General features: G+C 69.5%; 47 protein-coding genes and 1 tRNA gene. 16 read left to right on the forward strand and 32 right to left on the reverse strand.

All coding sequences use genetic code 11. From position 1 onward, the window contains the following. Window position 1 precedes the first annotated feature (1 nt). The 8 genes from ABT130_RS29225 to abmR form a co-directional block, all read right to left on the reverse strand. Window positions 2-454: a hypothetical protein gene (locus ABT130_RS29225; RefSeq protein WP_350960585.1), complete on the reverse strand. Its 453-nt coding sequence runs from the start codon at window positions 452-454 to the stop codon at window positions 2-4. A gap of 112 nt (window positions 455-566) precedes the next feature. Continuing rightward, window positions 567-1,523, reverse strand: coding sequence for a DUF7064 domain-containing protein (locus ABT130_RS29230; protein ID WP_350960588.1), 957 nt, complete (start codon window positions 1,521-1,523; stop codon window positions 567-569). Window positions 1,524-1,560: 37 nt separating this feature from the next. Then, window positions 1,561-1,761, reverse strand: coding sequence for a hypothetical protein (locus ABT130_RS29235; RefSeq protein WP_350960590.1), 201 nt, complete (start codon window positions 1,759-1,761; stop codon window positions 1,561-1,563). 81 nt (window positions 1,762-1,842) lie between these two features. Continuing rightward, window positions 1,843-2,217: an SCO6045 C-terminal-like domain-containing protein gene (locus ABT130_RS29240; protein WP_350960592.1), complete on the reverse strand. Its 375-nt coding sequence runs from the start codon at window positions 2,215-2,217 to the stop codon at window positions 1,843-1,845. Then, the gene (locus ABT130_RS29245) at window positions 2,210-3,073 is read right to left on the reverse strand and encodes an MbnB/TglH/ChrH family RiPP precursor modification enzyme (protein WP_350960594.1); all 864 of its coding nucleotides are present in this window, start codon (window positions 3,071-3,073) and stop codon (window positions 2,210-2,212) included. Before ABT130_RS29245 ends, ABT130_RS29240 begins: the two co-directional genes overlap by 8 nt. After that, window positions 3,066-4,013 carry a TIGR04222 domain-containing membrane protein gene (locus ABT130_RS29250; protein WP_350960596.1) on the reverse strand — a complete coding sequence of 316 codons (948 nt, stop codon included), beginning with the start codon at window positions 4,011-4,013 and terminating at the stop codon, window positions 3,066-3,068. The genes ABT130_RS29245 and ABT130_RS29250 overlap by 8 nt, the downstream gene beginning before the upstream one ends. Window positions 4,014-4,120: 107 nt before the next feature. Then, the gene (locus ABT130_RS29255; protein ID WP_350926707.1) at window positions 4,121-5,920 is read right to left on the reverse strand and encodes a phosphoenolpyruvate carboxykinase (GTP); all 1,800 of its coding nucleotides are present in this window, start codon (window positions 5,918-5,920) and stop codon (window positions 4,121-4,123) included. 290 nt (window positions 5,921-6,210) lie between these two features. Next, on the reverse strand, window positions 6,211-6,738 hold the full coding sequence (abmR, locus tag ABT130_RS29260; RefSeq protein ID WP_350960599.1) for an ATP-binding transcription factor AbmR: 528 nt from the start codon (window positions 6,736-6,738) through the stop codon (window positions 6,211-6,213). A 66-nt stretch (window positions 6,739-6,804) separates the two neighbouring features. Between abmR and ABT130_RS29265 the strand changes: the two genes are divergently transcribed. Next, a complete protein-coding gene (locus tag ABT130_RS29265; RefSeq protein ID WP_350960602.1) occupies window positions 6,805-7,413 on the forward strand; it encodes an acyl-CoA-like ligand-binding transcription factor in 609 nt (202 codons plus the stop codon). A gap of 23 nt (window positions 7,414-7,436) precedes the next feature. Here ABT130_RS29265 and ABT130_RS29270 read toward each other — a convergent pair whose 3' ends face one another. The 3 genes from ABT130_RS29270 to ABT130_RS29280 all read right to left on the reverse strand — a co-directional run bounded on the left by ABT130_RS29270 (window position 7,437) and on the right by ABT130_RS29280 (window position 9,907). Next, a complete protein-coding gene (locus ABT130_RS29270; RefSeq protein WP_350960605.1) occupies window positions 7,437-8,681 on the reverse strand; it encodes a C40 family peptidase in 1,245 nt (414 codons plus the stop codon). 190 nt (window positions 8,682-8,871) lie between these two features. After that, on the reverse strand, window positions 8,872-9,372 hold the full coding sequence (gene greA / locus ABT130_RS29275) for a transcription elongation factor GreA (RefSeq protein ID WP_343977738.1): 501 nt from the start codon (window positions 9,370-9,372) through the stop codon (window positions 8,872-8,874). A 106-nt stretch (window positions 9,373-9,478) separates the two neighbouring features. Further along, on the reverse strand, window positions 9,479-9,907 hold the full coding sequence (locus tag ABT130_RS29280) for a DUF4307 domain-containing protein (RefSeq protein ID WP_350960607.1): 429 nt from the start codon (window positions 9,905-9,907) through the stop codon (window positions 9,479-9,481). A gap of 228 nt (window positions 9,908-10,135) precedes the next feature. On the opposite strand from ABT130_RS29280, the gene mca reads away from it, so the two are divergent. The 3 genes from mca to ABT130_RS29295 all read left to right on the forward strand — a co-directional run bounded on the left by mca (window position 10,136) and on the right by ABT130_RS29295 (window position 11,716). Further along, on the forward strand, window positions 10,136-11,020 hold the full coding sequence (gene mca / locus ABT130_RS29285) for a mycothiol conjugate amidase Mca (RefSeq protein WP_350926718.1): 885 nt from the start codon (window positions 10,136-10,138) through the stop codon (window positions 11,018-11,020). 34 nt (window positions 11,021-11,054) lie between these two features. Then, window positions 11,055-11,255, forward strand: a complete 201-nt coding sequence (locus ABT130_RS29290; RefSeq protein WP_350926720.1) for a hypothetical protein — start codon at window positions 11,055-11,057, stop codon at window positions 11,253-11,255. A gap of 92 nt (window positions 11,256-11,347) precedes the next feature. Beyond that, on the forward strand, window positions 11,348-11,716 hold the full coding sequence (locus ABT130_RS29295; RefSeq protein ID WP_350960610.1) for a GNAT family N-acetyltransferase: 369 nt from the start codon (window positions 11,348-11,350) through the stop codon (window positions 11,714-11,716). 106 nt (window positions 11,717-11,822) lie between these two features. Here ABT130_RS29295 and ABT130_RS29300 read toward each other — a convergent pair whose 3' ends face one another. Beyond that, on the reverse strand, window positions 11,823-12,983 hold the full coding sequence (locus tag ABT130_RS29300; RefSeq protein ID WP_350960613.1) for a hypothetical protein: 1,161 nt from the start codon (window positions 12,981-12,983) through the stop codon (window positions 11,823-11,825). A 402-nt stretch (window positions 12,984-13,385) separates the two neighbouring features. Here ABT130_RS29300 and ABT130_RS29305 point away from each other — a divergent pair, with 402 nt between their 5' ends. Continuing rightward, window positions 13,386-15,386 (forward strand): thioredoxin domain-containing protein, encoded by a 2,001-nt coding sequence (locus tag ABT130_RS29305; protein WP_350960616.1) that lies wholly within the window; start codon window positions 13,386-13,388, stop codon window positions 15,384-15,386. A 2-nt stretch (window positions 15,387-15,388) separates the two neighbouring features. Here ABT130_RS29305 and ABT130_RS29310 read toward each other — a convergent pair whose 3' ends face one another. Next, the gene (locus ABT130_RS29310) at window positions 15,389-17,530 is read right to left on the reverse strand and encodes a transglycosylase domain-containing protein (protein WP_350960619.1); all 2,142 of its coding nucleotides are present in this window, start codon (window positions 17,528-17,530) and stop codon (window positions 15,389-15,391) included. A gap of 104 nt (window positions 17,531-17,634) precedes the next feature. Continuing rightward, window positions 17,635-18,114 (reverse strand): Lrp/AsnC family transcriptional regulator, encoded by a 480-nt coding sequence (locus ABT130_RS29315; protein ID WP_030910940.1) that lies wholly within the window; start codon window positions 18,112-18,114, stop codon window positions 17,635-17,637. Between the two features lie 102 nt (window positions 18,115-18,216). On the opposite strand from ABT130_RS29315, the gene hppD reads away from it, so the two are divergent. From hppD to ABT130_RS29330, 3 genes are all read left to right on the forward strand, one after another. After that, on the forward strand, window positions 18,217-19,326 hold the full coding sequence (hppD, locus tag ABT130_RS29320; protein WP_350960621.1) for a 4-hydroxyphenylpyruvate dioxygenase: 1,110 nt from the start codon (window positions 18,217-18,219) through the stop codon (window positions 19,324-19,326). 291 nt (window positions 19,327-19,617) lie between these two features. Further along, window positions 19,618-20,040 (forward strand): RDD family protein, encoded by a 423-nt coding sequence (locus ABT130_RS29325; RefSeq protein ID WP_350926732.1) that lies wholly within the window; start codon window positions 19,618-19,620, stop codon window positions 20,038-20,040. A 73-nt stretch (window positions 20,041-20,113) separates the two neighbouring features. Beyond that, window positions 20,114-21,616, forward strand: a complete 1,503-nt coding sequence (locus tag ABT130_RS29330) for a M1 family metallopeptidase (protein WP_350960624.1) — start codon at window positions 20,114-20,116, stop codon at window positions 21,614-21,616. 122 nt (window positions 21,617-21,738) lie between these two features. Here ABT130_RS29330 and ilvA read toward each other — a convergent pair whose 3' ends face one another. After that, window positions 21,739-22,947 (reverse strand): threonine ammonia-lyase, encoded by a 1,209-nt coding sequence (gene ilvA / locus ABT130_RS29335; protein ID WP_350960625.1) that lies wholly within the window; start codon window positions 22,945-22,947, stop codon window positions 21,739-21,741. Window positions 22,948-23,170: 223 nt separating this feature from the next. Between ilvA and ABT130_RS29340 the strand changes: the two genes are divergently transcribed. Beyond that, entirely contained in the window at window positions 23,171-23,785 is a 615-nt protein-coding gene (locus tag ABT130_RS29340) for a hypothetical protein (RefSeq protein ID WP_350960628.1), read from the forward strand. Between the two features lie 79 nt (window positions 23,786-23,864). On the opposite strand, the gene ABT130_RS29345 is transcribed toward ABT130_RS29340, so the two are convergent. After that, entirely contained in the window at window positions 23,865-25,046 is a 1,182-nt protein-coding gene (locus tag ABT130_RS29345) for an FIST signal transduction protein (protein WP_350926740.1), read from the reverse strand. Between the two features lie 280 nt (window positions 25,047-25,326). Between ABT130_RS29345 and ABT130_RS29350 the strand changes: the two genes are divergently transcribed. Next, window positions 25,327-26,724 (forward strand): sigma 54-interacting transcriptional regulator, encoded by a 1,398-nt coding sequence (locus ABT130_RS29350; RefSeq protein WP_350960631.1) that lies wholly within the window; start codon window positions 25,327-25,329, stop codon window positions 26,722-26,724. Window positions 26,725-26,734: 10 nt separating this feature from the next. Next, the gene (locus tag ABT130_RS29355; protein ID WP_350960634.1) at window positions 26,735-28,681 is read left to right on the forward strand and encodes a vWA domain-containing protein; all 1,947 of its coding nucleotides are present in this window, start codon (window positions 26,735-26,737) and stop codon (window positions 28,679-28,681) included. Between the two features lie 12 nt (window positions 28,682-28,693). Here ABT130_RS29355 and ABT130_RS29360 read toward each other — a convergent pair whose 3' ends face one another. Further along, window positions 28,694-29,119: a DUF6292 family protein gene (locus ABT130_RS29360; protein ID WP_350960636.1), complete on the reverse strand. Its 426-nt coding sequence runs from the start codon at window positions 29,117-29,119 to the stop codon at window positions 28,694-28,696. Window positions 29,120-29,649: 530 nt separating this feature from the next. On the opposite strand from ABT130_RS29360, the gene ABT130_RS29365 reads away from it, so the two are divergent. Then, complete coding sequence (locus tag ABT130_RS29365; RefSeq protein ID WP_350960639.1) at window positions 29,650-30,075, forward strand: hypothetical protein; 426 nt, start codon at window positions 29,650-29,652, stop codon at window positions 30,073-30,075. 14 nt (window positions 30,076-30,089) lie between these two features. On the opposite strand, the gene ABT130_RS29370 is transcribed toward ABT130_RS29365, so the two are convergent. Beyond that, a complete protein-coding gene (locus ABT130_RS29370) occupies window positions 30,090-31,229 on the reverse strand; it encodes a cystathionine gamma-synthase (protein WP_350960642.1) in 1,140 nt (379 codons plus the stop codon). Between the two features lie 142 nt (window positions 31,230-31,371). Continuing rightward, window positions 31,372-31,503 carry a hypothetical protein gene (locus ABT130_RS29375; protein ID WP_350926752.1) on the reverse strand — a complete coding sequence of 44 codons (132 nt, stop codon included), beginning with the start codon at window positions 31,501-31,503 and terminating at the stop codon, window positions 31,372-31,374. A gap of 139 nt (window positions 31,504-31,642) precedes the next feature. Here ABT130_RS29375 and ABT130_RS29380 point away from each other — a divergent pair, with 139 nt between their 5' ends. After that, window positions 31,643-32,866, forward strand: a complete 1,224-nt coding sequence (locus ABT130_RS29380) for a sensor histidine kinase (RefSeq protein WP_350926754.1) — start codon at window positions 31,643-31,645, stop codon at window positions 32,864-32,866. Window positions 32,867-32,938: 72 nt separating this feature from the next. Here the strand turns inward: ABT130_RS29380 and ABT130_RS29385 are convergent, their stop codons facing one another. Next, window positions 32,939-34,309, reverse strand: coding sequence for a cystathionine beta-synthase (locus ABT130_RS29385; RefSeq protein WP_350926756.1), 1,371 nt, complete (start codon window positions 34,307-34,309; stop codon window positions 32,939-32,941). A gap of 131 nt (window positions 34,310-34,440) precedes the next feature. Between ABT130_RS29385 and ABT130_RS29390 the strand changes: the two genes are divergently transcribed. The 3 genes from ABT130_RS29390 (at window position 34,441) to ABT130_RS29400 (ending at window position 38,240) form a co-directional block, all read left to right on the forward strand. Continuing rightward, on the forward strand, window positions 34,441-35,415 hold the full coding sequence (locus ABT130_RS29390; protein WP_350960644.1) for an SGNH/GDSL hydrolase family protein: 975 nt from the start codon (window positions 34,441-34,443) through the stop codon (window positions 35,413-35,415). Window positions 35,416-35,474: 59 nt separating this feature from the next. Continuing rightward, window positions 35,475-36,818 carry an outer membrane protein assembly factor BamB family protein gene (locus tag ABT130_RS29395; protein ID WP_350960646.1) on the forward strand — a complete coding sequence of 448 codons (1,344 nt, stop codon included), beginning with the start codon at window positions 35,475-35,477 and terminating at the stop codon, window positions 36,816-36,818. A 201-nt stretch (window positions 36,819-37,019) separates the two neighbouring features. Next, the gene (locus tag ABT130_RS29400; protein ID WP_350926762.1) at window positions 37,020-38,240 is read left to right on the forward strand and encodes an acetyl-CoA C-acetyltransferase; all 1,221 of its coding nucleotides are present in this window, start codon (window positions 37,020-37,022) and stop codon (window positions 38,238-38,240) included. Window positions 38,241-38,273: 33 nt separating this feature from the next. Here ABT130_RS29400 and ABT130_RS29405 read toward each other — a convergent pair whose 3' ends face one another. The 12 genes from ABT130_RS29405 to eno all read right to left on the reverse strand — a co-directional run bounded on the left by ABT130_RS29405 (window position 38,274) and on the right by eno (window position 48,006). Beyond that, window positions 38,274-38,684, reverse strand: coding sequence for a PPOX class F420-dependent oxidoreductase (locus ABT130_RS29405; protein WP_350926764.1), 411 nt, complete (start codon window positions 38,682-38,684; stop codon window positions 38,274-38,276). Window positions 38,685-38,754: 70 nt separating this feature from the next. Then, the gene (locus tag ABT130_RS29410; RefSeq protein ID WP_350926868.1) at window positions 38,755-38,982 is read right to left on the reverse strand and encodes a DUF4287 domain-containing protein; all 228 of its coding nucleotides are present in this window, start codon (window positions 38,980-38,982) and stop codon (window positions 38,755-38,757) included. A gap of 186 nt (window positions 38,983-39,168) precedes the next feature. Continuing rightward, complete coding sequence (locus tag ABT130_RS29415; protein WP_350926766.1) at window positions 39,169-39,954, reverse strand: Bax inhibitor-1/YccA family protein; 786 nt, start codon at window positions 39,952-39,954, stop codon at window positions 39,169-39,171. A 147-nt stretch (window positions 39,955-40,101) separates the two neighbouring features. After that, window positions 40,102-40,485: a winged helix-turn-helix transcriptional regulator gene (locus tag ABT130_RS29420; RefSeq protein ID WP_350926768.1), complete on the reverse strand. Its 384-nt coding sequence runs from the start codon at window positions 40,483-40,485 to the stop codon at window positions 40,102-40,104. 107 nt (window positions 40,486-40,592) lie between these two features. Next, window positions 40,593-40,665: transfer RNA gene (locus tag ABT130_RS29425), tRNA-Leu, on the reverse strand. Between the two features lie 173 nt (window positions 40,666-40,838). Next, the gene (locus ABT130_RS29430; protein ID WP_350926770.1) at window positions 40,839-42,155 is read right to left on the reverse strand and encodes an NAD(P)/FAD-dependent oxidoreductase; all 1,317 of its coding nucleotides are present in this window, start codon (window positions 42,153-42,155) and stop codon (window positions 40,839-40,841) included. 171 nt (window positions 42,156-42,326) lie between these two features. After that, on the reverse strand, window positions 42,327-43,127 hold the full coding sequence (locus ABT130_RS29435) for a uracil-DNA glycosylase (protein WP_350926772.1): 801 nt from the start codon (window positions 43,125-43,127) through the stop codon (window positions 42,327-42,329). A gap of 193 nt (window positions 43,128-43,320) precedes the next feature. Then, window positions 43,321-44,391, reverse strand: coding sequence for a hypothetical protein (locus ABT130_RS29440; protein ID WP_350960649.1), 1,071 nt, complete (start codon window positions 44,389-44,391; stop codon window positions 43,321-43,323). A gap of 232 nt (window positions 44,392-44,623) precedes the next feature. Continuing rightward, on the reverse strand, window positions 44,624-45,583 hold the full coding sequence (locus ABT130_RS29445; protein ID WP_350960651.1) for a Ppx/GppA phosphatase family protein: 960 nt from the start codon (window positions 45,581-45,583) through the stop codon (window positions 44,624-44,626). After that, entirely contained in the window at window positions 45,580-46,098 is a 519-nt protein-coding gene (locus tag ABT130_RS29450; RefSeq protein ID WP_350926778.1) for a DUF501 domain-containing protein, read from the reverse strand. Before ABT130_RS29450 ends, ABT130_RS29445 begins: the two co-directional genes overlap by 4 nt. A 40-nt stretch (window positions 46,099-46,138) precedes the next feature. After that, window positions 46,139-46,549, reverse strand: a complete 411-nt coding sequence (locus tag ABT130_RS29455; protein WP_350960654.1) for an FtsB family cell division protein — start codon at window positions 46,547-46,549, stop codon at window positions 46,139-46,141. A 179-nt stretch (window positions 46,550-46,728) separates the two neighbouring features. Then, the gene (gene eno / locus ABT130_RS29460; RefSeq protein WP_350960656.1) at window positions 46,729-48,006 is read right to left on the reverse strand and encodes a phosphopyruvate hydratase; all 1,278 of its coding nucleotides are present in this window, start codon (window positions 48,004-48,006) and stop codon (window positions 46,729-46,731) included. Window positions 48,007-48,321 lie beyond the last annotated feature (315 nt).

Raw genomic sequence — 48,321 nt, forward strand, 5'->3', positions numbered from 1 at the left:
TCTACAGGGATCTGGCCGACTTGCCCGGCCTGTATGGTCCTAGGCATTCTTCGGCCTCTGAGAGGATTTCTTCCACGAAAACCCCCAGCTCAGCCGAGGTGAGCACGGCGCGCATACCCACTCCGCCGCCGCCCCACGCCTCCAGGAACGCTCTCCTGGTGAGCCGCCACGCCCCGGCCGGTCCTCGCCGTCCGGGAACCCAGATCGGAATGGTGCGCAGTTGGCAGCGGAGTTCGCCCCCGCCGACGACACCGTTCCTGGCCCGGTAACGAAAGGCGAACAGTTCCGCGTCGCCGGGGAAGCGGTCGTCGGGATCGGGCCACCGCGCCTCGTGGCCGGCGCGGGCCTCGGCGACCCCGCGCGCCAGGCGGGTGAGAATCCAGCCGCAGCGCTCGCCCACCGTCCCGTACAGCGCGCCGTCGCGATGGAGTTCGAGCGTTATCTCGTACGGCATACCGACACTGTCCCGGCACGCCACCGGCGTAACGGTCAGATAAGAACCATCAAGACAACGCACTCCCCCCACCTCAGAGAGGGTATCCCCGGCTCAGACCATCAAAACGTGATCAACGCCATCCATGTCCCCGCCAGCCGGGTGGCTGGTGCCATTCGGTCCATCCGTACCCCAGGCGCCCGTCGGAGGCCTCGAACCGGCACAGGGCACGCGGGAAGCGGGCGATCTCCCCGTCCGGCGACGTCATGGCGACCGGGGCGAAGGCGAGCGGGACGACGGTCATCGGCATCCCCGGCACCTCCAGCCGCGCCCCGGACGGGAATCCGTCCTCCCCGAACTCGCTCGCCGCGGTGAAGCCCTCACGGTGCTCCAGCGCCCCGCCCGGCGGAGCCGTGAAGCAGGGCCAGGGCATCTCGAAACCGACGTTCGCCCGCATGCCGTGGAAGAACGTGCCGTCGTCGAGCCGGCCCGAGCTCCACAGCCACGACAGCTGCCACCAGTCACGCTCTCCCCAGCTGTGATCGCGCTCACCATGGCCGGAGAAGGCGATCTCCTCGCCACCGACCCGGATGGTCCCCGCGACCTCGCAGGGGACCTCGTAGCGCGGGACGAAGCTGTAGGGGTAGGCCTCACCGGCGCTCCGCCACTCCAGGTCGAACGCCAGCGAGGTCGTGGCGGCGCCGTCCAGGTCCCGGTACGCCAGGGCGGGGTCGGAAAGGACGGCGGCCGCCCCGGCCTCGAGGCTCACCCGCAGGGACCGCATGGGGAGCGTCACGTCGTGGGTGGCCTGGAAGCCCTCGCCCCGCACCGCGAGGTCGGGACCGGGGAGCGGGACATGGTGATCGACCAGCAGCACCGTGGGCCTGCCGGCGCCGACCAGGCACGCCCAGTACCAGGCGCGGTTCCAGTTGGGATACAGGCCCAGCCGGACGTAACCGGCGAGCGAGCCGTCCTCGGCCGTGAAGTCGAGGTAGACCGACTCGCTCCACAGCGGCTCGGCACCGGCCGGATGCGCCCCCTCGTCCTCGGGGCGCAGCGGCCAGGTCGCGTGATCGGCGAAATCCCCCACGGTCACTCCCGGCACAGGCACTCGATCAGGTACCGGCTCAACCTAACCGACGGCGCCTCCGCCGCACAGAGCCCTCGGTGCTCTCGGCGCCCTTGGCAGCCGTCGTTCCGGCCTTCCGGCCCCTGGCGCCGGCTGAACGGCGCGCGCGCGAGGAGTGCACGGCCAGGCGTAGCGCGACCAGCCCGGCGACCAGAAGGAGCACGACGAGCACGGTGATAATGATCTTGGTGATGTGCATGCCGACCTCCGGGATGACGTCCCTTCCCGAGGTCCACTACCCAGGGGACGAACATGGACGAACAGGGAAGGCCACAAGTTTCTAACGGCGCCTGGCGAAGGGCGACCATCGGCGGGGCCCGGGGGCCGGCTCGACGGCGATGGACTCCTCCGGCAGCCGCCCCGCCGCGCGCAGCCGGTCGGCGAAGTCGCGGGCGTCGGCGTGCGAGCCGCCCGGCGGCCTAGGGCGGCCTCGCGCGTACGCGTCGAACTCCGCGGCGAAGCCGTCGCCGAGCAGCGCGGCCAGGTCGGGCCGGAGACGGGCCACCGTTCTGCGCCGCTTGGAGATCAGACTCGACTCCTGGATCAGCAGTCGCTCCCTGTCGAACCCCGGCGGCGCCTCCTTCCCCGCCACCAGGGCGGCCATCAGCGCCGCCTGTGCCCCGGCCAGTGCCTCCCTGGCCGCGTCCTCAGACACCGGACATCGCGCCGCGGATCCGGCCCAGCTCCCGCTCCAGCGCACCGTCGCTGGGGTAGTCGTCGTCCCATTCGAGCAGCACCCCCGGCGGAGCGACCCTGGCGCACAGCTCCGAGAGGATGTCCAGCACTTCCTCGGGGACGTGGGCGGTGTGGGTGTCGTGCCACAGCCCCCCGCGGGAGTGGCCCCCGGCGACATGGACGTAGGCGAGTTCGGACAGCGGCAGGCCGTCCAGCGCGGCGGTGGCCGACAGACCCAGGTTGACCTGGTTCGTATAGAGGTTCGCCACGTCGACCAGGAGCCCGACGCCGGTCATCTCCACCAGCTCTCCGAGGAAGGCGGCCTCGGTCATCTCGTCCTCCGGCCAGCCGAACAGGGCCGCGACGTTCTCCAGGGCCAGCGGGACGGGAAGCGCCTCCTGCGCCCGCCGCACGTTCTCCGCGACAACGGCCAGCGCGGCCCTGGTACGCGGCACCGGCAGTAGGTGGCCGGCCTCCATGCCGCCCGCCCTGACGAAGGCCAGGTGCTCGCTGACCAGCGGCGCCTCCAGGGCGCGCGCGCAGTCCGCCAGCCGCGCCAGCCGCCGGGGGTCGGGATGCTCGGCACCGCCGATGCCCAGCCCGACGCCGTGCGGGATCACCGGCACTCCCCGGGCGCGGAGCACCCGCAGCGACTCGGGGAGCCGGGCCGGGTCGATGTTCTCGGCGACGACCTCGACGAAGTCGACCCCGGGCAGCCGTTCCACGGTCAGGTCGATCTCCGGCCGCCAGCCGATGCCCACACCCGGCTCGACCACCGCCGGGAGCGCCCCGTCGGCGACCGTCCTCATCGCGGCGACCGGGGGACGCTCACCCACCGCAACCGCCCCCGCCACACCCACCACCGCAACCGGACCCACCACCACAACCGCCACCGTCACTCGACCCGCCACCGGAGTCGCCCCAGCTCCCGGATCCGAAGTCACCGCCGCCACCGCCACCGCAGGCGCCGACCGCGCAGCCGCTCCCGGAACCACTCACGCTCTGGCGCTGGAGCTCCTCCACAAGGCCCGGCTCGTCGAGCTCCCCCAGCCCGTACAGGGCGACGGGGATGCCGACGGCGAAGGCCAGGCCGGGCGTGACGGGGCGGGCGCCCCGGACGTAGACCCTGCGGGCGGAGACGAGCACGTCGTGGCCCGCGCGGCTCAGGACGTCGCGCAGTAACCGCTTGTGCCGCGCGTAGACGGAGAACCCGAAGAGCGCCGCGATCAGTCCCACCAGCAGCGCCGCGGTGCCGAGTCTCCCCCTGGCGCCCGTGATCAGGATGCCCACCGTGAGGACCAGCGCGACGATCGAGGTGACCAGGAGCCGGTTCAGCAGTCCCCGCGCATGGTCGAGCGCGTTCTCGGGCACCAGCAGGCCCAGCCCCAGCAGCCGGTAGTGCAGGCCGTCGACGGCCTGTCCACCGGCCACCGCGTGGCGGAGCTCGCCCACCGGGGCGACGCCTCCGCGCTGGGCGAGCGCCGCCGTGACGGCGTGCTCGATCGGGTCGGAGGAGGGCAGGGCCCCGGCGACCAGGCTGACCTGACCGCCCCGCGAGACCCGGATCACCCCGGCTTTGGCCAGCATGCCGAGCGCGGTGTTGACCACTCGGCGCGGGCCTCCGGAGAGGTAGGCGAGCTCATAGGGGGTCGGTGGCCCGCCGTGGTGGCGGGTCACCGCCGAGCGGACCCGGCGGTGCTCACGGCCAAGCGTGAAGGCCGTGGAGACGATGGCCAGGGCCGCGGCGAAGGCGATGACGAACAGCGGGAACCCCATGTCCGCCTCCTCGGGGGAAAGGGATCGCAGGCGTGACGTCCCGTGTATCCGGTTGTACGCGCAAAGCCTGTCAGAAGTTTCCCCCGTCTTCGACCCCTTTGCCGGTGTCAGCCCAGGCGGGCGACGAGTGCCTCGTACTCTTCCCAGAGCTCACGGGGCAGGTGGTCGCCGAAGGTCTGGAAGAAGGCGGGCATGAGCGCCGCCTCCTGCCGCCAGATCTCCTCGTCGACGCTGAGCAGCGTCCGCATGTCCTCCGCGGAGACCGCGAGGCCGTCGGTGTCGAGCCCGGCGGGGAGCAGGCCGATGGGGGTGCGCACCGCCTCCGCCCGGCCGTTGAGGCGGTCGACGATCCACTTGAGCACGCGGGAGTTCTCTCCGAAACCGGGCCAGATGAACTTGCCCTCGTCGTTCTTGCGGAACCAGTTCACGTAGTAGACGCGCGGCAGCTCGGCGTTCTCACGCTGGCCGATCTTGAGCCAGTGGGCGAAGTAGTCGCCCATGTTGTAGCCGCAGAAGGGCAGCATCGCGAACGGGTCGCGGCGCAGCTCGCCGACCTTGCCCTCGGCGGCGGCGGTCTTCTCCGAGGCGATGTTGGCCCCGATGAAGACACCGTGCTGCCAGCTCAGCGCCTCCGTCACCAGCGGGACCGCGCTGGCACGGCGCCCGCCGAACAGGATCGCCGAGATCGGCACGCCCGCGGGATCCTGCCACTCACGGGCGATCGTCGGGCACTGCGCGGCCGGGACCGTGAAGCGGGCGTTGGGGTGCGCGGCCGGCTCGCCGGACTCCGGCGTCCAGTCACGGCCCTTCCAGTCGGTCAGGTGCGCCGGGGGCTGGTCGGTGAGTCCCTCCCACCACACGTCGCCGTCGTCGGTGAGGGCGACGTTCGTGAAGATGCTGTTGCCCCAGAGCGTCTCGATCGCGTTGGCGTTGGTGGACTCGCCGGTGCCGGGAGCGACGCCGAAGAAGCCCGCCTCGGGGTTGATGGCCCGCAGCTTTCCGTCGTCACCGAAGCGCATCCAGGCGATGTCGTCGCCGATCGTCTCGACCTTCCAGCCCGGGATGGTCGGCTGGAGCATGGCGAGGTTCGTCTTGCCGCACGCGCTCGGGAAGGCCGCCGCGACGTAGCGCGTCTCCCCCGAAGGCGGGGTGAGCTTGAGGATGAGCATGTGCTCGGCCAGCCAGCCCTCGTCCCGGGCCATCGTGCTGGCGATCCGCAGTGCGTAGCACTTCTTGCCGAGCAGGGCGTTGCCGCCGTACCCCGAGCCGTAGGACCAGATCTCGCGGGTCTCGGGGAAGTGGCTGATGTACTTGGAGGCGTTGCACGGCCACGGCACGTCGTCCTGACCGGGTTCGAGCGGGGCGCCGACCGAGTGGACCGCCTTGACGTAGCCGCCGCGCTCCTCGATGAGGCGCAGCGCGTCCTCGCCCATCCGGGTCATGACGCGCATCGACACGACCACGTACGGCGAGTCGGTGATCTCCACACCGAGCTGGGAGATCTCACCACCCAGCGGCCCCATGCAGAACGGCACGACGTACATCGTCCGGCCGCGCATGCTGCCCTTGAAGATCTCGCCGAAGGTACGGCGCATCTCGGCGGGGGCGATCCAGTTGTTGGTCGGCCCGGCATCCTCCTCGCGCTCGGAGCAGATGTAGGTCCGGTCCTCGACCCGGGCGACGTCGCTGGGGTCGGAGGCGGCGTGGAAGCTGTTCTGCCGCTTGGCCAGGCGTGTGAAGGTCCCTCGCTCGACCAGCAGGTTCGTCAGGCGCGTCCATTCGGCCTCGGAGCCGTCGCACCATTCGATCCGGTCCGGCTGTGTCAGCTCGGCGATCTCCCTGACCCATTCGGCCAGTTCCGCATGACTGGTCGGGCTGGTGGTGTTCACGTCTACGGTAAGGGACACTGCTCGGGCTCCTTTACGCTTCACGGGGCCAAAACATCATTGACGACGAAACCACACTTAATCCAATTGGCGTAGACCAGTGAATTCGCGCGATCAGATGTCAAGGCGCTTCCGGCCCGGCGCCCCCGGAGGCGTATGGCCTGGCAGGAGCCACAGGGCTCTGAAACCCCTACCCAGAAAAAACGGCCCTAAAAAAGCCTTTCCCGCAGTGGTATAGGCCAATGAGAAAGGTCTAAACCAATCAGCGGACAGGTTCAGACCAATTTATCGGCCGTTCCCGCTGCCCAGCCTCAGGAATTCACGTCGGGCCCGGCGGCCCGGACACGGTCGACGTGCCGTAGCGCGTCCCTCAGATCCGCCAGCCAGGTGTCGGTGTGGTCGCCCACCAGACGTACGCACCAGGCGAGCGCGTCACTGCGGCTACGGGCCACCCCCGCGGCCACCAGGGTGTCGAGCACCCGGCGCTCCGACTGCCTGAGCCTGGTCATGACGGGCACCGACAGTGTGGTGAACATCACCGTCTCGCCGCCGACCGCGACCCCCCAGGAGACCTTCCTGCGGAATCGCTGCTCGGCCTCCAGCGCGATCTCCACGCGCCGCTCCCTGGTCTCCTCGCGGAAGCGCAGGATGCCGCCCTCCAGCGCGGCGGAACGCTCCACCTCCGAGACGTCGTCGCCGAGCACGGGAGCCCGGAGCCTGCCGACCACCGCGATCTCCTCGCGGTCCAGCACGATCTCAGGCTCGCCTTCGAACCATTCCCGGGGCAGCCTTCCCGAGAACCAGCCGCGCAGCTTCTCCATTGTTTTATCTTTTTCCATGTAATTTAGATTACAACGTTCACGGCCGCTGTCCATGGCGGCCCGCGCAGACGCGAGAATCGGCGAATGAGATCACCCCAACGCGCCGGAGGGCTGCGCGAGCGCAAGAAGGCGAAGACCCGCCGTGCGATTCAGGAGCACGCGCTGCGTCTGTTCGCCGAGCGGGGATACGAGGCCACGACCGTCGAGCAGATCGCCGAGGCGGCGGAGGTGTCGCCGAGCACCTTCTTCCGCTACTTCCCCACCAAGGAGGACGTGGTCGTCCAGGACGGGTACGACTCGCTGATCGTCTCCGCGCTCCGCGAGAGCAGCCCGGGGGCGACACCCGTCGACGCGTTCCGGCAGGCCGTACGGACCGTGTTCGAGGGCTTCCGCGCCGAGGACTTCTCGCGGGCCGCCGCCGTGACCCGGCTCATCCTCTCCGTGCCCGCGCTGCGGGCCAGGCGGCTCCAGTCCGCCGCCGGCACGCACGCGGCGATGTGTACGGAGATCGCCTCCCGTACCGGCCGCGATCCCCACGACCTCGCCGTCGAGACCTTCGCCGCCGCGGTGATCGGAGCCATGCTCCCCTCCATCGCCCGCTGGGCCGCGAACCCCTCGGAGAACCTGCCCGACCTCCTCGACACCGCCCTCGTCCGGCTCGCCGCCGGCCTCCCGCTCACCGGCACGCGGTAGGCGAAAGATCCAAGGGACGGGGCCTAGCGGACGCGGGCGGCGACCGCCGGGCTGACCCGCACGGCCCCGGCGAAGTTGCGGGTGGTGACGGGGACGAGCTTGACCACGTCGCCGGTCCTGGGAGCGTGCAGCATCTTGCCGTCCCCCCAGTAGATCGCCACGTGCGAGACGTAGCCGGGGTTGGTGGGGTCGTGCCGCCAGAACAGCAGGTCCCCCGGCTGGGCCTGGGCGAGCGGGATCTGCGGGCCCGAGACGAACTGCTGGTGCGTCACCCGGGGCACCGTGATCCCCGCCTGGCCGTACGCCCACTGGACCAGGCCCGAGCAGTCGAAGCTGTCCGGACCTTCCGCGCCCCACACGTACGGGCGGCCGAGCTTGCTGATCGCGGCGGCGAGCGCGGTCCTGACCTGGGGAGTGGTCATGAAGGAACCGGCCGGCCAGTTCGTGCTCCGGGGGACCGTCAGCACCGGGTTGATCACGGCGACCTGCCCTCCCTTGGGCAGTACGCGCAGGAGCGCGCGGCGCAGCTTCGCGGAGTCGGCCTTCGGGGCGCTCACCACGAGCGCGTTGTTCTCCGGGATGCCCAGTGCGCGGGCGGTCGGCCGGGAGACCACCGCGTCGATGGCGCCCATGCCCATCGTGGCGTAGGCGCCGACCCGCAGGTTCTGCCCGGCGGTGGTGAACGTCTTGCCCAGCGGCATGCCCCCGTCGTTGCCCAGGACGAAGGAGACGGCGACCTCCCCCGCCGAGACGTTCCGCCAGAGCCTGTCGGAGCGCGCCGTCGGCTTGGGGGTGTAGGCGCGGAACGTCGAGGGGTTCACCCCGAGCGTCTGAACCCGCTTGCCGTCCAGGATCACCTCCGCGGCGTCGGCGCGCTCCACCGCCCGCACCCCGGAGAGCTGGGCGACCTTGGCCACCACCGCCGAACTGAGCGGCCTGGGCGCCACGACGAAGAGGTGCGGTTTCCGCATCGAGGTCAGCGGCGCCACCGGAGCGGGCGCCTGCGCGGGCTGGACGGGCTTCGCCACCTGGGTCGGCACGGTGGCGACGGACCTGCGCATGGTGACCGTCTCCGGATCGGCCTCCGGCATCTGCGTGTAGATCATCAGACCGATGGACAGCACGCCGACGAGCAGAACGGCGAGGATCGGGACCGCCTGCCTCATCAGACGGGCGGTGCGGCGGCTGTAGCGGAGACGGGGGCGGTAGGCGAGGTCCTGGCGGGCCTGGAGGATCAGGTCGGAGACACGTGGCCGCCGATCGAACACGACATATCCCCTTCTCCCACCGGGCCGGCTCTATGAGGGTGCCGTACACCGCCCGGCGATGCACACAAACCCACCAAAAAGCGTCTTATCTGCAATACGGCCGCAAGACTACAAACCCTCCGCCAAATCCTCCAAGACATGGCAATCCGCCGGGACATCCGTCCCGGCGGATCATCGGAGTATGGGGAGGTCAGTTGCCGACGTACGGCACGGCCTCAAGGATCTCGACGGTGTTGGAACGGCCGTTCGGCATGGTGTAGGTCGCCTTCTCACCGATCTTCTTGCCGTTGATCGCCGAGCCGAGAGGCGACTTGGGCGAGTAGACGTCGATCGGGGCACCGCTCTCCTCGCGGGAGGCCAGCAGGAAGGCGACCTCCTCGTCGTCGCCCTCGAAGCGGACGGTGACGGTCATTCCCGGGCCGACCACGCCTTCGGTGCGGGGTGCCTCACCGACCTTGGCGCTGTCCAGGATCTGACGGAGATGGAAGATGCGGGCCTCCATCTTGCCCTGCTCGTCCTTGGCGGCGTGGTAGCCGCCGTTCTCCTTCAGGTCGCCCTCTTCGCGGGCCGCCTCGATCTTCTTGGCGATGTCGACGCGCCCGGGCCCCGAGAGATGCTCGAACTCAGCCTTCAGGCGGTCGTACGCCTCCTGAGTGAGCCAGGTGACGCTCTCGTTGTGGGAGTCGGCCACGGGTTCTCCTTGCTTCCTCTAGGGGGCTTCGTGCTTGGGGGTTGCGGACGGTCGAATCTCGACAGGCTAACAAGTTAGGCCTTCGTCCGCCTCCTCAAATGTCTCACTATACGAGATAGCAGTACTGGACATGAACGGAAGTGGCCTGAGCACTGGTCTCTAGCCGTTCGGTAAGCCGAACATACCCCTCACCAGCCGGGATATTGACCTCCTTGCTGCCGACCTCGACGTGGCTGACGTCGGTGGCCCGCAGGCGGCAGAGCGCCGCACGCTCGGTTGGTTTGAAGACCTCGAACATGATCTGCGCAGAATCGCCGCGGTCGGCATCGAACGCGATGAGCTGGTTGATGACTTCCGTGTTGCCCTTGGACGCCCACATCACGTAGCCCCAGCCCCCCGCGCACACGGCGCAGAGGATCGCGATCACGACGTGCACGACGAAGCGTCCCCTGCGCTCCGGACGGTCGGGAAAATCGTCCGGGGTGCCGAGGATCGGGCCGTTCTGACGGCCCTTCTCGGCTTCGCTGGTGGCCATGACGGAATCTCCCTGCACTACCTCGGTGTTATCCGAGACAATTGTCCCCTGCGGGGGCCTCGCCCTCGCGACCGCCCAAGAGAAACTAACCTCTTTACAGAGTGACGTAAGCCGAGGGCGCGCGGGGCACCGCGTCGAGCGGAGCGGGGGATACGGCCAGGTTAGGCCGTCCGCGAGGCGACCGACGACGATCCGAAGCGCGACCGACACAGAGGAGACACCGAGCCCGTGAGTGCACCACTCAGGCTGATGGCCGTCCACGCGCATCCCGACGACGAGTCGAGCAAAGGCGCCGCCACCATGGCGCGCTACGTGGCCGAGGGCGTGGACGTGCTGGTCTGTACCCTCACCGGGGGCGAACGCGGGTCGATCCTGAACCCCAAGATGGAGCGCCCGGAGATCCTGGAGAACATCGGCGAGGTGCGGCGCCTGGAGATGGAGCGCGCCCGCGAGATCCTCGGCGTGCGGCAGCGCTTCATGGGGTTCGTCGACTCCGGCCTGCCCGAGGACGAGAGCGAACCACTACCCGAGGGCTGCTTCGCCCTGCAGCCCCTCCAGGTCGCCTCGGCCTCGCTGGTGGCGGCCGTCCGCGAGTTCAGGCCGCACGTCATCCTCACCTACGACGACGACGGCGGCTATCCGCACCCCGACCACATCATGACCAACCGGGTCTCGGTGGAGGCGTTCGAGGCGGCGGGCGACCCCGACCGTTACCCGGGCACCGGTGAGCCCTGGCAGCCCCTGAAGCTCTACTACCACATGGGTTTCACCAAGGACCGGTTCGAGGCGCTGCACGAGGCGATGAACTCCCGCGGCATGGGCTCCCCCTACGCCGACTGGATCTCCCGCTGGGAGGACCGCCCGCAGAAGTGGCCGGTGACCACCCGGGTCCCCTGCGGCGACTACTTCGAGATCCGCGACGAGGCGCTGCTCGCGCACGCCACCCAGGTCGATCCGGACGGCTTCTGGTTCGTCTGCCCGCGCGACCTGCAGCGTGAGATCTGGCCGACCGAGGACTACCACCTGGCCCGCGCGCTCGTGGACGTCGAGCTTCCCGAGGACGACCTGTTCACCGGAATCCACGCGGACACGGTCTCGCACGCCTGCCACTGACACGACCGGGAGGCGGCGGTGGCAGACTTGACGTGTGATTACACCTAACGTCCTCGATGAGTCCGTCGTCAATCCTGGCCTCGTGGGCTTCCTCGTCGTGGCGGCGATGGGGGTCGCCCTCTACCTGCTCGTCAAGTCGATGAGGAGGCAGATCTCCAGGATCGAGGTCCCCTCCGAGGCCGAGCTGAGGAAGCAGCAAAGCACCGCCGGCAGCACGACACCGACCGCCCCCTAGCCCGTTCCGCGTACGTCCCCGGCCTGCCGGAGGCGATCGAGGGGCGACCGGGGGCGATCATCCACATCGCCTGATCCCCGGCCGGTGACGGCATGACACACGCGAAAAACCCGCCCGGCAGGGCCGACACCCCGAGGACGAGCATGGCCGACGACATCAAGGTCTCCGACAACCACGAGGCCGCCCGCTTCGAGATCCTGCTGGACGGCGGGGTCGCCGGGTTCGCCGCGTACCGGCTCCGGTCCGGGAAGATCATTTTCACGCACACCGAGATCCTCCCCGAGTTCGAGGGCAGGGGCCTGGGCGGGCGGCTGGCCGCCGCGGCTCTCGACGCGAGCCGCACCTCCGACCGGATGGTCGTGCCGCTCTGCCCGTTCATCGCCGGCTACATCCGGCGCCACCCCGAATACCGGGATCTGGTGCCGGAGAGCTACCTCGACCTCCTGGACGAGGACGCCTGACCCCGGCGGCCGTACGGCAGGCACCCGGCTCTCCGGACCCGGCCGACCGGCCGCCCCGCGCGTCCCGGCCGTCGCTCCGTCGAGGACCGGACCGCGGCCCTCGCCCTCAGTCCCCGAGGGCGTCCGTCGAGGACCAGGCTCGCTCCAGCGCCCTGGGCAGGCCCCAGCGGCCCAGTGGGGTGAGCACCTCGGTCCTGTCGACGATCCCGAGACACGCCCAGAGCGGGGTGACCGAGCTGAAGAGCGTCTCGGCCGCCTCCAGGTCCTCCGGCTCGTCCATGTCGACGTCGATGTCCTCCGACTCGGCGATGAGCCGGGCGATCCGCTCGGGCGAGGCCAGCACCCCAGGACCGCGCCTGGCCAGGGCCGCGACCACGGCCAGCCAGTCGGCGTGGTGGATCGCGCACAGGGCGGCCAGCACCGAGTCCTCGTGGCTGAGCTCCCCGTCCAGGTCGGTGAAGACCTCCAGCCGGTCCTCCTCCTCCGGCAGGTCGGAGATCGGCCCCGCGATACCCGCCGTGACGGTCAGCCAGAGCTCCTCGTCGTCGGCCGGCAGCGGCTCCCCCTCGTACCCGGCGCAGGCCCGCAGCACGTTTCCCGGATAGCCGGGGCCGGCCAGCACCTCGCGCAACCGGGTGGCCGCGGCCCGCAGCTCCTTGACAGGCCGCTCGGGCTCGGGCAGCTCGGCCAGGATGCGCCGCAGCTCGCCCAGGGCGAACGCCTCCTCCTCGTCCCAGGCGGCGAACAGCTCCTCGTCCTGCTCGTCGGAGACCGCGGTTCCCGGGACTCGCCCGTCGGGCAGCGGGCCGGTGAGCCAGCGCTCCTGGAAGTCCGCGTAGACCTCCCTGGCCTGCTCGTCACCCCGCGCGAGCGCGTCCGGGTCGATCTCCCCCGCGGCGACCCGCTCCTCCAGGTAGGCGACCAGCCGGTTGAACATCTCCTCGCCGACCGGTCCCCGCTCGTCCTCCTCGGGCCAGACGAAGAAGCTGCGGGTGAGCAGGAGCGGCTCGGTGCCCGTGGACTCCATCCAGCGCTGTACGTCCCCCACGGTCGCGCCACCGGACTCGATCGCGCTGAGGGTCGCCTTCGCGGAGTCCCAGAACGGCACCGACAGCGGGTTGCCCGCCGCCAGCAGCGCCCGCCTCAGATCGGGCAGCGCCACCAGCGCCACTCCGGACGGCACGGCGAGCAGCGCGCGGGCAACATCACGCCGGGTCAGCTCGGAAGCCGCCCTTCCGGCGTGCACACAGACGAAGTCGAGATCCACGCCCAGTGAGCCTACGCCCGAAGCGCGATGAACACACCTTCCCCCGGCCTGCGGCTCGCGAGCCCCGTCGCGGGAGGCGTCCGGGAAGACGACCGCCCACCCCGCCGGAAGGGGCCGACCCGGGCTCCTGACACACGCAAGCCTGCCGGACCACCGGAGCGATCGGCGCATGGGCAGGGCGTTCGCGGCCGTCCCCGAGATCACCGCCCCGGAACCCCGGGGCGGTGCTCTCATGGCGGAACCTTCCGGCGCCGGGGACGGGCGCCCTGCCCGTGGCCGTCAACCGGGGTCCGGCCAAGTGTCGGTTTCCCTCTCTCGGTCTAGGGTGAGAAGAACCGTGACGCGCGATCTCCGCGCACCTCGCGAGGAGAAGTACGCACCGCGTACACCGGAAGGGTCTTCATGAACCGCTTGAAGGACGCGACGAGCCCCTACCTGCTGCAGCACGCGGACAATCCCGTCGACTGGTTCGCCTGGGGGGACGAGGCCTTCGCGGAGGCACGGCGACGGAACGTACCCCTGCTGATCAGCGTCGGTTACTCGGCGTGTCACTGGTGTCACGTAATGGCTCACGAGTCGTTCGAGGACCCCGGCACGGCCGCGCTGATGAACGAGCACTTCGTCAACGTGAAGGTCGATCGCGAGGAGCGTCCGGACGTCGACGCGGTCTACATGACGGCCACCCAGGCCATGACCGGCCAGGGCGGATGGCCGATGACCGTCTTCGCCACCCCGGAGGGCCACCCCTTCTACACCGGCACCTACTTTCCCAGGCAGCAGTTCCAGCGGCTGCTGGCCGGGGTGTCGAACGCCTGGAACGGCGACCGGGAGGCGGTGCTCGAACAGAGCTCGAAGATCGTGGAGGCGCTGAACGAGCAGTCGGCGATGCCGTCGGGGCCGCTGCCCACGCCGAGCACGCTCACCCGGGCCGTGCAGAGCCTGGCCGAGTCCTTCGACTCGGCCCGTGGCGGCTTCGGCGGAGCGCCCAAGTTCCCGCCGTCGATGGCCCTGGAGTTCCTGCTGCGCTACGGCGCGACCCCTGCCGGCGAGGACGCGCGGGCGACCGCGAACGCGGCGACGTCCATGGCCGACCGGACGCTGGAGGCCATGGCCAGGGGTGGCATCTACGACCAGCTCGGCGGCGGGTTCGCCCGATACAGCGTGGACGCGGATTGGGTGGTGCCGCACTTCGAGAAGATGCTCTACGACAACGCCCTGCTCCTGCGGGTCTACACGCACTGGTGGCGCTCAGGCGGCTCCGCCCTGGGCAGGCGGGTGGCGCTGGAGACCGCCGACTGGCTGCTGGCCGAGATGCGCACCCCCGAGGGGGGCTTCGCCTCCGCCCTGGACGCCGACAGCGAGGGCGTGGAGGGCAAGTTCTACGCCTGGACCCCCCGGGAGCTCCGCGAGGTCCTCGGCGAGGAGGACGGCGCCTGGGCGATCGACCTGTTCGAGGTGACGGGGACGTTCGAGCACGGCACCTCGGTGCTCCAGCTCCCCTACGACCCCAGCGATCCCGAGCGGTTCGCCCGGGTGCGCTCCGCGCTGCTGGCCGCGCGGGCCCGCCGGGTGCGGCCCGGGCGCGACGACAAGGTGGTGGCCGCCTGGAACGGCCTGGCCATCGCCGCCCTCGCCGAGACCGGCGCCCTGTTCGACCGGCCGGACCTCGTCGAGGCGGCGCGCGAGGCGGCCACCCTGATCGACGGCCTCCACCTGGACGGCGACCGGCTGCTGCGCACGTCCCGCGACGGCCGCGCCGGCACCAACGCGGGGGTCCTGGAAGACTACGCCGACCTCGCTGAGGGCCTGCTGACCCTTTCCGGGGTGACCGGGGAGGTCCGCTGGTTCCGGCGGGCCGAGTCGCTGCTGGAGACCGTTCTGGAGCGGTTCTCCGATGGCTCCGGCGGGTTCTACGACACCGCCGACGACGCCGAGCGACTCTTCCAGCGCCCGCAGGACCCGACGGACAACGCCACCCCCTCCGGCCAGTTCGCCGCCGCGGGGGCGCTGCTGTCGTACGCGGCGCTGACCGGCTCGTCCCGGCACAGGGCGGCGGCCGAGGCGGCCCTGGGCACGGTCACCGTCCTGGCCGACAGGCACGCCCGGTTCGCCGGGTGGGGCCTGGCGGTGGCACAGGCGGCGGTGGCCGGCCCGATCGAGGTCGCGGTCGTGGGGCCGGCCGACGATCCGGCGACGGCGGCCCTGCACCGGGCCGCTCTGATGTCACCCCTGCCCGGCCTGGTCCTGGCACTCGGGGAGCCCGATTCCGGTGAGATCCCGCTCCTGGCCGACCGGGGCCTGGTGGGAGGCGCGCCCGCGGCCTACGTATGCCGTGGCTTCACCTGCCGGATGCCCGTCATCACCCCCACGGCCCTGCGAGCCGAGCTGGCGGGCGGGGCGTAGGGTCACTCGCCCCCTGCGGGGGCGACGACACGGCGGCCCAGGCCGTCGAGACCGGGCCCGTCGCCGCCTCCGTCCGGGCCCTCCGGGCCGTTACCGGGAGGGCCGCCCTGCCCCTCGTCACCCGGAGCCGAGGTCTGGCCGGGGCCGGGGGTCTCCGGTCCGGGACTCGTGCTCTGGCTGGGGCCGAAAGTGCCGGGCTCGTCGGGGTTGGGGGTGACAATGCCCTGGTCACCGCCCTGGTCGTCGTACCGGCCGCCGGAGCCGTAGTCGTCGTACGGGTTGGCGTAGCCGTAGCTGGACGGCTCCTGGAACTCCTTGACCGGCTTGCCGTCCATCGCCTCGGTCATGAAGGCGCGCCAGATCTGGGCGGGATAGGATCCGCCGTACTGGGCGCTGCCGTTCACGGTCACCGGCTTGTTGTCGTCGCGGAACATGTTGACCGCCGTCGCCAGCTGCGGGGTGAACCCGGCGAACCACACGGCCGCCGACTCGTCCGTGGTGCCGGTCTTGCCCGCCACGGGGCGGTCGTACAGGCGGGCGCCCGAGCCGGTGCCCGCCTCGACGACCTGGGTCAGCGCGTAGGTGGCGTCGATGGCGGCCTGCTCGCTGAAGGCGCGCCTCCCCTTGGTGGAGCTCTTCACCACCTTTCCGTCGGCGTCGGTGACCGAGCGGATCACATGGGCCTCGCGGTGGACGCCCTCCGCGGCGAAGGTGGCGAAGCCCGAGGCGTTCTGCACCGCGCTCACCGAGGCCACACCGAGCGGGAGGGTGGCCGCGGCCCGATGCGGGTCGAGCTGTTTGCCGGGGATTCCGGCGGCCTCGGCGACCTTGACCACCTTGTTCAGGCCGACCTTCTGGGCGAGGTCGACGAAGGCGGTGTTCACCGAGCTCTGGGTCGCCTTGACGAGGTTGACCTGGCCGTAGGAGTAGCCGCCCGAGTTGGGGATGTCGGCGGAGGCGATCCGCAGCGGCGAGTTGCCGTCGACCCTGGTGTCCAGGCCGAAGCCGTTGTCCAGGGCAGCGGCCAGCGTGTACGCCTTGAAGGTCGATCCGGCCTGCACCTTGGCCGAGAACGAGTTGTCGAACTTGTTGGCGGCGTAGTCGCGGCCGCCGTAGAAGGCGAGGACCTCACCGGTCGCGGGATCGACGGCGGCCAGCCCGGTGCGGACCTTCTTGGGGGTGTTCTCCGGCAGGACCGAGGTGACGGCGCGCTCGGCGGCGGCCATCAGGTTCTTGTCGAAGGTCGATACGATCTTCAGCCCGCCCTGGTTGATGACCTCGTCGGTGTAGCCCCTGCTTTTGAGCTCGGCCGCCACCTGGTCGAGCATGTAGCCCTCCTGCCCCTTGGGCGCGAAGATCGCCTTGGGCTTTCTGAGGGTGGGGAAGGTCACCTCGGCGGCCTCGGTGGAGGTGATGGCCCCGATGGCCACCATCCCGTCGATCACCGACCTCCAGCGGTCCCTGGCCGCGTAGAGGTCCGCGCCCTGCGGGTCGGCGAACCTGGAGGGCTGCTGGATCACCGCGGCGAGATAGGCGCCCTCGGCGAGGGTCAGCTTGCCCACGTCCTTGCGGAAGTAGGCGTCGGCCGCCGCCTGGACCCCGTCGGCGCCCCGGCCGAAGTAGATCGTGTTGAGGTACTGCTCCAGCACCCAGTCCTTCGACTTCGACTGGTCCACCTTCAGGGAGATCATGATCTCCTTGAGCTTGCGGATTATGGAACGTTCCTGACTGAGACCGCTGTAGTAGTTGCGGACCATCTGCTGGGTGATCGTGGAGCCGCCCTGAAGCTGCTGCCCGGTGACCGTGGACCACATGGCCCGGAAGGTGCCCTTGAGGGAGATGCCCTGGTCGTTGTAGAACGAGCGGTTCTCCGCGGCGATGACCGCGTTCCGCAGGCTCTGCGGAACCTTGTCCAGGGTCACGCTCTTGCGGTTGACACCCTGCCTGGCCAGCACGGTCTTGCCGTCGCGGTAGAGGATCACCGAGCCCTGCGCGGTGGCTCTGGGCTGCGTGCTGTCCGGGATGGGGGTCATCGCCCACACCACCCCGAGCAGGCCGATCACCGAGATGACACCGACGCCGAAGACGATGAGTGTGATCCGCAGGAGCTTCCTCCTGGGACTGCCCGTCCCGCCCTTTAGCACGCGTGACCCCCCGATCGGATCCGTCGCAGACCCCCGACGGTTGCGCGGACCGTTAAGGGTAAACGATGGATAACGGTGTCTGGCCCCTGCTTGGCATGGTACGGCTAGCTCCTCCCCTTGCGTGGGACATCGGCCACCAAAGGCAGAACACGGTATGGCACAGGGGTGTCCAAGGCGATCACCGACGAGGTCCTGACCACGCCCCGGACGTCAACGATCAGGTCAATTACCCGCTGCAGATCGGCATTGCTGCGCGCCACCACGCGGCAGTGCATGTCGTCACCACCGGTGATCGTGTGCACCTCCAGCACCTCGGGGATGGCCGCGAGTTGCACGGCGACCGGGTCGTGCCCGCTGACCTGGCGGATCTGCAGGGTCACGAACGCGGTCACGTCGTAGCCGAGCGCCGCGGGGGCGATGTCCGGGCCGAACCCGGTGACCACCCCCCGGGCGACCAGCCGGTCGAGGCGTGCCTGCACGGTCCCCCTGGCCACTCCGAGCCGCCGCGAGCACTCCAGCACCCCGAGTCTGGGCTCCGCCGCGAGCAGGGCGATGAGGCGGGCGTCGAGCTGATCGATCGTCATGATGTACAGGCGCTCCGCGATGATCGGCAACTGATTGTGCATATTGTGCACTGTTTCAAGTGAGTGTTGCACAAACAGACCAGCAAATCAGAAAGTACTCGCATGAGCGATATCTTTCCGGTGAACGGTATGGACTCCGTGGTTTTCGCGGTGGGCAACGCCAAGCAGGCCGCCCACTACTACTCCAGCGCGTTCGGCATGCGGCTCGTGGCCTATCGGGGCCCGGAGAACGGCAGCCGCGACGAGGTGGCGTACGTCCTCACCTCGGGCGCCGCCAGGTTCGAGTTCCGCGGGGCGGTGCGCCCCGGCACCGAGGTCGCCCGCCATGTGGCCGAGCACGGTGACGGCGTGATCGACCTCGCCATCGAGGTCCCCGACGTGGACACGGCCTACGCCCACGCGCTCGCCCGGGGCGCACGGGGGCTGTCGGAGCCGCGGGTGCTGGAGGACGAGCACGGCAAGGTGGTGGTCGCGGCGATCGCCACCTACGGCGAGACCCGGCACACCTTTGTCGACAGGTCCAACTACAGCGGTGTCTACCTGCCCGGCTACCTCCCGGCGGAGCCCCTGGTCGCGGCCCCCGACGTGAAGAACGGCCGCCTGTTCCAGGCCGTCGACCACTGCGTCGGCAACGTGGAACTCGGCAAGATGGACGAGTGGGTGGAGTTCTACAAGCGGGTCATGGGCTTCACCAACATGGCGGAGTTCATCGGCGACGACATCGCCACCGAATACTCGGCGTTGATGTCCAAGGTGGTCGCGGACGGCACCCGCAAGGTGAAGTTCCCGCTCAACGAGCCGGCGATCTCCAGGAAGAAGTCGCAGATCGACGAGTACCTGGAGTTCTACGGCGGCCCCGGCGTGCAGCACATCGCGCTGGCCACCAACGACATCCTCGGCACCGTCGACCGCATGCGCGAGGCCGGGGTCGCCTTCCTGGACACTCCCGCCTCCTACTACGACGACCCGGAACTGCGCGCCCGCATCGGTGAGGTCCGCGCGCCGATCGAGGAGCTGAAGAAGCGCGGGATCCTGGTCGACCGGGACGAGGACGGCTACCTGCTGCAGATCTTCACCAAGCCGGTGCAGGACCGTCCGACCGTGTTCTTCGAGCTGATCGAGCGGCACGGCTCGCTCGGCTTCGGCAAGGGCAACTTCAAGGCGCTCTTCGAGGCGATCGAGCGTGAGCAGGACCTCAGGGGAAACCTGTGACCGCGGCTCAGAGGTAACCCACAACCGCCTTTGGCTTTGTGATGGCGCTCTTCCGGCAATCACCCATAAATGGGATCAATACCGCCACCACCGGATGACCAGGGATCGGACCCGTGGTCCGATCCCGCTCCGCCGGGGCCGGGCCACCCAGGCCCCGGCCCCGGTCCTCACCACGGCCCCGGTCCTCACCCCGGCCCGGAACCCGGCCCCGGCTACCCCCCCGGCCCCGGCTACGGTCCCGGTCCCGGTTACGGCGGGGGACCCTCCGGCGGGTCCCCCCAGGCCGGGGACATGCGGCTGGGCGGACGATGGCGCCGCCTGTTCGCGGGCATCCTCGACCTCGTCATCATCAGCCTCATCTCCTCGCCGTTCAGCTACCGGACCGTCAGCACCGTCACGGGCTCCGAGGGCTTCGTCACGATAACGCCCCGCGCGGAGACCCTCCTGGTGGCGGTGATCGGCTTTCTGTACTACTGGCTGCTGACCGCCTTCTGGAACGGACAGACGCTCGGCAAGCGCCTCTTCCACCTGCGCGTGACCGACCTCGGCGGGCGGAGGACCGACGTCGGGCAGACCGCGATTCGCGAGCTGGTCCGGTGGGTGATGTACATCACCTGCTGCCTGGGGTGGATAGACCTGGCTTTCATCCTTTTTCAGTCACGCAAGCAGGCCGTGCACGACATCGCAGCCAGAACGCTTGTCATAGACGCCTGATCGACGCAGGTCAGTCGCGTAGTGTGCCATGCACGAGCTCGGCTCAGCGGGCCGGGGAAGGGGTGTTACGGGTATGGCGTCCAAACGGCTGGCCACCACGGCGACCGCCGCTCTGCTCAGCACGCTCGGGACCATCGGCACGGTCGCCTGTGCCGCGTCGAGCGGGGAGAGCGTCCCTGCGGGAAGCCCTGCGGTGAACTCGACGGCGAACTCGACGCTGTCGGGCCCCTCCGCCTCCCCCCTGTCCAGCTCCGCCGCCGACAACAGGGCCAGGCCCGGCGCCCCCGGGATCGGCGACCCCGACTTCCCCACCGACGGCAACGGCGGCTACGACGTCGACCACTACCTGCTCAAGCTGGGCTACACCCCGTCCTCCAAACACCTGGCCGGGACGGCCAGGATCGAGGCCCGGGCCACCCAGCACCTGGCGAGCTTCAACCTCGACCTCTCGGGCTTCACGGTCAGCCGGGTCACCGTGGACGGCAGGCCCGCGAGATTCGACCGGGCCGGAAGCGAGCTCACCGTCACCCCCGCCGAGTCCATCTCGGACGACGCGACGTTCGCCGTCGAGGTCGCGTACGCCGGAGAGCCCAAACCTGTCCGGAACTCCTCCAATCTGGGCACGTACGGCTTCATTCCGACCCAGGACGGCGCGTTCGTCACGGGTCAGCCCAACGGGGCCAAGACCTGGTTCCCCAGCAACGACCACCCCGCCGACAAGGCACGCTACGACTTCGAGCTCACCGTGCCCGCGGGACTGACGGCGCTGGCCAACGGCGAGCTCGTCGGCGAGCCGAGGACCGTCGGGGGCAGGACGACCTTCCGGTGGCGGGAGAGCCACCCGATGGCCAGCTACCTGGCCACCATGACGCTGGGCAGGTTCGAGGTGCTTCAGGGCAAGACCCCCGGAGGCCTGAAGAACCTGGCGGCCGTCGACCCGATCTTCCATGGCTCGCTGCGGAGGTTGTACGACGTGTCGGGCAAGGTCACCGACTACTGGAGCACGCTCTTCGGCCCCTACCCCTTCTCCTCGACCGGGGGCGTGGTCGACGACTTCCCCGCGGGCTACGCGCTGGAGAACCAGACCAAGCCCATGTACGGCGGGTTCGCCCCCGACGACGACATCATCGCCCACGAGCTGGCCCACCAGTGGTTCGGCGACAGCCTCAGCATCAAGCGGTGGAAGGACCTGTGGCTCAACGAGGGCTTCGCGACCTACGCCGAGTGGCTCTGGTCGGAGCACGAGGGCCGGTCCACCACCGAACAGCTCTTCCGCAGGAACTACGCCGCCGCCGCCGACGCCCCCATCTGGAGCTACGCCCCCGGCCGGGCCAGGCCGGAGGACCTGTTCAACAACTCCGTCTACACCCGGGGCGGTATGACGCTGCACGCGCTCAGGCAGCGGATCGGCGATCCGGCGTTCTTCAAGCTCCTGAAGCAGTGGGTCGCCACGCACAAGTACGGGAGCGTCACGACCCCGGAATTCATCGCGATGGCCGAGAAGATCTCCGGCAAGAACCTCGAAGCCCTCTTCGACGCCTGGTTGTTCACCGCGGAGAAGCCGTCCACCTGGTGACGCGGCGGCGGATCTCGCGGGTCGGGTCCGGCCCGCCGTCGGCCTCCCCCGAGAAGCCGGACGAGACGTCCCCGCGCCCGCCCTGACCCGGCTGCGAACCTCGCGGGCCGGGTCCTGGTGACTCAGGTAAAGCTGATCTTGTATCCGTCCGTCCGCAGGGAGCCCAGCACCTCCTCGGAGTGCACCGGCCCCCTGGTCTCCAGCTGGAGCTGCACCTCGACCTCGCCGGGGTGCATGCCCAGCCGCTCGTGCACGACGTCGAGCACGTTGGCGCCGAGTTCCGCCAGCCTGACCAGCAGCGTCGCCAGCGCACCCGGCCGGTCGGAGAGCGGCACCCGCACGGTGAGATAGCGCCCCGCCGCGGCCAGGCCGTGCCGGAGCACCTTGGCCAGCAGCAGCGGGTCGATGTTGCCCCCGGAGAGCACCGCCACCACGGGCGGCTCGAAGACCCGCGGGTGGGCCAGGATCGCGGCCACCCCGGCCACCCCCGCCGGCTCGACGACCTGCTTGGCCCGTTCGAGACAGAGCACCAGCGCCTGGGAGATCTGACTCTCGGTGACGGTGACGACGTTGTCGACCAGATAGTGGATCAGCTCGAAGGGCAGCTCACCCGGGCGGCCCACGGCGATGCCGTCGGCCATCGTCGAGGCGGGCCGGACCTCGACCGGATGCCCGGCGGCCAGCGACGCCGGGTAGGCGGCGGCCCGCTCGGCCTGGACTCCCACGATCCGCACGCCCGGCCTCAGCGACTTGACCGCCAGCGCGACCCCGGCGGCCAGCCCGCCGCCGCCCAGCGACATCACGATCGTGCCGACCTCGGGGAGCTGCTCCACGATCTCCAGCCCGATCGTGCCCTGCCCGGCGATGACGGCGGGGTGGTCGAAGGGATGGATGAACACCGCTCCGGTGCGCTCGGCATGCTCCCTCGCCCGTTCCAGCGCGACGTCCACGGTGTCTCCCGCGAAGATCACCTCGGCGCCGTACGAGCGGGTGGCGGCCACCTTGGGCAGTGGCGCTCCCTGCGGCATGTAGACCGTCGAGGAGGTCCCGACCAGTCCGGAGGCGAGCGCCACGCCCTGCGCGTGGTTGCCCGCACTGGCCGCGACCACCCCTCGCCGCCGCTCGCTCTCGGTCAGCCCGGCGATCCTGACGTACGCCCCCCGGATCTTGAAGGAACCCGAGCGCTGCAGGTGCTCGCACTTGAGGTGGACGGGCCCGCCGGTGATGCCCGACAGCACGTGTGAGTGGAGCAGCGGGGTGCGCAGGGCGACGTCGGCCAGCGACTCGCGCGCGGCGACCACATCCTCGTAGGTCACCTGGGACTCCGACATGCGGGCCATCGTACGGCGCGCACTCGCGCTTTCGCACCGAACCGGGCGGGAACGCGCGCCGGACGGGACTCCGGCCACCACCTGCGATCGCCCCAGTCGCTTACAAGAACTTCACAAGACGGTGCGGGCAGACTCACGGAGATGGGATCGGAATCGGTTCCTGGACAACACGGAGCGCAAGATGTACGCGGTGGCTCACACCGGGGGGGCAGGGTGTCCTGAGATGACGGACGGGCGGTTCACGAAGGAGGAGTACGTCGAATGGGCGCGGCGGTGGCTCGGCGACCGCCCGGTCCCCGGCGAGCTGCTGCGGATGGTCGCCATCCAGGCCGCCCGGCCCCTCGACGCGGGCCGGGAGGCCGACCCGCTGTGCGAGATGGAGATCACCGTGCTGGGGCCGGGGAGCACCCACCCGGTGTTCGACGACGATGTCAACCGGGATATCGGCGGGTCCTGGTCGGAGGTGCTGAGCCACCTGTTCCCCGTCGTGGAGACGGTCAACTCGCCCTCGTACGGCGATGGCGTGTACGGATACTGGCTGCACCCGGATGAGCGGGCGGAGCGACCGCCGATCGTCGCGATCGACAGCGAGGGCACCTTCTTCGTGCCGAGGGGCAGCACCCTCCTTGAGGCGCTGATCAACGATTCCGGCGTCGACGGTGCGGCGTTCGAGCGCCTGGCGGACCGGTTCGCCGCCGTCGGCCTGCCGATCTCCCCGCGCAGCCGTGCCGAGATCCCCTCGTCCGCCATCGTCATGGACCCCGAGATACTGGAGAAGATCGTGGACGCCGAACACCGAGCGGCCCACGCCGCGAACAGAGCCCTCGCCTCGCGATGACCGTCCGGTCCGAATGGCGGGATCGATCGTTTCTCGGTCCACCCGGCTTCGGCGACGAGCGGCTCAAGATCTGCTGGTCTCAGGGGTGGCCGGCGGATGGGCGGGCGGAGAAGACCAGGACCGAGGCGGTGAAGCCGTGGACGTGGTTGTGGCCGCCCACCGGGCCCACCTCTCCCGCGGCGAAGAACCCGGCCACCCCGATGGGGCCCAGGGTGTCGCGGACGGCGACGGCGTCGTGGTCGGCGCTGCCGAACATGGCCGAGCCCCGGCCGTTGCAGGAGAACAGCAGGGCACCGTCCACCCGGCCGAACTCCTCTCGGTGGGCGTCAAGCAGCTCGTACAGGTCCTCGTCGGCGGTGGCGGCGTCGCGGACCTGGAACCGGACGGTACGCCCGATCTCGACGACGTCGCCGATGGCCACCGCCTCACGTTCGGGGTCGATGCCGAGCACACCCCTGATCAGGAAGTCGCCGCGCTCGTGCCGCTCCGCGTACTCGTCCATGGCGATGCCGATCTGCAGCCCCGAGGCGACCAGGTCGCGGTCGTCCTCGTCCAGGGCGCTGACGATCTCCTCCAGCCGCGCCAGCGCGGGCTGCCCCGCGAGTTCGAGCAGCAGGTTGTCCTCGACGGAGGTGACGGCCATCGTCGGGCCGATCGGGCGGCAGCCCTGGCTGACCACGGTGCTGACGTTGAGGTCACCGCTGAGCAGCACCCCGACGGCCCCCTCCGTGTAGATCCTCCCGTCGGCGAACAGCCGCACCGCGCCGCGGCCCTGGATCGCGTTGGCCAGGCCGCCGATCAGCGGAAGATCTCCCATGACCTCCTCTGAGCGCTCGACGAAACCGTCGGCGGGGAAGGTGTAGGGGTCGGCGAGCAGGATGGCGGCATGATCGTCGGGGCCGCGGTCGGGCAGGCCGACCACGACGAAGCGATCGTCGGTCCGCAGCGTGTCGAGAGCGAAGGTCGTCAGCCTGGCCCCGCCGAGGGTGGCGGCCCAGGCGCTGACCGCCGGGGTGACCTCCACCCCCTGCCCGTCACCGATGACCCCGGTGGCGCTGCAGCCAAGGACGGCGGCGCCCGGTGCCATGCTCATCGCACGCAGTCCGGCGCGGGAGACGTCGTCGGGATCGTCCCCGCAGATGAAAAAGCAGAGCAGGTCAGCGGGTCCGGACAGACCGGACAGAGCTTGGCGCACCGCGGTCTCGGCTGCGGCGACCAGATCGGACCCCACCGCGAGGCCATCGGCGAAACGGCTCGTCATCAGCGCCACTCGTCTCGCCTCTCCCTCTTGTCTGACGGCTCGCCCGGGAGTGACCGTGGTCTCGTCCGAAGCTCGCCGTGAAGTTCGTGAATGCCGGAACCCTCTGACGTCCCCTCCGAGGCCGTCCTGAGGCTTGATCCTGAAGTCATCCGGTGTCTTGTCTTGGAGCGATTCTCCCCACTGCCGACACAAGCACTCGTGTCAAGCCCCACACAATAGTCAAGATCCGAAAGAGGGATGAGAGTGCCGGATCGGGTCTTGTGGACGTAGGCTCGATCCCGTGCCTCAAATCCCAGAGCCACGTACTCTGCGCGAGCTGCGCACGAGCGGCCATATTCACCGTACGGTAAAGGCCGAGATCCGTGAGAACCTCCTGGCCCGCCTGCGGGCAGGAGAGCCGCGGTTCCCCGGCATCGTGGGCTTCGACGACACCGTCCTGCCATACCTGGAGCGGGCGCTGCTCGCCGGGCATGATCTGGTCCTGCTCGGTGAGCGTGGCCAGGGCAAGACCCGGTTGATCCGCACCGTGACCGGGCTCCTCGACGAGTGGACCCCCGTCGTCGAGGGCTGCGAGATCAACGACCATCCCTACCAGCCCTCGTGCGTCCGCTGCCGCCGCCTGGCCGACGAGGCGGGTGAGGAACTGCCGATCTCCTGGAAACACCGGGACGAGCGGTACGGCGAGAAACTCGCCACCCCGGACACCTCCGTCGGCGACCTGATCGGCGACATCGATCCGATCAAGATCGCTGAGGGGCGCACGCTCGGCGACCCGGAGACCGTCCACTACGGCCTGGTCCCCAGGAGCAACCGGGGCGTGTTCTCCGTCAACGAGCTGCCCGACCTGGCCGAGCGCATCCAGGTCTCGCTGCTCAACGTGCTGGAGGAGCGCGACATCCAGGTCAGGGGCTACAACCTGCGCCTGCCCCTGGACATCCTGCTGATCGCCAGCGCCAACCCCGAGGACTACACCAATCGCGGCCGGATCATCACCCCGCTGAAGGACCGTTTCGGCGCCGAGATCCGCACCCACTACCCGCTCTCGATCGAGACCGAGCTGGTGCTGATCCGTCAGGAGGCCGCTCTCGACCAGGTGGGCGCCGACCTGCCCGACCACCTGATCGAGGTGATCGCCCGCTTCACCCGGCTGGTCCGCGAGTCCACCGCCGTGGACGCGCGCTCGGGCGTCTCGGCACGCTTCTCCATCGCCGCGGCCGAGACCGCGGCCGCCTCAGCCATCCGGCGGGCGGCGCTGACCGGCGAGGACCACGCGGTGGCCAGGGTCGCCGACCTGCCGGGGATCGTGCACACGCTCCGCGGCAAGGTGGAGTTCGAGGTCAGCGAGGAGGGCCGGGAGACCGAGGTGCTCTCGCACCTGCTCCGCAGGGCGGTGGCCGAGACGTTCCGCGGCACGCTCGGCGGCATGGACCTGGCCCCGCTGCTGGACAGGTTCGCGGAGGGCGTCCAGGTCGAGTCGGGGGTGACGGTCCCGGCGGCCGAGCTGCTGCGCAGGATCGGCCCGGTGCAGGGCCTGGCGAAGATCATGTCCCAGCTCGGCATCGGCGACGAGTCGCCCGGCCACGCCGCCGCCGCGCTGGAGTTCGCCCTGGAGGGCCTGTACCTCCTGCGCCGGCTCTCCAAGGACGAGGTGGACGGCACGACGACCTACCGCACCTGAGGTGTCTGGCATGAGCTATCGCTATGGCGAATACCGGGACGGGCCCGACCCGCTCGCCCCTCCGTACGACGTCCGTTCGGCGCTGGACCGGATGGGCGACGCGATCCTGTCCGGTTCCAACCCCGCCCACGCCCTGCGGGACCTGCTCAAGGAGGGCCTGCCGGGCGCGCAGAATCGGCGCGGGCTTGACGATCTGCTCCGCGAGGTGCGGCGGCGGCGCCGGGAGCTGCGCGAGCGCGGGCGCCTGGACGGCACGCTGGAGCGGGCCAGGGCACTGCTGGACAAGGCGATCGGCCAGGAGCGGGCCGAGCTGTTCCCCGACCCCTCGGACGAGGCCAGGCTGCGTGAGGCGGAGCTGGCCGCTCTCCCCGACGACACGGCGAGCGCCATCCGGGAACTGGGGGACTACCAGTGGCGCTCGGCCGCCGCCAGGCAGACCTTCGAGGAACTGCGCGACCTGCTGCGCGGGGAGGTGCTCGACAGCCAGTTCCGCGGCATGCGGCAGGCCCTGGCCAATCCCGACCCCGCCGCCATGGAGCGGGTCAGGGAGATGATGTCCGACCTGAACGACATGCTCGACCGGGATGCCCGTGGCGAGCACACTCAGGCCGATTTCGAGCAGTTCATGTCGAAATATGGGGACATGTTTCCGGAGTCGCCGCGGAACCTGGAGGAGCTGGTCGACACCCTCGCCCGGCGGGCCGCGGCCACCCAGCGCCTGCTGGCCTCCCTGACCCCGGCCCAGCGCGAGGAACTGGGCCGGCTGATCGAGCAGACGCTCGCCCAGGCCGGGCTGGACGAGCAGATGCGCCGCCTGGGCGAGTCCCTGTACGCCCGCCGCCCCGACCTCGCCTGGAACACCCCGGAGCGGCTGAGCGGCGACGAGCCGATGGGGATGTCCGACGCGGTGAGCGCGCTGGACGAGCTCGCCGACCTGACCCAGCTGGAGGCCGCGCTCCGCCAGGACTACCCCGGCGCCCGGATGGACGACATCGACGAGGCCGCGATCCGGCGTGCCCTCGGCCGGGCGGCCGTCGACGACCTGCAGGTGCTCAGGCAGGTCGAGCGCGAGCTGGAGCAGCAGGGCTACCTGCTGCGCCGACGCGGCAAGCTGGAGCTCACCCCGAAGGCCGTCAGGCGCCTGGGGGAGACCGCGCTGCGCCGTGTCTTCGCCTCCCTGGAGAGCGGACGCCGCGGCGATCACGACCAGGTGGACGCCGGCTCGGCCGGCGAGCTCACCGGCTCCTCACGGCCCTGGCGGTTCGGCGACGAGCAGCCGATCGACGTGGTCCGCACGGTGATCAACGGCGTCCGGCGCGGAGGGAGCACCGGCGCGGTGACCCTGTCCGTCGACGACTTCGAGGTGGCCGAGACCGAGCGGCGTACGGCGGCGGCGGTCTGCCTGCTGGTCGACCTGTCCTATTCGATGGCGCTCCGCGGCACCTGGGCAGCCGCCAAGCAGACGGCGATGGCGCTGCAGGCGCTGGTGGCCTCGAAGTTCCCGCAGGACTCGGTGCAGATCATCGGCTTCTCCAACTACGCCCGCGTGCTGCAGCCCGACGAGCTGGCGGGCCTGGAGTGGGACATGGTCCAGGGGACGAACCTGCACCACGCCCTGCTGATCGCCGGGCGCCACCTGGACCGCCACCCCGACTTCGAGCCGGTCGTGCTCGTGGTCACCGATGGTGAGCCCACCGCCCACCTGCGGCGCAACGGCTCGGCGGCCTTCGAGTGGCCGCCCACCCAGGAGACGCTGGAGCTGACGCTCGCCGAGGTCGACAAGATGACCCGGCGCAGGGCGACGCTCAACGTCTTCATGCTCGCCGATGACGAGCGTCTGAAGGATTTCGTGAACGAGGTCGGGCGACGCAACGGCGGCCGGGTCTTCTCTCCCGGCGCCGACCGCCTGGGAGAGTACGTCGTCAGCGACTTCCTGCGGGCCCGCCGCACGCGCTGACGGGTCCCCGGCCTACCTGAGGGCCCAGAAGTCGGCGTAGCCGTCGAGCGCCAGGTCGAAGCCGTCGTGGTAGTGGCGGTAGGAGCGGTAGCAGGGACGCCACGCCGTGCTGTTGCCGACACCCGCGCGGGCGTCGGCGATCGCGGAGGGGATCCGCCGGGGAGAGAGCAGGAGGCCGCCGCCGAGATAGCGATCGTCGGCGAGGACCGTGGGGGTGCCCGGGTCACCGCTCGCGTAGCGGCCACGGCGCCAGCCGCTCTCCTCGTCCCAGACCAGCGCGTCGCCTCCGGTCAGGCGAACGGTGACGGTGCGCGGGTCACAGGGCCCCTGCCACCAGCTCTCGACCTGGTCACCCAGGGCTTCGACGACGAGACCGGCATAGTGGGCCGGCTGCTCCCGCCACTCCTCGGTGTACGGCTCAACGTGTTTGACAGCCACGGCTGGCACTCCTTCGTGCCGTCTTATCTCTGTTCGGTGGAAGGCCCGCCCGGCACGACCACGACTTCGCCGCCGGTCTCATCACACGGGAGCGGGCTCATTCGATCCTACTCATCCCCGGGTGTGCTCAGAGCAGGATTCGAAGATCGACCACCCCGCAAACCGTGACCCTTCCGTAACAACGTCTTCGGGACTGCCGCCGTCTACCCAGTAAAGAAAGTTCACCAATTCAAGGGGGAGGAATGAGTCCGATGCTCGCGGGAATTCTCGTGGCACTGATGCTCATTGGCTGCGTCTGCTTCGAGTTGTGCATGGTCCCGCACGGCCGGGACAGGCACGACACCATCGACGGCGAGTGACATCCCCCCGGATGTCCGGCCGACCCGGTCTTCACGGCACCCGCGGGACGACCAAGGGACCGGAACCCGCCCGCCCGCCGCACCGGAACCTCCTTCAAAAGATCACTGCAGGTCGGTGACGGCCAAGCGAGCCGTACCCAGAAGAGATCGACGAAGACTAATGTCTGGCGCATGACAGACCTGCTGCTCTGGCTGCACATCGGCTTTTCGATCTTCGCCCTGGGCCCGGTGACCGCCGCCATGATGTCCACTCCCAGATTCATCCGTGCCAAGAACGTCGACGTCCTGCGCTACCTGCACAAGACCACCCGTATCTACGGCTTCGCCTCCCTGGGGATCTTCCTGTTCGGCCTGTTGCTGGGCCGCGAGTTTCTCGGCAGGCCGTACCTGTCGGTCTCCATGACGCTCTTCATCGTCACCTTGGGACTGCTGTTCATGGTGGCCCGCGACCAGGGCGCCGCCATCCGGGTCCTCTCCAGCGAGAGCCCGGAGGACGACGCCAAGGTTCAGGTCGGCCGGATCGCCGCGTTCTCCGGCGTGATCGTGCTGATCTGGATCGTCATCCTGGCGCTGATGGTCTGGTTCAACCCGGCCTGAGCACGCCCGCGTTCCTACCCCAGCGCCTGGGTGAGGTCGGCGAGGAGATCGTCGATCGACTCGATGCCGACCGACAGGCGGACCAGGTCACCGGGGACCTCCAGCGGCGAACCCGCCACGGAGGCGTGGGTCATCCGGCCGGGGTGCTCGATCAGCGACTCCACACCGCCGAGCGACTCGCCCAGGGTGAACAGCCTGGTCCGGTCGCACACCTCGACCGCCTCGGCCTCCCCTCCGGCCATCCGGAAGGAGACCATGCCGCCGAAGCGCCTCATCTGCTTGGCCGCCACCTCGTGACCGGGGTGATCGGCCAGGCCCGGATAGAGCACCGAGGTGACCCGCGGATGGGCGAGTAGCAGATCCACCACCCGCTCGGCGTTCGCGCAGTGGCGGTCCATCCGCACCCCGAGCGTCTTGAGACCGCGCAGCGTCAGCCAGGCGTCGAACGGCCCGGCCACCGCGCCCATCGCGTTCTGGTGGTACGCGAGCTCCTCGCCCAGCCCGGCGTCGCCTGCGACGAGCGCGCCGCCGACCACGTCGGAGTGGCCGCCCACGTACTTGGTGGTGGAGTGCACGACGACGTCCGCGCCCAGCGCCAGCGGCTGCTGCAGGTACGGGGAGGCGAAGGTGTTGTCCACCACCAGCAACGCGCCGCAGTCGCGCGCGAGCTGGGCCAGGGCCGCGATGTCCGCGATGCCGAGCAGCGGGTTGGTGGGCGTCTCCACCCAGATGATCCTGGTCTTCTGGGTCACCGCGGCCGCCACCGCCGCCAGGTCGCCCAGCGGCACCGGGTCGTAGTGCAGCCCCCAGCGCTCGTGCACCTTGGCGAACAGACGGTAGGTGCCCCCGTAGGCGTCGTTCGGGATGATGACATGGTCGCCCGGCTTGCAGATCGTGCGGAGCACCGTGTCCTCGGCCGCCAGGCCCGAGGCGAAGGCCAGACCGCGGCTGCCGCCCTCGACCGCGGCCATGGCCTCTTCCAGCGCCGTCCTGGTCGGGTTGGCCGACCGGCTGTACTCATATCCGGCGCGCAGACCGCCCACGCCGTCCTGCTTGTAGGTGGACACCGCGTAAATCGGCGGAACCACCGCCCCGGTGTAGGGGTCGGGTTCCTGACCTGCGTGGATGGCCAGCGTCTCGAATCCTTGGTTCATGGGGTCAACGCTACTCGCAACATTGGCGCCCACAGAGCACGGACAACCGCACCACACCGCCCTCCAGGCACTCCCTCGGCGCACTCCCCCACTGAGGAGCACGAACAACCGCATCGCCCCCACTGAGGAGCACGAACAACCGTTACACACCGCCCTTCGTTACTCCCTCGGCGCGCTCCCCGGTGATCCGCGAGAGCAGGACCGGGTCGGCGAGCGTCAGGGCGACGCCGACCAGCAGGCCGGCGACCGGCAGCAGAATTCCGACGACAGTCATTTCTCTCTCCCCCTTCGACGTCTCAAGCATCGGTGCGACCGCTCTGGCACCGCCTCCGCTGAAGGGCCGGTTCGAACCGGGACGGCTCAGCCGAACGGCCGATACCTCACCTCCCCCTTCAGGTTTAGGCTCTGGGACCGTGGGGGAAACGAACCGGCTCGTCTACTGGGTCAAAAGGCTCAGCGAGATCGCGTTGATCGGCTGGCTCCTCCTGCTCCTGCTGCTCGACGTTCTGATCATGACGAGCGCGAGCGGGGAGGCGATGTGGCCGGTTCTGGTGTGCGGTGTGCTGGGCGTCGCGGCGGTGCTGTGGCGCCGCCGCCTGCGGGTCGGCGGGTTCGTCGCCCTGCTGACGGTGTCGTTCCTGTGCAGCCTGGCCGTCGGCATCGCCGGGGGTAACGGCGGACCCGGCCTGGCCGAGATCGGAACGCTGCTGGTCCTCACCGTCGGCGGACTGCGCGCGATCGAGCCGGTGCGGCGGGCCGCGCTGTTCTCGCTGGCGGCGATGGTCGTGCTGGAGGCCTCCTGCGTACGCCTGAACGAGACGACCGCCAGTGTGGTCACCGGCTTCCTGCTCTTCGTGAGCTGGTCGTTCGCCGCCGGTATCGGCGCCTACCTCCGCTTCCAGCAGGAGCGCCGCAGGGAGGCCGTGGAATCGGTACGGCGGGCCGAGCGCCTGGAGCTGGCCAGGGAGCTGCACGACCTGGTCGCCCACCACATCACCGGGATCGTGGTGCAGGCGCAGGCCGCCAAGGTCGTCGCCGAGCGGAAGCCGGAGGCCGTGATTCCCTCTCTGGAGGCGATCGCCGGCGCCGGGGCCGACGCGCTGACCTCGATGCGCCGCCTGGTCAGCGTGCTCCGCGCGCAGGACGAGGCCACCCGCTCACCGGGCAGCACGCTCATGGACATGCGCACGATGGTCGAGCGTTTCTCCGCCACCGGCCCCCAGGTCGCCTTCGACATCGGTCAGGGCATCACCGACGGCAGCATGGCCCCGGAGGTGATGACCACCCTCCACCGGGTCCTCCAGGAGTCGCTGACCAACGTCCGCCGGCATGCTCCCGGCACCGGCTGGGTCGAGGCGGACCTGAGGCTGACCGACGGCTCCGACCTGCGCGCCTGGGCCGAGAGCAGGCGCACGGGGAACGGCTGGGAGCCGGGGAACCGGGAGAACACGGCCGGGGACGCCGTGCGGCTGCGGGTGCGCAACTACGGCTCGGCGTCCGATGTCAGGATCTCCCACCTCGGCGGCGGCTTCGGCCTGGTGGGCATGGCCGAGCGCGTCGAGGCGCTCGGCGGCAGGCTCATGGCCGGGCCCACCCATTCCGGTGCCTGGGAGGTGACGGCCGAGTTCCCCCTCTGACCCGCAGGGACGCTCCGAACCCCGACCGGGGTCTCCCGGCCGGCGTTCGGGTGGTCTCAGTGGTCGGCGAGCTCAGTGGTTGGCGAGGAAGGCCAGCAGGTCCTGGCGGGTGAGCAGCCCGACGGGCTTGCCGTTGTCGAGGACGACCGCGGCGTCGGCCTTCTCCAGCGCCTCGACGGCGATGGAGATCGGCTCCCCCGCGCCGAGCGTCGGCAGCGGCTGCGACATGTGGGCCGCCAGCGGGTCGGTCGGCCGCACCCGGCCGCGGTACAGGGCGTCCAGCAGGTCTCGCTCCAGGATCGAGCCGACCACCTCGGCGGCCATGACCGGCGGCTCCTCCTTCATCACCGGAAGCTGCGACACGCCGTACTCGCGCATGATCGAGATGGCCGTGTCGACCGACTCGTACGGGTGGGTGTGCACGAACTCCGGCATACCGGAGTTCTTGCGGGTCAGCACGTCCTTGACCAGGCCCTCGTCGCTGTAGGTGGTCAGGAAGCCGTAGTCGGCCATCCACTCGTCGTTGAAGATCTTCGAAAGGTAGCCGCGGCCACCGTCGGGCAGCAGCACCACGACCACGTCGTCAGGGCCGGCCTGCGAGGCCACCCGCAGCGCCGCCACCGTCGCCATGCCGCAGGAGCCGCCCACCAGCAGCGCCTCCTCGCGGGCCAGGCGGCGGGTCATGCCGAAGGAGTCCTTGTCGGAGACCGCGATGATCTCGTCGCAGATCGTGGTGTCGTAGGTGGCCGGCCAGATGTCCTCGCCGACGCCCTCCACCAGGTACGGCCGCCCAGTGCCGCCGGAGTAGACCGAGCCCTCCGGGTCGGCGCCGATGATCTTAACCCGGCCGCCGGAGACCTCCTTGAGATAGCGGCCGGTGCCGCTGATCGTGCCACCGGTGCCGACGCCCGCCACGAAGTGGGTGATCCGGCCCTCGGTCTGCTCCCAGATCTCCGGGCCCGTGGAGTGGTAGTGGCTCTCCGGGTTGTTCGGGTTGGAGTACTGGTCCGGCTTCCAGGCGTTCGGCGTCTCCTTGGCCAGCCGGTCGGAGACGGAGTAGTAGGAGTCGGGGTGATCGGGAGAGACCGCCGTCGGGCAGACCACGACCTCGGCACCGTAGGCGCGCAGCACCGCGATCTTGTCCTGGGCCACCTTGTCCGGCACCACGAACAGGCACTTGTACCCCCGCTGCTGCGCCACGATGGCCAGGCCGATTCCGGTGTTGCCCGAGGTGGGCTCCACGATCGTGCCCCCCGGCCGCAACTCGCCCGACTTCTCGGCGGCGTCGATCATCCGCACCGCGATGCGGTCCTTCACCGAACCGCCTGGGTTGAAATACTCCACCTTCGCCAGCACCTGGGCGGAAATACCCTCCGTCACCTTCTGCAGCCGGACGAGAGGGGTGTTGCCCATCAGTTCGACGAGCGAATCATGTACGCGCACCGGGATATCACCTCGAAATACCAAAGCTCTGTCAGCTTGTTGTGTTGATCGCCGTGGTCCCATGGGGGTGGCGGGACCTCGACCATGTTCCAAGGCAACGCTACCGCCCCGTACGGAGGGAGCAACGTCACGTGATCTGGACACCCGGGACGGCGCGAGCCGCCCGTCGCATCGCCGCGGCGGCCGCACTGGGAGGGGGAGGCGTCACCCTGCTCGGCGCGGCGACCTACGGGCTGCTGCTGGCCGAGGCGATGGTGGCCCGCCGCGCGGTCGGCCGCCCGCACGGTATGGACGGACCGCCTTCTGACGGCGTGTACGGGGCCTTCGGCGGCGAGCCGATCCGGATGGCCATGCTCGGTGACTCCACCTCCGTCGGCCTGGGCACCACGGACCCCGCGGAGACACCCGCCGTGCTGATCGCCAACGGGCTGGCCGTGATCGCCGAGCGACCGGTACGGCTGACCGTGGCGGGCAGGTCGGGGGCGACCTCCGCGGAGCTGGGCGACCAGGTCGACGAGGCGCTCAAAGCCCGGCCCGAGATCGCGGTCATTTTCATCGGCGCCAACGACGTCACCTCGCAGACCATACCGGCCCAGGCCGTACGACACCTGCAGAGAGCGGTCCGGCGGCTGCGGGAGGCGGGGGCGGAGGTGGTCGTGGGCACCTGTCCCGACCTCGGCACGGTCAGGCCGATCGCGCAGCCGCTGCGCTGGGTGACCAGGCGATGGAGCCGCCAGCTGGCCGCCGCGCAGACCGTCGCCGTGGTCGAGGCGGGCGGGCGGACCGTGGCCTTCGCGGACCTGCTGGGGCCGGAGTTCGACATGAACCCGTCGGAGATGTTCGGCCTTGATCGTTATCACCCATCTAGCCAAGGCTATCTCCAGATAGCTTACGCAGTGCTACCTTCCGTATGCAGTGCGTTGGAGCTTTGGCCCGAACCTCGCGTCCAGCGCGCTGAGTCGATCTACCTCGCGGCGGCCAAGGCCGCGGAGGAGCCCGGCGCCGAGGTCTCCGCGACCCGTGTCGCCGGTCGGGCGACCGGACCCCAGGGACGATGGGTGACCTTGCTCGGCCGGAGGCCAGGAAAGCGGCCCGACAGCGCCTGAACACGGTCACCCTCCGCCGCGAAGCCGTAACGCCTCGCCCGCATTGGAGTGGAATACCCGTGATCCGGCCCCTCGCGAAACCGGCCCTGGTGCTCGCCGGAGCTCTGACCCTGGGCGGCTGCTCCGGCAGTGAAGCGGCCACCCCTGACCATCCCACCTGGCACAACACCGAGGTGAACGTGGTCAGCCGCACCACCGTCGCCGATGGCGTCGCCATGACGACCTCCATGAAGCCGGACGGCACGCTCGAGGCGGTGGCCGTCGACCTCGCCACCGGCAGGAAGCTGTGGTCTCACCCCTCGACCATGGCGGGCCGCCTGCCGGGGATGGGGGTGCCCGCTCCCGCGATCGTCGAGACCGCCACCGGGCAGACCGTCGCGGTGACGGTCGACCCCGCCAGGCGGGGGCGCTGGAAGGCCACGCTCGTCGGCCTCGACGCCAGAACCGGGGCACGCAGATGGAGCCGCCCGGTGCACTCCACCTTCGGCCCCCAGCGGTGCGGAGCCTTCGTGTGCGTGTCCGAGCACACCGCGCTCGCGAGCGCCCGCGTCGTCGTGCTCGATCCGGTCACCGGCAGGATCGCGTGGAAGCTCCCCGGCATCGCCGAGGTCGAGTGGTCCGACACCTCCCGCGTGGTCTTCCTCCGCCTCGCCCGCCATCCCGTCCTGGAGTCGCACGACCTGAAGACCGGCAAGGTCATCTGGCGGGTCCCCGTCGAGCAGGCCCTCGGCTCCGGGGTCGACCTGTCAGGCGGCTGGTCCTTCGGCGCGACGACGGGAAACCTCGTCGGGTACGTCGCCCCCTACACCAACCCGAAGACGAGCAAGGTCTCGGCCTTCGGCCTGTTCTCCGTCAAGCTCGCCGACGGCACCGTCAACTGGATGCGCCCGTCGGTGGTCCGCGTCTATCCCAGCGGCAGCCCCGGCTTCGCACCGGTGGTCCGCCCGGTCGACCAGCAGGGCCAGTACGGCGGGTTCGCCCGGCTGGAGGCCGACAGCGGCCGGGTGCTCGGCCAGATCTCCGCCGAGCAGGTTCCCGAGTCCGGCTGGTGGCTGGCCTTCCCACCTCGGATGGAGAAGGTCGGTTTCCTGCGACACGACAAGCCGGGCAACACGTTCGACCTTTCCACCGGCCGCAACGCCGATGTCAAGGACGAGCACAGCTGGTCCTTCTGCGCGACCGATCCCAAACCGCTCGCGCTCAAGGGCCAGAACTCCGGGTTCTACTCGGTGGCCTCGCTGTGCGAGTTCAGGCTGGCCGACGGCAAGCGGGTGTCCGGCCCGGGCGTCCCGCCCGCCTGGTTCACCGGCAGCCAGAACGGCTGGCGGATGTGGCGCGACGAGAAGGGCGGCCTCCACGGGATCAAGGACGGCGACGGCACCTCGCCCGGCATGTACGGCTGACATCCGCGGCCGATGTGTGAGACCGGCACCGGGCACATCCGCGGCCCGTGAGAGCGGTCGACTCGCGACAGTGCCCCGTCCCCGGACGGGGCACTGTGCGCCTAGTACAAAGTTCTGTTTCAATGCCGCCCTGGGCGTGGCTTCGGGCATACCGCACGGTACGCTCCGCTGGAGGAGCAGATACGAACCCAGGAGAGCCACATGCCCGAGGCAGTCATCGTCGCGACCGCGCGCTCGCCCATCGGACGCGCCTTCAAGGGGTCCCTCAAGGAGATCCGCCCCGATGACCTGACAGCACAGATCATCCAGGCCGCGCTCGCCAAGGTCCCCCAACTCGACCCGACCACGATCGACGACCTCATGCTGGGCTGCGGCCTGCCGGGCGGCGAGCAGGGCTTCAACATCGGCCGCGTGGTCGCCACCCTGCTCGGCCTGGACGGCGTGCCCGGCACCACCGTGACCCGCTACTGCTCGTCCTCCCTGCAGACCACCCGGATGGCGCTGCACGCGATCAAGGCGGGCGAGGGCGACGTGTTCGTCTCGGCGGGCGTGGAGTGCGTCTCCCGCTTCGCCAAGGGCAACTCGGACTCGCTGCCCGACACGCAGAACGCGCTGTTCGACGACGCCCGCGCCCGTTCGGTCATGGCCGCCGAGGGCGGCGGCGAGGTCTGGCACGACCCGCGCGAGGACGGCCTGCTGCCCGACATCTACGTGGCGATGGGCCAGACCGCGGAGAACCTGGCCGGGCTGAAGGGCGTCTCCCGGCAGGAGCAGGACGAGTTCGGCGTCCGGTCCCAGAACCTGGCGGAGAAGGCCATCGCCAACGGCTTCTGGGCGAAGGACATCACCCCGGTGACCCTGCCCGACGGAACCGTGGTGAGCAAGGATGACGGCCCCCGCGCCGGCACCACCTACGAGGCCGTCTCGACCCTCAAACCGGTCTTCCGGCCCGACGGCACGGTCACCGCGGGCAACTGCTGCGCGCTGAACGACGGCGCCGCCGCGGTGATCGTGATGAGCGACACCAGGGCGGCCGAGCTCGGCATCACCCCGCTCGCCCGGATCGTCTCCACCGGCGTGACCGGCCTGTCCCCCGAGATCATGGGCCTGGGCCCTGTCGAGGCCTCGAAGCAGGCCCTGGCCAGGGCGGGCATGTCCATCGGCGACGTGGACCTCGTCGAGATCAACGAGGCGTTCGCCGCCCAGGTCATCCCGTCCTACCAGGATCTCGGCATCGACATCGACAGGCTCAACGTCAACGGCGGCGCCATCGCGGTGGGCCATCCCTTCGGGATGACCGGGGCCCGCATCACCTCCACCCTGATCAACAGCCTCGCCTTCCACGACAGGTCGATCGGGCTGGAGACCATGTGCGTCGGCGGCGGTCAGGGCATGGCCATGGTCCTGGAACGCCTCAGCTGAGGCCGGGGCCGGGACCGATCCCCGAGGCCCCGGTCAGCCGTGGACGTCGGGGCCGGCACGGGTGATCGTGATCTTCACGATCACCCGCCGGTCCCGCTCCATGGCGGCCCGGTAGTCGTCCCAGTCGGGGTGCTCACCGGAGATGTCGCGGTAGTAGGAGACCAGGGTCTCCATCGCCTCGGGCAGCGAGATGATCTCCGCGGTGCCGTCGATCTGGATCCATTCGCCGAAGAAGGCGTCGGTGGTCACGCAGAGCGAGAGTCGCGGGTCCCTACGCAGGTTGCGGACCTTGGCCGCGGTCTCCCTGGTGCTGACGATCGGGTTCCCCTCCGCGTCGAGCCCCACGGTGACCGGGGAGAGCTGCGGGCGTCCGTCCGCGTGCGAGGTCAGCATGACCGCGCGATGGTTGGCGCGGATGAATCCGCGCGCCTTTTCATGATCCATGAGCTCATCATGGCGTACATGACAGAGCCCGCACCACCAAGGTGGCGCGGGCTTGGCGAAGATAGTCGACTTACAGGTGGCGGGTACGGCGGTGCCGCTCGTGCTCGTGCACTATGGCGGCGGCATAGCCGTGGGACAGCCCGTGCTCGTCCGCGAGCCAGGTGGCGCGCTCATCACAGCGAAGGAACGACGGACCGTTGTCGATTGCTCGGAACCACTCGGGGAGTGCACGTCCCGTGATATCCGGGACCCTTGCGATCAGCTTGCTCTGCGTCTCCATTGAGTGGTTCAACGACATGGGCACCTCCACGGATAGGCTCCTTTGCTCGACAGTGCATCACGAAAGCGCAGATGGCAAGCCCCGAGATGCTCTCTCTCGTCGCGGTTCGTCTATCCCCCGTTGCCTTCCGTTCACTCACACATCCGCTCAGAAAAAAAGAAGGCCCCGCCGGATCGAATCCGGCGGGGCCTCCTGGCGTCACAGTCAGTCGCTACTCGAGAAGTAGCTCAGCAGGCGCAGGATCTCCAGGTAGATCCAGACCAGGGTGACGGTCAGGCCGAAGGCCATCAGCCACGAGTACTTCTCCGGGGCACCGGCCCGCACCCCGCGCTCGACCTCGTCGAAGTCCAGCAGCAGGAAGAAGCAGCCGATGAGGATCGCGGCGATGCTGAACACGTAGGCCAGCGGACCACCGGAGCGGATGCCGATGCCGTCCTCGATGAAGAAGCCGGCGAGCAGGTTGACGAGCATGAGACCCATCAGGCCCAGACCCGCGGCCACCACGAACTTGGTGAACTTCGGCGTCACCCGGATGATGCGCAACGCGTAGACCGTCAGCATGGCACCGAACGCCAGGGCCGTGCCGAGCACCGCCTGGAAGACGATGCCGCTGTACAGGTTGTTGTAAACGTGGCTGATCACGCCGATGGCGACGCCGTACGCCACCGAGTACCCGAGGATCAGCGCGGGGTTGGTGCTCTGCTTGAACGAGATGACCAGGGCCAGCACCAGGCCGACGATGACGCCGACGATCGCCGCGACCATACCGAGGTTGAGCGCCCAGGCGACCGCCGCCGAGACAACGAGCGTGCCGAGCGTGATGAAGCCACGCACGACCACGTCGTCGATCGTCATCGTCCGCTGTGCGGGCGGCGCGTACGACGGCGTGTTGTACATTCCCTGAAGCTGGTCAGGGGTGGGGGTCGGCATGCCCCATCCCTGCTGATTCCCCTTGGCCTGCCGACTGAATACGGGGTTCTTGCTCTCCATCGCTGCCTCCACGCTGCGACCTACGCGATCAGCGTATTAGATCGGTTGTCACACGGCCGTATCGTGCTGATATCCATGTTGTTCAAGTGACCGTACGGCTACCGCCGATGTTGCCAACGAACGGTCGGCGCGTCTGGTTCCCGGACCTCACATCTCCTTCGCCGATCTCTCGTCGAAAAGGCGCTGCGACGCCTCGACCTCGTCGAGGTTGCGGCGCGCCCACTCGCAGAGACCGGTCACGGTGACCGAGAGATCGCGGCCGATCCGGGTGAGCACGTATTCCACCTTGGGCGGCGAGGTCGGATAGACGTTGCGCTCGACGATGCCGTCGCGCTCCAGCGCCCGCAACGTCCGGGTCAGCATGCGCTGGTTGATCCCCTCGATCCGCGCCTTGAGCCGGGAGAACCGCTGGGCCTCGTGCCCCAGGGCCGCGATCACCAGCAGGGACCACTTGTCCCCGATGTGATCGATCACTTGCCGGGCGATCCCATTGGCCCGAAGCATCGGCTCCAGGTTCGCCTCGTTTCCCATGGTTACTATTTTATACCAGGGTCCCACCGAATCCCAAGCAGTAAGAAAAATCGGCCCGTGACCACATTTGCACTGGTCACGGACCGATTGTCGAATGGGCAATGCGGTACCCCCGGAGGGACTCGAACCCTCACTCGAACCCTTTTAAGGGGTTTGCCTCTGCCATTGGGCTACGGGGGCGCCTAATCATACGTAACGGACCACTCATGCGTAACTGCTCAAGCCAACCGTCGCATGACTCACTGCTCCAAATCTACGGACCCGCCCTGGATTCGGGAACCCGGTCAAGGAATAGCACACCGTCGGCAACGACGAATCCGGGGGTGGGCGCGAGTGTCCACCCCCGGAGAGGCTCAGGTCGTCGCCGCGGCGCGGAACTCCGTACGTGGCTCCTCGATCTCTCCGAGAGAGACGGTCTCGCGCTTGAAGAAGAGCGCCAGGGTCCAGTCGGCCGTCACCCGGACCTTGCGGTTGATCGTGGGCACCCGCGACAGGTGGTAAGTGCGGTGCATGAACCACGCGGCAAGCCCGCGGAGCTTGATCCCGTAGACGTTGGCGACCCCCTTGTGCAGGCCCAGCCCCGCGACGGAGCCGACATACCGGTGCCGGTAGTCGATCTGCTCCTTCCCGTGGAGCCTGCGGGTGATGTTGTCGGCGAGGACCTTGGCCTGCCGTACGGCGTGCTGGGCGTTGGGCGCGCAGTACTGGCCCGGGTTGGTCACGTCGGGCACGCCCGCCACGTCTCCGGCCGCGTAGGCGTCCTCGACACCGACCACGGTCAGCCGGGTGCTCGTCTTGATCCGGCCACGCTCGTCGAGGGGCAGGTCTCCGGCGTTGACGACCGGGCTGGGCTTCACCCCGGCGGTCCACACGATGGTGGCGGACTCGAACTCGTCGCCGTCGGAGAGCTTGACCAGGCCGCCCTCGCAGGAGTCGAGGCGGGTGTTCATCTTGACCTCGATACCGCGCTCGCGCAGCTGCTCGGCGGTCCACTTGCCCATCTCGGGACCGACCTCGGGCAGGATGCGGTCGGTGGCCTCCACGAGGACCCAGCGCATGTCCTCGCGGGAGATGTTGCGGTAGTAGCGGGTGGCGTCGACCGCCATGTCCTCCAGCTCCGCGAGCGCCTCGACACCCGCGAAGCCGCCACCGACCACGACGAACGTCAGCGCCCGCTTGCGCAGGGCCTCGTCGCCGTCGCTCTCGGCCCGGTCGAGGAGCTCGAGCACCCGGTTGCGCAGCGCGATCGCCTCGCCGACGGTCTTGAAACCGATCGCGGCGTCGGCCAGGCCCGGAATGGGGAGCGTGCGGGAGATCGAGCCCGCGGCCATGACCACGATGTCGTAGTCGATCTCGTGCGCCGTGCCGACGTTGGGCGCGAAGGTGAGGCTCTTGGCGGCGTGGTTGACCTTGGTCACCTTGCCGTTGAGGATCGTCGCCTTCGAGAGCACGCGCCTGAGCGGGACGACCACGTGCCGGGGCGAGAGGTTTCCGGCGGCCGCCTCGGGCAGGAAGGGCTGGTAGGTCATGTGGGACTCGGGGGTGAGGACAGTGATTCGCACGCTTCCTTCGCGCAGTTCCTTGCGGAGCGTGTGCTGCAGGCGCAGCACGGTGTAAAGGCCGACATAGCCTCCACCGACCACCACGATGTGCTTGGAGTTGCGGTCCACTTCGACGCCTTCCTTAAGTCTCGAGGCTTGTGAAACCTTTCACAAGCATACGTGCGTGACCCCGGTCGCGCCAGCCGCAAGCCCGGCAACTTATCCGAAATTTCCGCCGACGGTTAGAAACATCCTCTCTTCTTGCGAAAATTCCTGTCGATCTTCTGGTTGTGATTGAGTTCACAAGCTGCGGAGCGCGTTCGCCCTGGTGAAGAGCTCGTCCAGCATCGGCGCGGTCACCCGGCCGGTGAAGGTGTTCTGCTGGCTGGGGTGATAGCAGCCGAGAAGGTACGCGGGACCTCCCCCGGGGGAGGTGATCTCCACTTCGGCGCCGTGCCCGAAGGGCGGCCTCGGCCGGGGCAGGGCGTATCCGGCGTCCTTCAGCGCGGGCCAGATCGCCTGCCAGGCGAAGCCTCCCAGCGCGACGACCACCCGTACGTCCGCCGAGACCAGGGCGACCTCACGGGCCAGCCAGGGGAAGCAGGTGGCCCGCTCGGCCGGCTCGGGCCTGTTCGCGGGCGGAGCACACCGGACCGCCGCCACCATCCGCGCGCCGACGAGCCGCTGCCCGTCGCCCGCGTGCAGGCTGGTCTCCTGTACGGCCAGCCCCGTCCGGTACAGCGAGGCGAACAGCCAGTCACCACTGCGGTCGCCGGTGAAGATCCTCCCGGTCCTGTTGCCGCCGTGCGCCGCCGGAGCCAGTCCGACGATCAGGATCTCGGGCCGCTCCGCGCCCCATCCGGCGATGGGCCGGCCCCAGTAGGTCTCCTCGGCGAACGCCCGCCTCTTGACCGTCGCCACCTCCTCGCGCCACTCCACCAGGCGCGGACAGGCCCTGCAGACCGACTGCGCGGCCGTGAGCTCAGCGAGGCTGCCACTCTTCTCCGCGAGCTCGCGCACCTCGGCGGGGTCGTGGGCGACGGGGGTGTCGGGCTGGGCGGGATCGCCGGGCCAGCCGGATCCGGGAGGAACACAGGTCATGAATCCGATGGTGCCCGATGCGGGAGACCGCGGAGCCCACCGGGCCCCTCGCCTCCCGCAGGCCCGCCGGGGAGGCGAGGCGATCGGAGTGGAAAGGCGACAGGCGGCGCCCGCTGGGTGCGGACGCCGCCTGTTTCACTCCGGACACGTCCCGGCGTCAGCCGCCGGGCGCGCTGTCGCGACTGTCAGGCCATCAGGCGGGAAGAGTCGCGGTGGTGGTCGGAGTGGGGGTCGGGGTCGGAGTGGGAGTGGAGGTGGGCTTGCAGAAGACCTTGCCCACCGTGGTGTCGCTGGTCGGGCCACCGTAGATCTCGATCGCACGCTTGGCGTCGCCGGACGTCGAGGCGGTCCAGCTGTCGGTCACGCTCTGGCGCTGCGTACCGTGACCGCTGAAGTAGATGCTCTGCCAGTCGCCCGCGACACCGTCGCGGATCCAGCGGTACTTCACGGAGCCACGAACGTACGAAGCGCTGATCGTGCCGGTGAACGTGCGGGTCACCGGGCAGGTGCCGGCGTAGTCGGTCGGGGCGTAGGCGGAGACCGAGACCTTCGGCGACGTGTCCTTGCACCAGATCTTGAAGTAGGCGCGGTTGGACGAGGTCTCGACCGGGTCGATGATCTCCAGCGCGGCCCAGCCCCTGAAGTCGTCACGGGGCTTGATCACGTGGAAGACCTTGCGCGAACCGTTGACGCGAACGGCGTCACGGTCGACGACGCGGCCGTTGACGACCCACTGGTAACGCACCCAGCGGGAGTCGGAGGTGTTGATCCGACCGATCAGGGTAGCCTCGCAGTTACCCTCGTCGACCCACACCTGCGCACCGACACCGGGCCTGACGACCTCGTGGTCGTCCTCACCGGCGCCACAGGAGACCGAGAAACGGCCCTTCGCGGAGGTGGCGGCACGCGGAGCCAGGAGCTGGATGGCCTGCCAGCCCTTGACGTCGCCCTTGAAGGTCGCCTTCTCCTTGACGGTGAAGCTCTTGACGCCCTTGCCGCGGAAGGTGAAGGTCTGGACCTTGCCCTTGGATCCGTCTCCGCGCAACCACCGGTAGGCGACGGTGGTCTTGGCCTTGACGGCCTTCACCTTGATCTTCGAGGAGAAGGTCACCTTGACCGGGCACTCACCCTCGTACTTCGAGGGAGACGCCTTGGGAGTGCCCGCCCACACGGCGGGCTTCGGCTTCGGCTTGGCGACGGCCGCGACCGTCTGACCCGATCCACTGGCCGCCGCTGCGGGCGTGGCCAGCATGCCTACTGCCATGGTTGCCAGCATGGCCGCGCTGGCTCCTGCTGCGGCTAGCTTTCGTGCTAGTCCGGACTTCATGAGGGGATGCTCCGTTCGTTGGGAAGCAAGATTTGCCCTGGAGACGGTTGCCGCCCCGACAACAAGCTGTGCCGGGCCCACGGCAAAGTCCCACTAAAGCTTCTTTACCTAACCATAAACGGGAAGCTTTCCTCAATACTCCCTAAACGGGTGAATTGTCTAGGTCTTGTTATGAGGTGGCTACGGACCACGCGATGCCGTCGAGGATGTCGCGCTCGCTGGCGACCACATCGCCGAAACCGTAACGGGTCACTATCCGGTCGAGGATGAGCGCGCCCGCCCCGATCACGTCGACCCTGCCGGGGTGCATGACGGGAATCGTCGCCCGCTGCGCAACGGTCATTCCAAGCAATCTGCCGGCGATGTCATGCACCTGACCTGCGGTAATTCGCGAATGGTGGATTTTCTGCGAATCATATTCAGACAGCCCGAGCGCTATTCCGGCGACCGTGGTGACGGAACCGGCAAGCCCGACCAGCGTCAACGCCCGTTCCACCGGCACCTCGGCCGCGACCCGGTCGAGCGCCTCGTCGATGTCGGCGGTCACCGCCTCGACCGCCTTCGCCGACGGCGGGTCACCCGCGCCGCGCAGGTGGCGCTCGGTCAGCCGGACACACCCGATGTCGACGGAGAACGCGGCCTCCACATGCGTCGAGCCGAGCACGAACTCGGTCGAGCCGCCGCCGATGTCGACCACGAGGTACGGGGGGCGGGTGCCTTCGGGTGCGGGCAGTCCCGTCTCGGGCGAGAACCGCACCAGCTCGCGGGTGGCCCCGACGAACGACAGCTCCGCCTCCTCGACGCCCGTGATCACCTCGGGCTCGACGCCGAAGATCTCGCGTACGCCGTCCACGAAGTCCTGCCGGTTTGCGGCGTCCCTCGTCGCGCTGGTGGCGACCACGCGGACCGAGGTGGCCGCGTGCCGGTTGATGAGCTCGGCATAGCCGCGCATGGCGGTGAACGTACGCTCCAGGGCGTCCGTCGCCAGCCTGCCGGTCTCGTCGACCCCCTGCCCCAGCCGGACGATCTCCATTCGGCGCTCGACGTCGATCAGCCTGTCCCTGCCGACCTCGGCGATGAGCAGGCGGACGGAGTTGGTACCGCAGTCGATCGCGGCGACGCGGATCACTTGCTCTCCTCTGCGTCTTCGACGTCCACACACGGCCCGGCGGCCCACCACTCGCCGAGCGCGTCAAGGGCCTCACGGCCGAAGGGGTTGCTCCCCGGCACCGCGAGCTCGTGCCCGACCAGGGCGTGCAGGCATTTGACCCGGGTGGGCATGCCCCCGGTGCTCTGCATGTCGCGGGGCAGCGGCTCCAGGCCGTCCGCGGCGGCCGCCTTGTCACGGCGCGCCACGTAGTCCTCGTGGGCGGCCCGGTACGCCTCGGCCAGCTCCGCATCGTCGGCGAGCCTGGCCTGCATCTCCCGCATCATCCCCGAGGTCTCCAGCGTGCCGATGGCCGAGGCGGCCCTGGGGCACGTGAGGTAGAACAGGGTCGGGAAGGGCGATCCGTCGGGCAGTCTCGGTGCGGTCTCGACGACGTCGGGCAGCCCGCACGGGCAGCGGTGCGCCACCCCTCGCAGTCCTCGTGGCGCCCGGCCGAGCTGTCGCTCCACCGCCGCCACGTCGCGGTCATCAACCATTCGTGACACCCCCAAGAAGATGACAACCAGGGTATCGGCGTCACCCGGCGGCCCTGGCCGCCTTCTGCCCGGTGCCACTGTCGGCGGCCTTGACCGAGTCCCACAGCGTCTCGTACCACGGTGGCTTGGCGACCGCCCTCCGCTCACCGGCCGTGTTCCTGCCCGGCACGGGCGACTCGCCCATGACGACGTAGCACTTCTGCCCGGGGTCGCAGTAGAAGAGCCGCTCCCTGCCCTGCCGCTTGATGAAACCGGGGTCCAGGAGCTGCTTGTGGCGGTCGTCCAGGGCTTTGATCGCGGCGATCTCCCTGGCCTTCTCCTGCTCCAGCTGGGCGATCTGGCGGCGCTGGGCGACGTACTCCCTGATGGGGTAGGCGAGGCTCATGGCGATCGCGCACACCACGATCGCGAGGACCGCGGCCCGTCCCGTCAACTGCGGCCGTGTCGCCATGCGCCCCTCCTCGTCCCCACGTTCTCGCGGCCTCGTCCACCGTTCCCCGCCCGCCGTGCCCCGCACAGCGGCTCCGACACCGGCGGTCGCCGATCTCCGCACCTGGGGAACGCCGGACCGCGACCGGCGTTCCCGAGGTGCGGCCCGTGCTCGGAACGAGTGCGAGCCGCCAGAAGAAACTACCGCCGGAAACGCGGGAAGGCCGCCCGACCCGCGTAACGGGCCGCGTCGTCCAGAAGCTCCTCGATGCGGAGCAACTGGTTGTACTTGGCCACCCGGTCGGAGCGGGCCGGGGCACCGGTCTTGATCTGGCCGCAGTTGGTGGCCACGGCGAGGTCGGCGATCGTGGTGTCCTCGGTCTCGCCGGAGCGGTGGCTCATCATGCAGCGGTAACCGCTGCGGTGGGCCAGGTCCACCGCGTCGAGGGTCTCGGTCAGGGTGCCGATCTGGTTGACCTTGACCAGCAGCGCGTTGGCGGTGCCCTCGGCGATGCCGCGGGCCAGGCGCTCGGGGTTGGTCACGAACAGGTCGTCGCCGACCAGCTGGACCTTGTCGCCGAGGGCGCGGGTGATGGCGTTCCAGCCCTCCCAGTCGCTCTCGTCCAGCGGGTCCTCGATGGAGACCAGCGGGTAGTTCGCGACCAGGTCCTCGTAGAAGGCGATCAGCTCGGTGGCGGACAGGCCCTTGCCGTCGATGGTGTAGACGCCGCCCGAGTGGAACTCGGAGGCGGCCACGTCGAGGGCCAGCGCGACGTCCTCGCCGGGCACGTACCCGGCCTTCTCGATGGCGACCAGGATCAGGTCGAGCGCGTCACGGTTGGAGGGCAGGTTCGGCGCGAAACCACCCTCGTCGCCGAGGCCAGTGGCGTAGCCCTTCTCCTTCAGCACCGCCTTGAGGGCGTGGTAGACCTCGGTGCCCATCCGCACGGCCTCACGGAACGTCTCCGCCCCGATCGGAGCGATCATGAATTCCTGGATGTCGACGTTGGTGTCGGCGTGCGCGCCGCCGTTCAGGATGTTCATCATCGGCACGGGCAGCAGGTGCGCGTTCGGCCCGCCCAGGTAGCGGAAGAGCGGCAGCTCGGCGCTGTCCGCGGCGGCCTTGGCCACGGCGAGCGAGACGCCCAGGATCGCGTTGGCGCCCAGACGCGCCTTGTTGGGCGTGGCGTCCAGGTCGATCATGATCTGGTCGACGCTGCGCTGCTCGGTGGCGTCGAACCCGAGGATCTCGTCGGCGATCTCGTCGGTCACGCCGAGAACCGCCTTCTCCACGCCCTTGCCGCCGTAGCGCTCGTCGCCGTCACGGAGCTCGACGGCCTCGAACTGGCCGGTGGACGCGCCGCTGGGAACCGCGGCGCGCCCCTGGCTGCCGTCGTCCAGGAGGATGTCGACCTCGACCGTCGGGTTACCCCGGGAGTCAAGGATCTCTCGGGCGGTAACGCCCTCGATGGAAGCCACGAAGCGCTCCTAAAGTCGCAGGACAGTTTGCCTCAGAAGCGTACCGAGATCTACTTGCCGACACGGCGACCGGGACGCCTCCGAACAATGTTCGCGCAATTTCCGTACGAGGACCCGAAGGCGCCCCACCGCCGACGCCTCAGATCCCGCCGGTAACTGGACCGAGGAGACCACCCCAAGGAGCCCCTGAGGACGTACCCCATGCCCTTCCTTGGGGGACTTCCCGTGAGGCCGCGCCGGCGACTGGACTGAGGAGAGGGAGGTCGTGAGGAACGAGCGGCCTCCCTCGACGAGGGAAGGAGCCGGATCCCAGCG

The organism is Streptosporangium sp. NPDC001681, assembly GCF_040298085.1.
Lineage (GTDB): Bacteria > Actinomycetota > Actinomycetes > Streptosporangiales > Streptosporangiaceae > Streptosporangium.

What these genes read in the sequence shown, in the direction of transcription:
- ABT130_RS29250 (WP_350960596.1), bottom strand. Translation starts at nt 4,013, where the DNA reads ATGGGGTTCCCGCTGTTCGTCATCGCCTTCGCCGCGGCCCTGGCCATC.
- ABT130_RS29375 (WP_350926752.1), bottom strand. Translation starts at nt 31,503, where the DNA reads ATGACTGTCGTCGGAATTCTGCTGCCGGTCGCCGGCCTGCTGGTCGGC.
- ABT130_RS29325 (WP_350926732.1), top strand. Translation starts at nt 19,618, where the DNA reads ATGCGGCTGGGCGGACGATGGCGCCGCCTGTTCGCGGGCATCCTCGAC.
- ABT130_RS29355 (WP_350960634.1), top strand. Translation starts at nt 26,735, where the DNA reads ATGAGCTATCGCTATGGCGAATACCGGGACGGGCCCGACCCGCTCGCC.
- ABT130_RS29440 (WP_350960649.1), bottom strand. Translation starts at nt 44,391, where the DNA reads ATGGCAGTAGGCATGCTGGCCACGCCCGCAGCGGCGGCCAGTGGATCG.
- ABT130_RS29400 (WP_350926762.1), top strand. Translation starts at nt 37,020, where the DNA reads ATGCCCGAGGCAGTCATCGTCGCGACCGCGCGCTCGCCCATCGGACGC.
- ABT130_RS29265 (WP_350960602.1), top strand. Translation starts at nt 6,805, where the DNA reads ATGAGATCACCCCAACGCGCCGGAGGGCTGCGCGAGCGCAAGAAGGCG.
- ABT130_RS29370 (WP_350960642.1), bottom strand. Translation starts at nt 31,229, where the DNA reads ATGAACCAAGGATTCGAGACGCTGGCCATCCACGCAGGTCAGGAACCC.
- ABT130_RS29340 (WP_350960628.1), top strand. Translation starts at nt 23,171, where the DNA reads ATGACGGACGGGCGGTTCACGAAGGAGGAGTACGTCGAATGGGCGCGG.
- ABT130_RS29295 (WP_350960610.1), top strand. Translation starts at nt 11,348, where the DNA reads ATGACACACGCGAAAAACCCGCCCGGCAGGGCCGACACCCCGAGGACG.
- ABT130_RS29225 (WP_350960585.1), bottom strand. Translation starts at nt 454, where the DNA reads ATGCCGTACGAGATAACGCTCGAACTCCATCGCGACGGCGCGCTGTAC.
- ABT130_RS29420 (WP_350926768.1), bottom strand. Translation starts at nt 40,485, where the DNA reads ATGGGAAACGAGGCGAACCTGGAGCCGATGCTTCGGGCCAATGGGATC.
- ilvA (WP_350960625.1), bottom strand. Translation starts at nt 22,947, where the DNA reads ATGTCGGAGTCCCAGGTGACCTACGAGGATGTGGTCGCCGCGCGCGAG.
- abmR (WP_350960599.1), bottom strand. Translation starts at nt 6,738, where the DNA reads ATGGAAAAAGATAAAACAATGGAGAAGCTGCGCGGCTGGTTCTCGGGA.
- ABT130_RS29365 (WP_350960639.1), top strand. Translation starts at nt 29,650, where the DNA reads ATGACAGACCTGCTGCTCTGGCTGCACATCGGCTTTTCGATCTTCGCC.
- ABT130_RS29410 (WP_350926868.1), bottom strand. Translation starts at nt 38,982, where the DNA reads ATGTCGTTGAACCACTCAATGGAGACGCAGAGCAAGCTGATCGCAAGG.
- ABT130_RS29280 (WP_350960607.1), bottom strand. Translation starts at nt 9,907, where the DNA reads ATGGCCACCAGCGAAGCCGAGAAGGGCCGTCAGAACGGCCCGATCCTC.
- hppD (WP_350960621.1), top strand. Translation starts at nt 18,217, where the DNA reads ATGAGCGATATCTTTCCGGTGAACGGTATGGACTCCGTGGTTTTCGCG.
- ABT130_RS29405 (WP_350926764.1), bottom strand. Translation starts at nt 38,684, where the DNA reads ATGGATCATGAAAAGGCGCGCGGATTCATCCGCGCCAACCATCGCGCG.
- ABT130_RS29315 (WP_030910940.1), bottom strand. Translation starts at nt 18,114, where the DNA reads ATGACGATCGATCAGCTCGACGCCCGCCTCATCGCCCTGCTCGCGGCG.
- ABT130_RS29345 (WP_350926740.1), bottom strand. Translation starts at nt 25,046, where the DNA reads ATGACGAGCCGTTTCGCCGATGGCCTCGCGGTGGGGTCCGATCTGGTC.
- ABT130_RS29415 (WP_350926766.1), bottom strand. Translation starts at nt 39,954, where the DNA reads ATGGAGAGCAAGAACCCCGTATTCAGTCGGCAGGCCAAGGGGAATCAG.
- ABT130_RS29450 (WP_350926778.1), bottom strand. Translation starts at nt 46,098, where the DNA reads ATGGTTGATGACCGCGACGTGGCGGCGGTGGAGCGACAGCTCGGCCGG.
- ABT130_RS29330 (WP_350960624.1), top strand. Translation starts at nt 20,114, where the DNA reads ATGGCGTCCAAACGGCTGGCCACCACGGCGACCGCCGCTCTGCTCAGC.
- ABT130_RS29305 (WP_350960616.1), top strand. Translation starts at nt 13,386, where the DNA reads ATGAACCGCTTGAAGGACGCGACGAGCCCCTACCTGCTGCAGCACGCG.
- ABT130_RS29435 (WP_350926772.1), bottom strand. Translation starts at nt 43,127, where the DNA reads ATGACCTGTGTTCCTCCCGGATCCGGCTGGCCCGGCGATCCCGCCCAG.
- ABT130_RS29455 (WP_350960654.1), bottom strand. Translation starts at nt 46,549, where the DNA reads ATGGCGACACGGCCGCAGTTGACGGGACGGGCCGCGGTCCTCGCGATC.
- ABT130_RS29235 (WP_350960590.1), bottom strand. Translation starts at nt 1,761, where the DNA reads ATGCACATCACCAAGATCATTATCACCGTGCTCGTCGTGCTCCTTCTG.